The organism is Streptomyces abyssomicinicus (genome assembly GCF_008974245.1).
Classification (GTDB): Bacteria; Actinomycetota; Actinomycetes; order Streptomycetales; family Streptomycetaceae; genus Streptomyces; species Streptomyces abyssomicinicus.
The window spans coordinates 339,953-397,623 of record NZ_BBZI01000012.1; the positions used below are offsets into that span (position 1 = coordinate 339,953).

Genomic DNA, 57,671 nt, shown 5'->3' on the forward strand with positions numbered 1-57,671 from the left:
GTACCACCGCCAGGTGGTCGTCATGACGGCGCCGCACGTCGGCAACACCGGCATGAACGAGGAGGACCGCGAGTCCCACCAGATCTGGGTGGCCGGCTACGTGGTCCGTGACCCCGCCCGGGTGCCCTCCAACTGGCGCTCCACCCGCACCCTCGACGACGAGCTCGCCGACCAGGGCGTCGTCGGCATCAGCGGCGTCGACACCCGCGCCCTCACCCGCCACCTGCGCGAGCGCGGCGCGATGCGCGTCGGCATCTTCTCCGGCGAGACCGTCGCCTCCGACGACGCCATGCTGGCCAAGGTGCGCGATGCCGCCCCGATGAAGGGCGCCAGCCTCTACGAGGAGGTCGCCACCACCGAGGCGTACGTCGTCCCGGCGCAGGGGCCCGGCGGCGAAGCCCTGCCCATCGGCAGCGCGAAGTTCACCGTGGCCGCGATCGACCTCGGCATCAAGGGCATGACGCCCTACCGGATGGCCGAGCGCGGCATCGAGGTGCACGTCCTGCCCGCCACCGCCACCCTCGACGACATCTACGCGGTGAACCCGGACGGCGTGTTCTTCTCCAACGGCCCCGGTGACCCGGAGACCGCCGAGCACCCCGTCGAGCTGATGCGGGGCGTCCTGGAGCGCTCCACCCCGCTGTTCGGCATCTGCTTCGGCAACCAGATCCTCGGCCGGGCCCTCGGCTTCGGCACCTACAAGCTGAAGTACGGCCACCGCGGCATCAACCAGCCGGTCCAGGACCGCACCACCGGCAAGGTCGAGGTCACCGCCCACAACCACGGATTCGCCGTCGACGCCCCGCTCGACAAGGTCTCCGACACCCCCTACGGCCGCGCCGAGGTCTCCCACGTCTGCCTCAACGACGACGTCGTCGAAGGCCTGCGGCTCCTCGACCGGCCCGCGTTCAGCGTCCAGTACCACCCCGAAGCGGCAGCGGGTCCCCACGACGCCGCCTACCTGTTCGACCGCTTCGCCGCTTTGATGAACAACAGCCTCATGGAGGGCCAGCGTGCCTAAGCGCACCGATATCCAGTCCGTCCTGGTCATCGGCTCCGGCCCGATCGTCATCGGCCAGGCCGCGGAGTTCGACTACTCCGGCACCCAGGCATGCCGCGTCCTCAAGTCCGAGGGCCTGCGCGTCGTCCTGGTCAACTCGAACCCTGCGACGATCATGACCGACCCGGAGATCGCCGACGCCACCTACGTCGAGCCGATCACCCCCGAGTTCGTCGAGAAGATCATCGCCAAGGAGCGCCCCGACGCCCTCCTGCCCACCCTCGGCGGCCAGACCGCGCTCAACACCGCGATCTCCCTGCACGAGAACGGCGTCCTCGCGAAGTACGGCGTCGAGCTGATCGGCGCCAACGTGGAGGCCATCCACAAGGGCGAGGACCGCGAGCAGTTCAAGGTCGTCGTCGAAGAGGTCCGCAAGAAGATCGGCCACGGCGAGTCCGCCCGCTCGGTCATCTGCCACTCCATGGACGACGTCCTCTCGGGCGTCGAGACGCTCGGCGGCTACCCCGTCGTGGTCCGCCCCTCCTTCACCATGGGCGGCGCCGGCTCCGGCTTCGCCCACGACGAGGAGGAGCTGCGCCGCATCGCCGGCCAGGGCCTCACGCTCTCCCCGACCACCGAGGTCCTCCTGGAGGAGTCCATCCTCGGCTGGAAGGAGTACGAGCTGGAGCTGATGCGCGACAAGCACGACAACGTCGTGGTCGTCTGCTCCATCGAGAACTTCGACCCGATGGGCGTCCACACCGGCGACTCCATCACCGTCGCCCCGGCGATGACCCTCACCGACCGCGAGTACCAGGTACTGCGCGACATCGGCATCGCCGTCATCCGCGAGGTCGGCGTCGACACCGGTGGCTGCAACATCCAGTTCGCGGTCAACCCCGCCGACGGCCGGGTCATCGTCATCGAGATGAACCCCCGCGTCTCCCGCTCCTCCGCGCTGGCCTCCAAGGCCACCGGCTTCCCGATCGCCAAGATCGCCGCCAAGCTGGCCGTCGGGTACACGCTGGACGAGATCCCCAACGACATCACCGAGCAGACCCCGGCCTCCTTCGAGCCGACGCTCGACTACGTCGTGGTCAAGGCGCCCCGCTTCGCCTTCGAGAAGTTCCCCTCCGCCGACTCCACCCTCACCACCACCATGAAGTCGGTGGGCGAGGCCATGGCCATGGGCCGCAACTTCACCGAGGCCCTGCAGAAGGCCCTGCGCTCCCTGGAGAAGAAGGGCAGCCAGTTCACCTTCACCGGCGAGCCGGGCGACAAGGACGAGCTGCTGCGCGAGGCCGTGAGGCCCACCGACGGCCGGATCAACACCGTGATGCAGGCCATCCGGGCCGGCGCCACCCAGGAGGAGGTCTTCGAGTCCACGAAGATCGACCCCTGGTTCGTCGACCAGCTCTTCCTGATCAAGGAGATCGCCGACGAGCTGGCCGCCGCCTCCGAGCTCACCCCCGAGCTGCTCGCCGAGGCCAAGCGCCACGGCTTCTCCGACCAGCAGATCGCCGAGATCCGCGGCCTGCGCGAGGACGTCGTCCGCCAGGTCCGGCACGCCCTCGGCGTCCGCCCGGTCTACAAGACGGTCGACACCTGCGCCGCCGAGTTCGCCGCGAAGACCCCGTACTTCTACTCCTCCTACGACGAGGAGAACGAGGTCGCCCCCCGCGAGCGCGCCGCCGTGATCATCCTGGGCTCCGGCCCGAACCGCATCGGCCAGGGCATCGAGTTCGACTACTCCTGCGTCCACGCCTCCTTCGCGCTCAGCGACGCCGGCTACGAGACGGTGATGGTCAACTGCAACCCGGAGACCGTCTCCACCGACTACGACACCTCCGACCGGCTCTACTTCGAGCCGCTCACCCTGGAGGACGTCCTGGAGATCGTCCACGCCGAGCAGCAGGCGGGCCCCGTCGCCGGCGTGATCGTCCAGCTCGGCGGCCAGACCCCGCTGGGCCTGTCCCAGGCGCTCAAGGACAACGGCGTGCCCGTGGTCGGCACCTCCCCGGAGGCGATCCACGCCGCCGAGGACCGCGGCGCCTTCGGCCGCGTCCTCGCCGAGGCCGGCCTGCCCGCCCCCAAGCACGGCACCGCCACCACCTTCGCCGAGGCCAAGAAGATCGCCGACGAGATCGGCTACCCCGTCCTCGTCCGCCCGTCCTACGTGCTCGGCGGCCGCGGCATGGAGATCGTCTACGAGGAGTCCCGCCTCGAGGCCTACATCTCCGAGTCCACCGAGATCTCCCCGGACCGCCCGGTCCTGGTCGACCGCTTCCTCGACGACGCGGTGGAGATCGACGTCGACGCCCTCTACGACGGCACCGAGCTCTACCTCGGCGGCGTCATGGAGCACATCGAGGAAGCCGGCATCCACTCCGGCGACTCGGCGTGCGCCCTGCCCCCGATCACCCTCGGCGGCTACGACATCAAGCGGCTGCGCGCCTCCACCGAGGCCATCGCCAAGGGCGTCGGCGTCCGCGGCCTGATCAACATCCAGTTCGCGCTCGCGGGCGACATCCTCTACGTCCTCGAGGCCAATCCCCGCGCCTCGCGGACCGTGCCCTTCACCTCGAAGGCCACCGCGGTGCCGCTGGCCAAGGCCGCCGCCCGCATCTCGCTCGGCGCCACCATCGCCGAGCTGCGCGCCGAGGGCCTGCTGCCGAGGACCGGCGACGGCGGCGACCTGCCGCTGGACGCGCCGATCTCCGTCAAGGAGGCCGTGATGCCGTGGTCGCGCTTCCGCGACGTGCACGGCCGCGGCGTGGACACCGTCCTCGGTCCGGAGATGCGCTCCACCGGCGAGGTCATGGGCATCGACTCGGTCTTCGGCACCGCCTACGCCAAGTCGCAGGCCGGCGCCTACGGCCCGCTGCCCACCAAGGGCCGCGCGTTCATCTCGGTCGCCAACCGGGACAAGCGCTCGATGATCTTCCCGGCCCGCGAGCTGGCCGGCGCCGGCTTCGAGCTGCTCGCCACCTCCGGAACCGCCGAGGTGCTGCGCCGCAACGGCATCCCCGCCACCGTGGTGCGCAAGCAGTCCGAGGGCGAGGGCCCGGGCGGCGAGAAGACGATCGTCCAGCTGATCCACGACGGCCAGGTCGACCTCATCGTCAACACGCCGTTCGGCACCGGCGGCCGCCTCGACGGCTACGACATCCGCACCGCCTCCGTGGCCCGCGGCGTCCCCTGCCTCACCACCGTCCAGGCGCTCGCCGCCGCGGTCCAGGGCATCGACGCCCTCACCAAGGGCGACGTCGGAGTCCGATCCCTCCAGGAACACGCGGAACAGCTGACCGCGTCGCGCGGACAGTGACCGACGAGGGGGACACCGGAAACGGTGTCCCCCTCTTCATGAGGAGTTCATGAGGAGCCTTTCGATGTACTCGCTTTTCTTCCGCCTCGTCTTCCGCCGCATGGACCCCGAGCGCGCCCACCACCTCGCCTTCCGCTGGATCCGGCTGGCGGCCCGCGTCCCCGTGCTGCGCACGTTCCTCGCCGCCTGGCTCGCCCCCCGGTACACCGAGCTGCGCACCGAGGCGTTCGGCCTGCGCATGCACGGCCCGTTCGGCCTGGCCGCCGGCTTCGACAAGAACGCCGTCGCCATCGACGGCATGGCCATGCTCGGCTTCGACCACGTCGAGATCGGCACCGTCACCGGAGAGGCCCAGCCCGGCAACCCGAAGAAGCGCCTCTTCCGGCTGGTCGCCGACCGCGCGCTGATCAACCGGATGGGCTTCAACAACGACGGCTCCGCCGCCGTCGCCGCCCGCCTCGCCGCCCGCCGGCCGGTCTTCAAGCCGGTCGTCGGCGTCAACATCGGCAAGACCAAGGTCGTCCCCGAGGAGGAGGCCGCCGCCGACTACGTGAAGTCCGCCGAGCGGCTCGCCCGCCACGCCGACTACCTGGTCGTCAACGTCTCCTCGCCCAACACCCCCGGCCTGCGCAACCTCCAGGCCACCGAGGCGCTGCGCCCGCTGCTCACCGCCGTCCGCGAGGCCGCCGACCGCACGGTGCCCGAGCGCCGGGTCCCGCTGCTGGTGAAGATCGCCCCCGACCTCGCCGACGAGGACGTGGACGCCGTCGCCGACCTCGCCGTCGAGCTGGGCCTGGACGGCATCATCGCCACCAACACCACCATCGCCCGCGCCGGACTGGGCCTGAGGTCGTCGCCCGCCGTGGTGCAGGAGACCGGCGGCCTGTCCGGCGCGCCGCTCAAGCAGCGCTCCCTGGAGGTGCTGCGCCGCCTCTACGCCCGGGTCGGCGACCGGATCACCCTGGTCGGCGTCGGCGGCGTCGAGACGGCGGAGGACGCCTGGCAGCGCATCCTGGCCGGTGCCACGCTGGTGCAGGGCTACAGCGCCTTCATCTACGAGGGCCCCTTCTGGGCCCGCTCGATCCACCAGGGCCTGGCCCGGCGCCTGCGCCAGAGCCCGTACGCCACCCTCGCCGACGCGGTCGGCGCGGGTGTGAAGGCCGACGAGGACAAGGAGAAGGCCGTATGACCCCCACCGAGCCCTTCGGCGCCCGGCTGCGCCGCGCCATGGATGAGCGCGGGCCGCTCTGCGTCGGCATCGACCCGCACGCCTCCCTGCTCGGCTCCTGGGGCCTGGCCGACGACGTCGCCGGGCTGGAGCGCTTCAGCCGCACCGTGGTGGAGGCGCTGGCCGGCCGGGTCGCCGTCCTCAAGCCGCAGATCGCCTTCTTCGAGCGCTTCGGCTCCCGCGGCCTCGCCGTGCTCGAGAAGTCCGTCGAGGAGGCCCGCGCCGCCGGCGCCCTGGTGGTGATGGACGCCAAGCGCGGCGACATCGGCTCCACCATGGCCGCCTACGCCGAGTCGTTCCTGCGCAAGGACGCCCCGCTGTTCTCCGACGCCCTGACCGTCTCCCCGTACCTCGGCTACGGCTCGCTGAAGCCGGCCATGGACCTGGCCCGGGAGAACGGCGCCGGGCTGTTCGTCCTGGCGCTCACCTCCAACCCCGAGGGCGGCGAGGTCCAGCACGCCGTGCGCGCCGACGGCCGCAGGGTCGGCGCCACCATGCTGGCGCACCTCGCCGAGGAGAACGCGGGGGAGGAGCCGCTCGGCTCCTTCGGCGCGGTGGTCGGCGCCACGCTCGGCGACCTGTCCTCCTACGACCTGGACATCAACGGCCCGCTGCTGGCCCCGGGTATCGGCGCGCAGGGGGCGACCCCAGCGGACCTGCCGCGCGTCTTCGGCGCGGCGGTGCGCGCGGTCGTGCCCAACGTCAGCCGCGGCGTGCTGCGCGAGGGCCCGTCGACCGGCGCGCTGCGGGACGCGGCGCAGCGCTACGCGGACGAGATCCGCGCCGCCGTGGCGGGCTGAGGGCACGCCGGGACACACGGTCCGCCGCGGGGAAGGCCCCCCGCGGCGGACGCGCTCCATCCGTATGTCCGCCTCCTGAGGCGCGAAACCGCTCCGGTTTGTCGTAAATGTCGGCCGTGATCGAGCCGCTGGCGAGTCTGACCAGGACTTTTCCGTCGTTCTCGCTGACTCTCGCTGTCCGGACCGCTAGTCTCCGACCAGAGCCACAGGCCAACTGTGGTGTGTGGCTCACCAGGTGTGGGGCAAGCAGGTTCCTCACCGGTCCGTATCCGACAGTTCGACATCCGAGGTGACGTAGGCGTGGCTCTTCCGCCCCTTACCCCCGAACAGCGCGCAGCCGCGCTCGAAAAGGCCGCCGCGGCTCGCCGGGAGCGGGCCGAGGTCAAGAATCGACTCAAGCACTCCGGCGCCTCCCTTCACGAGGTCATCAAGCAGGGCCAGGAGAACGACGTCATCGGCAAGATGAAGGTCTCCGCCCTGCTCGAGTCGCTGCCGGGCGTGGGCAAGGTCCGCGCCAAGCAGATCATGGAGCGGCTCGGCATCTCCGAGAGCCGCCGGGTGCGTGGCCTGGGCTCCAACCAGATCGCTTCCCTGGAGCGGGAGTTCGGCGGCGCCGCCTCCTGAGTCCCGGCCTGCCCGGGATTACTGGAATAATCGGCGCATGGCTGCAACACCCCGGGGGACGACCACCCCCGTCCCCCAGGACGTACGTCCGCGTCTGACCGTGCTCTCCGGCCCCTCCGGGGTCGGCAAGAGCACGGTCGTCGCCCATATGCGCAACGAGCACCCCGACGTGTGGCTCTCCGTCTCGGCGACCACCCGCAAGCCCCGACCGGGCGAGCAGGACGGTGTCCACTACTTCTTCGTCACCGACGAGGAGATGGACAAGATGATCGCCAACGGCGAGCTGCTCGAGTGGGCCGAGTTCGCGGGCAACCGCTACGGCACACCGCGCGCCGCCGTGATGGAGCGGCTGGAGGCAGGCAGCCCCGTGCTGCTGGAGATCGACCTCCAGGGCGCGCGCCTGGTGCGCGAGTCCATGCCGCAGGCCCAGCTGGTGTTCCTCGCGCCGCCGTCCTGGGAGGAGCTGGTGCGCCGGCTCACCGGGCGCGGCACCGAGTCGCCGGAGGTCATCGCACGCCGGCTGGAGGCCGCCAAGGTCGAACTTGCCGCCGAGCCGGAGTTCGACGTGACGCTGGTCAACACCGCCGTCGACGCCGTGGCCCGCGAGCTGCTGACGCTGATGGGCGCCGTCTGACGCACCTCACCGGCCCCTCCCGCGAGGGGCCGGTCCGAGGTACGCTGCGCGGATCGCCCGGCCGCGCGGCTATACTCCGGGGTGTCGGCCGGACGCGCATGTCCAGAACGTGCACGCCGGCACGCGGCAGGTCCAGGACCTGCCCGGCGGTCGGGAGGACCGTCGTAGGGGCGGACACCCGGTGCCCGCCAACCCCGCCGGAGCGATCCGGGCGGGAGTGCTTCCAGATCTCATTCACCCTTATCGGAAGGTCAGAGCGTGTCCTCTTCCATGACCGCGCCCGAGGGCATCATCAACCCGCCGATCGACGAGCTCCTCGAGGCCACCGACTCGAAGTACAGCCTGGTCATCTACGCGGCCAAGCGTGCCCGCCAGATCAACGCGTACTACTCGCAGCTCGGTGAGGGCCTCCTCGAGTACGTGGGCCCGCTCGTCGACACCCACGTCCACGAGAAGCCCCTCTCGATCGCCCTGCGCGAGATCAACGCCGGTCTGCTCACCTCCGAGGCCGTCGACGGCCCGGCGACGGACCCCACGCGCTGAGGCGCCGGCTCCCACGGAGCCACCCGCTTCCAGCGGCACAGTCAGCGACCACAGGCCCGGCAGTGACCTGCCGGGCCTGTGGTCTGCCCGTTCGCCGGGAACTCCTTTCCGGGACGGATCCCGGGTCCCCGTAGGCTCGGAGTACGCAGCCAGTCACTTCAGGGAGAGACACGGTGGGAACGACGGTGCACGAGACGGACGGCCGGCCGCGGATCGTCCTGGGCGTCAGCGGCGGCATCGCCGCCTACAAGGCCTGCGAACTGCTGCGGCGGTTCACCGAGTCCGGCCACGACGTCCGGGTGGTGCCCACCGCCTCCGCGCTGAACTTCGTCGGCGCGCCCACCTGGTCCGCGCTCTCCGGCCACCCGGTCTCCGCCGAGGTGTGGGAGTCCGTGCACGAGGTGCCGCACGTGCGCATCGGGCAGCACGCCGACCTGGTCGTCGTCGCCCCTGCCACCGCCGACATGCTGGCCAAGGCCGCCCACGGCCTCGCCGACGACCTGCTCACCAACACGCTCCTCACCGCCCGCTGCCCGGTGGTCTTCGCGCCGGCCATGCACACCGAGATGTGGGAGCACCCGGCCACCCAGGAGAACGTGGCGACGCTGCGCCGCCGCGGCGCGGTGGTGATCGAGCCGGCCGTGGGGCGGCTCACCGGCGTGGACACCGGCAAGGGGCGCTTCCCCGACCCGGTGGAGATCTTCGAGGTCTGCCGCCGGGTCCTGACCCGCGGTCCCGCCCCGGCCGACCTGGCCGGACGCCATGTGGTGATCAGTGCCGGCGGCACCCGCGAGCCGCTGGACCCGGTCCGTTTCCTCGGCAACCGGTCCTCCGGCAAGCAGGGTTACGCCCTCGCCCGCACCGCCGCCGCCCGCGGCGCCCGGGTCACCCTGGTCGCCGCCAACACCGCCCTGCCCGACCCGGCGGGGGTCGACGTGGTCCGCGTCGGCACCGCCGTCGAGCTGCGCCGGGCCGTGGTGGAGGCGGCCCGGGACGCCGACGCCGTGGTGATGGCCGCCGCCGTCGCCGACTTCCGGCCGGCCGCCTACGCCGAAGGCAAGATCAAGAAGAAGGACGGGCAGGACCCGGAACCGGTCGCCCTGGTCCGCAATCCGGACGTGCTGGCGGAGATCTCCGCCGGGCGGGCCCGCACCGGCCAGGTCGTGGTCGGCTTCGCCGCCGAGACCCACGACGTGGTGGCCAACGGCCGGGCCAAGCTCAGGCGCAAGGGCTGCGACTTCCTCGTCGTCAACCAGGTGGGGGAGAACCTGACCTTCGGGTCGGAGGAGAACGAGGCCCTGGTGCTCGGCGCCGACGGCGGCGAGACGCCGGTGCCGCACGGTCCCAAGGAGGACCTGGCCGACACCGTGTGGGACCTGGTCGCCGGCCGCCTGGCCGGATGACCGGATCGGTCGAGGGCCCCGGGCCCACCGGCGGCCCGCCCGGAGGGCGGCGCCGGGGAGTCCCGGGGCGGTCCGGGGGAGAATGACCCGGATGTCCTCGTCCGTCCAGCCGCTCTCCGCCCGTAGGGTGAGATCGGTGGCCCGCCAGACGGGCAGGACCGACTAGACTGTGCCGGACGTCCGGGCGCAGCCCCGATTCGTCGCCAAGAATTCAGCCAGCAGCCGCTGCAAACCCAGGGAGCGTTGTGTCCCGTCGCCTGTTCACCTCGGAGTCCGTGACCGAGGGTCACCCCGACAAGATCGCTGACCAGATCAGCGACACCATTCTCGACGCGCTGCTGCGCGAGGACCCGACCTCCCGGGTCGCGGTCGAGACGCTGATCACCACCGGCCTGGTGCACGTCGCCGGCGAGGTCACCACCAAGGCCTACGCCCCGATCCCGCAGCTGGTGCGCGACAAGATCCTCGAGATCGGGTACGACTCCTCCAAGAAGGGCTTCGACGGGGCCTCCTGCGGCGTGTCGGTCTCCATCGGCTCGCAGTCCCCCGACATCGCCCAGGGCGTGGACGCGGCCTACGAGGCCCGCGTCGAGGGTGACGAGGACGAGCTCGACAAGCAGGGCGCGGGCGACCAGGGCCTGATGTTCGGCTACGCCTCCGACGAGACGCCGACCCTGATGCCGCTGCCGGTCTTCCTCGCGCACCGCCTGTCCAAGCGCCTGTCCGACGTGCGCAAGAACGGGACCATCCCCTACCTGCGCCCGGACGGCAAGACCCAGGTCACCATCGAGTACGACGGCGACAAGGCGGTCCGTCTGGACACCGTGGTCGTCTCCTCGCAGCACGCCTCGGACATCGACCTGGACTCGCTGCTCACCCCGGACATCCGCGAGTACGTGGTGGAGCCGGAGCTGAAGGCGCTCTCCGACGACGGCATCAAGCTGGAGACCGAGGGCTACCGCCTGCTGGTCAACCCGACCGGGCGGTTCGAGATCGGCGGCCCGATGGGTGACGCGGGTCTCACCGGCCGCAAGATCATCATCGACACCTACGGCGGCATGGCCCGCCACGGCGGCGGCGCCTTCTCGGGCAAGGACCCGTCCAAGGTGGACCGCTCGGCCGCGTACGCGATGCGGTGGGTCGCCAAGAACGTCGTCGCGGCCGGTCTCGCCTCGCGCTGCGAGGTGCAGGTCGCGTACGCGATCGGCAAGGCCGAGCCGGTGGGCCTGTTCGTCGAGACCTTCGGCACGGAGAAGATCGACGTCGAGAAGATCCAGTCCGCGATCTCCGAGGTCTTCGACCTGCGGCCCGCCGCGATCATCCGCGACCTGGACCTGCTGCGCCCGATCTACTCCCAGACGGCCGCCTACGGCCACTTCGGCCGCGAGCTGCCCGACTTCACGTGGGAGCGGACCGACCGCGTGGACGCGCTCAAGGAGGCGGCGGGGGTGTAGTTCCCCCCGGCGCCGCACGGCCGAGGCCCGGCACCCCGTTCCGACGGGGTGCCGGGCCTCGGCCGTGCGGCCGTCCGTTCGCCCCGCACGGCACGGCACGCTGTCCGAGCCCGGTGGAACAATGGCGGCGTGAGCAGCGAAGAGACCCCTGGGGAGGGCGGCGCGCAGGGTGCGCCGCCCGAGCAGCTCGCGCTGATCCGGGAGAGCGTGCGCGAGGCGAAGGAGAAGGCGCCCCGGGCCAAGCCGCGGACCTGGCGTGGCGCCGCCGTCGCGGAACGCCTCCCCGTCGCCCGCGTCCTCGTCGACAAGGGTGTCCTGCACCTCGACCGCTACTTCGACTACGCCGTCCCGGCGGAGCTGGACGCCGACGCGCGTCCCGGTGTCCGCGTCCGGGTCCGCTTCGGCGCCGGCCGCAACCGTGTGCGCGGCGGCCGGCGCGAGGGCGGCGGCCTGGTCGACGGCTTCATCGTGGAACGGCTCGCCGAGTCCGACTACAGCGGCCCCCTCGCCGCCCTCGCCCAGGTGGTGTCGCCCGAGCCGGTCCTCGGCCCCGACCTGCTCGCGCTGTGCCGCGCCGTCGCCGACCGCTACGCCGGCAGCCTCGCCGACGTGCTGCAGCTCGCCGTCCCGCCCCGCAACGCCAAGGCGGAGGGCGCCCCGTCGCCGGAGCCGCTGCCGCCGCCCCCGGCGCCCGCCCCCGGTCCGTGGAGCCGCTACGAGCAGGGGCCGGCGTTCCTGGAGAGCCTGGCCGCCGGCGGCGCCCCGCGGGCCGTCTGGAACGCTCTGCCCGGCCCCGCCTGGAGCGAGGAGATCGCCCGCGCGGTGGCCGCCACGCTGGCCTCCGGCCGGGGCGCGCTGGTCGTCGTCCCCGACGGCCGCACCGCCGCCCGCGTCGACGCCGCCCTCGCCGCCCTGCTGGGCGAGGGCCGCCACGTCCTGCTCACCGCCGACGCCGGGCCGCAGAAGCGGTACCGGCAGTGGCTCGCCGTGCGGCGCGGCGCGGTGCGCGCGGTGGTCGGCACCCGGGCCGCCATGTTCGCCCCGGTCCGCGACCCCGGCCTGGTCGTGATCTGGGACGACGGCGACGACAGCCACAGCGAGCCGCACGCGCCCCAGCCGCACGCCCGCGAGGTGCTGGAACTGCGGGCCACGCACCACCGCTGCGGGTTCCTGCTCGGGGCGTGGAGCACCACGGTGGAGGCCGCGCAGCTCGTGGAGAGCGGCTGGGCGCGGCCGCTGGTGGCGGACCGGGCGCTGGTGCGGGCCGCCGCGCCACTGGTGCGGACCGTGGGCGACCAGGACCTCGCCCGTGACGAGGCGGCGCGGGTCGCCCGGCTGCCCACCCTGGCCTGGCAGGCCGCCCGCGAGGGGCTGCGGCACGGGCCGGTGCTGGTGCAGGTGCCGCGGCGCGGCTACTTGCCCCGGCTGGCCTGCGCGGGCTGCCGGGCGCCCGCGCGCTGCAGGCACTGCGCGGGCCCCCTGGAGGGGCAGGACGAGACCCGGCTGGCCTGCGGCTGGTGCGGGCGCGCCGAGCCGGAGTGGCGCTGCCCGGAGTGCGGGGCGTTCCGGCTGCGCGCCAGCGTCGTGGGGGCCCGGCGGACCGCCGAGGAACTGGGGCGGGCGTTCCCCTCCGTGCCGGTGCGCACCTCCGGGCGCGAGCAGGTGCTGGACACCGTGCCGGGGACGCCGGCGCTGGTGGTGTCCACGCCGGGGGCCGAACCGGTGGCCGAGGGCGGCTACGCGGCCGCGCTGCTGCTCGACGGCTGGGCCATGCTGGGGCGCCAGGACCTGCGCTCCGACGAGGAGGCGCTGCGGCGGTGGATCGCGGCCGCGGCGCTGGTGCGGGGGCAGGAGGCCGGGGGAGCGGTCGTGGTGGTCGCCGAGCCGACGCTGCGGCCGGTGCAGGCGCTGGTGCGGTGGGACCCGGTGGGGCACGCGCTGCGTGAACTGTCCGAACGGGCCGAGCTCGGGTTTCCGCCGGTGTCGCGGATGGCGGCGGTGTCCGGGCCGCCGGAGGCGGTCGCGGAGTTCCTCACGGGGGCGGAGCTGCCGGCCGAGGCGGAGGTGCTGGGGCCGGTGCCGCTGCCGGTCACTCCCGCGGGGCGGGCGGTGCGGCGGGGGGCGCCGCCGCCGGGGGAGATCTGGGAGCGGGCCCTCGTCCGGGTGCCGCCCGGGCGGGGGGCGGTGCTCGCCACCGCCCTCAAGACCGCCCAGGCCGCCCGCATGGCCCGCGGCGGCGCCACCCCCGTCCGCCTCCGCATCGACCCCCCGGACATCGGCTGACCCGCGCCGCCTGGCCCCCGCGGTACCGCCCGGCCGTTCCACCGCGCGGTGCGCAGCCCAGGTCCTCCCGTGCTGCGGGCAATCGTGCCGCTGGGGCGATGGTGGTGCCCCCTGCTCGAGCGAAGTCGAGAGCTTGGGGGCTTGGGAAGGGGGCAGGTCGGGGGATGAACAGTGCTGTCCGCCCGGGCCCGGGCTTGGGCGCGCCGCTGTGAGGTTACGTGTGTACGCCACCGCGGGCTTGCGCGTGGTGGAGGGGAACCGCTTGCCGCGGAGGCTGGGGCCTGCGCCCGCCCGTGCCGCCCCCTGGGCGGCCCAGCCGCCCGCAGGGGCAGGGGGGTAGGCCTGCGCCCGCCCTCCCCTGCGCCCGCAGGGGGTGAGGCGTGCGTCCCCCCTCGCCCAAGGTCTCGGCTCGTTCGAGCAGGGGACCCGTTGACCTCTGGTGGCCCGGCCGCCCGCAGGTCGGGAGGGGCGGCCGGGCACGGGGTGTCGGTGCGGTCAGGTGCCGTTGCGCGGCGAAGGGAAGGGGGTGGGGCGGTCGGGGAGGGGCTGGCGGGCCGCCGGGACCGTGGGGACGGCGGGCGGGTCGCCCTGCGCGGAGGGCTGCTGCCGGGCCTGACGCTCCGCCTCGGCCGCCGCCTGCTGCGCCGCCCGCCGCGCCCCGTACCGCCGGTGCACCGCCTGCTTGGTGACCCCCAGCGCGGAGCCCACCGCGTCCCACGAGAACCCCAGCGACCGGTCGAAGTCGACCGCCGCCGTGACCAGCGTCTCGACACTGTCGCGCAGCTCCTGCGCGAGACGGACCGTCGGCGCCGGCGCCCGTCCGTAGACGACGAATCCGGCGGAGGAACCCGTGCGCCGCGGGCGGTAGACGTTCCCGAGCTGGGCGGTGAGCGTACGCAGCGCGTCCACCTGCCGGCGGACCCGCTCGATGTCCCGTACCAGCAGGTGCAGGCTGGCCCGAGCCTGGGCGTCGTGGGTTGCGTGGTCGGCCATGAACAAGCCTCTCGAACCGGCGATGAAAGGATCGGCCGCGGCGATGGCGGCCCGTTGTGGTCAACTCTCCTTTGACCAACGCGCCCGACCCCCGGGGGGTCACGGTCGCGGGGGCGCTCGGTGCCCGCCGCGCGCCCTGGAGGCGCCGCACACGCGGTCGCCCCACCGCGTCGCCCGGGACCTCCCGCGGCCTCCTAGACTGGTGCGCCGCCCGCATCCCCGCCCCGAGAGGCCCTACGCCACCCATGAAGCTCGTCTTCGCAGGCACCCCCGAGGTCGCCCTCCCCGCCCTGGACGCACTGATCGCCTCCGGACGGCACGAGGTGGCCGCCGTCGTCACCCGTCCCGACGCGCCCGCGGGGCGGGGCCGCCGGCTGGTGGCGAGCCCGGTGGCCGAGCGGGCCGAGGAGGCCGGCATCGAGGTGCTCAAGCCCGCCTCCCCGCGCGACGAGGCGTTCCTCGCCCGGCTGCGGGAGATCGCCCCGGACTGCTGCCCGGTGGTGGCCTACGGCGCCCTGCTGCCCCGCGTCGCCCTCGACGTCCCCGCCCACGGCTGGGTGAACCTGCACTTCTCGCTGCTGCCGGCCTGGCGCGGCGCCGCCCCCGTGCAGCACGCCGTGATGGCCGGCGACGAGATCAGCGGTGCCTCCACCTTCCTGATCGAGGAGGGCCTGGACTCCGGCCCGGTCTACGGCACCCTCACGGAGCAGGTCCGCCCCACCGACACCGCCGGAGACCTGCTCACCCGGCTCTCGCTGGCCGGCGCCGGACTGCTGGCCGCCACCATGGACGGCATCGAGGACGGCGCCCTCGAGCCGGTCCCGCAGCCCGCGGACGGCATCAGCCTGGCACCGAAGATCACGGTGGAGAACGCGCGCGTCGACTGGGCAGCCCCCGCCCTGCGCGTGGACCGGGTGGTGCGCGGCTGCAACCCCGCGCCCGGTGCCTGGACCACCTTCCGCGGCGAGCGGCTGAAGCTGACCCAGGTCGCCCTCGTCGCCGACCGGACCGACCTGGCGCCCGGCGAGATCGCGGCCGCCAAGAACAACGTGTACGTCGGGACCGGCTCGCACGCCGTCGAGCTGGTGTGGGTGCGCCCCCAGGGCAAGAAGCCGATGCGCGCCGCCGACTGGGCGCGCGGCGCGCGGATCACGGCCGGGGAGACGCTGGGCGGCTGAGACCGGGCCGGGGCCGGGGCGGGCGGGGGCCGGGCGGGGCGGCACCGGCGGGACGTAGTCTGGGGAGGTATCACCCCTTCCTCGAAGCCCTGAAGCGTCGAGCCCCGAGCCCGAGTCCCGCCCGAGCCTTGAGCCCAGCCCCGAGCCTTGAGCCCCGAGCCTTGAGCCCCGAGCCCCGATGTCTTCGAAGCCTCGATCTCTGCGATCCGGAGCACCTTTTTCGTGAGCGACCCCTCCCGCCGGCCCCGCAAACCGGCCAAGCCGTACCGCCGGCCCCAGAAGGACCCGGTCCGCATCCTCGCCTTCGAGGCGCTGCGCGCCGTCGACGAGCGGGACGCGTACGCCAACCTGGTCCTGCCGCCGCTGCTGCGCAAGGCCCGGGAGAAGGACGGCTTCGAGGGCAGGGACGCCGCTCTCGCCACCGAACTGGTCTACGGCACTTTGCGCCGCCAGGGCACCTACGACGCGATCATCGCCGACTGCGTCGACCGGCCGCTGCGCGAGGTGGACCCGCCGGTGCTCGACGTGCTCGCGCTCGGCGCGCACCAGCTGCTCGGCACCCGGATCCCGCCGCACGCCGCGGTCTCGGCCACCGTCGAGCTGGCCCGGGTGGTGCTCGGCGACGGCCGGGCCAAGTTCGTCAACGCGGTCCTGCGCAAGATCGCGCGGCAGGACCTGGACGGCTGGCTGGAGCGGGTCGCCCCGCCCTACGACGAGGACCCCGAGGACCACCTCGCGGTGGTCCACTCCCACCCGCGCTGGGTGGTCTCCTCGCTGTGGGACGCGCTCGGCGGCGGCCGGGCCGGAGTGGAGGAACTGCTGGCCGCGGACAACGAGCGGCCCGAGGTGACACTGGTGGCGCGCCCCGGGCGGGCCACCGCCGCGGAGCTGCTGGAGTCGCTGGGCGAGGACGCCGCGGCGCCCGGGCGCTGGTCCCCGTACGCGGTCCGGCTCACCGAGGGCGGCGAGCCCGGCGCGGTCGAGGCGGTCCGCGAGGGCCGGGCCGGCGTCCAGGACGAGGGCAGCCAGCTGGTCGCCCTGGCCCTGGCCAACGCGCCGCTGGAGGGCCCCGACAAGGCGTGGCTGGACGGCTGCGCGGGTCCCGGCGGCAAGGCCGCGCTGCTCGCCGGACTGGCCGCCGGGCGCGGCGCCGTGCTGCTCGCCTCCGAGAAGCAGCCGCACCGCGCCGGACTGGTGGCGCGGGCCCTGGAGGGCAACCCCGGTCCGTACCAGGTGATCGCCGCCGACGGGACGCGGCCGCCGTGGCGGCCCGGCTCCTTCGACCGGGTGCTGATGGACGTGCCGTGCACCGGCCTGGGCGCGCTGCGGCGCCGGCCGGAGGCGCGGTGGCGGCGCAGGCCCGAGGACCTGGACGGGTTCGCCCCGCTGCAGCGGGCGCTGCTGCGGACCGCGCTGGACTCGGTGCGGGTCGGCGGCGTCGTCGGCTACGTGACCTGCTCGCCGCACCTGGCCGAGACCCGTGCCGTCGTCGACGACGTCCTCAAGCAGCGCGACGGCGAGGCGGAACTGCTCGACGCGCGGCCCCTGCTGCCCGGCGTGCCGGACCTCGGCGACGGGCCCGACGTGCAGCTCTGGCCGCATCTGCACGGCACCGACGCCATGTACCTGGCACTCGTGCGCCGCCTCGCGTGACGTCCGGGCGCGGGGCGCGGCCCGGACCGCGCCCCGCCCGGGTGCCCGGGCGGAAATCAGGAGGCACCCGGATGCCCCCGAAAGGTCTGCTCCATGGCAGGCTGTGGGCATGGCCGTGCAGATCAACCCGAGCATCCTCTCCGCCGACTTCGCGCGTCTCGCAGACGAGGCGGAGGCTGTCGCGGGAGCCGACTGGCTCCACGTCGACGTGATGGACAACCACTTCGTGCCCAACCTGACCCTCGGCGTGCCGGTGGTCGAGTCCCTGGCGCGGGCGACCGACACTCCGCTGGACTGTCACCTGATGATCGAGCAGCCGGACCGCTGGGCCCCGCAGTACGTGGAGGCCGGGGCCGGATCCGTCACCTTCCACGTGGAGGCCGCCGCCGCGCCGGTCCGGCTGGCGCGGGAGATCCGCGCCAAGGGCGCCCGCGCCTCCATGGCGCTGCGCCCGGCCACGCCGATCGAGCCCTACGAGGACCTGCTCCCCGAGCTCGACATGCTGCTGATCATGACGGTCGAGCCGGGCTTCGGCGGCCAGGCGTTCCTCGACATCATGCTGCCGAAGATCCGCCGCACCCGTGAGCTGATCTCCAAGCACGGCCTCGAACTGTGGCTGCAGATCGACGGCGGTGTCTCGGCGTCCACCATCGAGCGCTGCGCCGAGGCGGGCGCGGACGTGTTCGTGGCGGGCTCCGCGGTGTACGGCGCCGAGGACCCGGCCGAGGCGGTCCGCGGGCTGCGGGCGCAGGCGGAATCGGCCACCGCCTCCGCGTCCTGGGCGTGCGCCCACTGAGCGAAGGCCACCGCGCACGGGCGGGAGCCAGGCCAACAGAACGTGAACGACGCCCTTAGAGGCGGACCCGTCCTGCCACATCTGCAAGGATGGACGGCAGGTCCAAGATGTGAACAGCAGTGAGGAGAGCGCCGTGTCGGGTATGTCGGCGGGCCGGTCAGCCATGCGGATGGGACCCGCTGAGCTGGTGCAGGCGGCGGCCATGGCCCGCCGCTTCTACCTCGAGGGGAAATCCAAGATCCAGATCGCCGAGGAGTTCGGCGTGAGCCGCTTCAAGGTGGCGCGGGTCCTGGAGACCGCCCTCGAGAGGGACCTCGTGCGGATCGAGATCCGTGTCCCGGCCGAACTGGACGCCGAGCGCTCCGACGCGCTCCGTGCCCGGTACGGCCTGCGGCACGCCGTCGTGGTCGAGTCCCCCGCCGAGGCCCAGGACTCCCCGGACCCGGAGAACCTCGGCGAGGTCGCCGCGGACCTCCTCGGTGAGCTGGTCGACGAGGGGGACGTCCTGGGGCTGGCCTGGGGCCGGTCCACCATCCACATGGCGGTGGCGCTCAACAAGCTGCCGCAGTGCACGGTGGTCCAGCTGACCGGCGTCTACGACGCCGGGACCGCCGAGCGCGGCTCGGTGGAGGCGGTGCGGCGCGCCGCCCAGGTGTCGGGCGGCGACGCCCACCCCATCTACGCGCCGATGCTGCTGCCCGACGCCGCCACCGCGGCCGCGCTGCGCAACCAGACCGGAATCGCCCGGGCCTTCGAGTACTTCGACAAGGTCACCGTCGCCTGTGTCTCCATCGGCTCGTGGGACCCGGGCGTGTCCACGGTGCACGACATGCTCAGCGACGAGGAGCGGGAGCACTACGCCTCGCTGGGCGTCGCGGCGGAGATGTCGGCGCACCTCTTCGACGCGCAGGGCCGGCGGGTCGGCCGGGACCTGGGCGAACGGTGCATCACGGTGAAGGCGGAGCAGCTGCGCCGGATCCCCGAGGTGGTCGCCATCGCCGGAGGCGCCCGCAAGGGCGCCGCGATCGACGCGGTGCTGCGGTCCGGCCTGGTCACCAGCCTGGTGACCGACACCTCGGCCGCCGACTACCTGCTGACCGCGGGTCCGGCGCCCACCCCCGCCCTCAACCGGGCGGACCCGGACGGCATGTGACGTCCTCCCGTCCCGTCCGGAGAACCCGGTCGGTGTTCCGACGGCCCGCGCTCCGGCGCGGGCCGTTCGCGTTCTCCGGGGCGGCCGCCGCTACCCCGGCCGAAGCGGATCCATTCCCCCCGCGGCGGGTTGGCGACTTTGGGCCAGCACCGCCCGGAAGGCGCATTCCATTCTTGTGCAGTCATGCACATGATCGAAGAATGGCCCGGTTGCCGGGCCCAAGACTGCCCGGCTTCGGCGTTCCGTCACTCAGCACGACTGCAGCAAGTCGGGGCGGGAGATCCCCGCCGCACGTGGGATGGAGACCTGTTGAGACCGAACCGGAGACCGTTCAGAGCCGCTCTCGTGGCCCTGACGTCCATGGCACTGCTGCCCCTCGGCGCCCTCGCCGCCGCCGCGCCGGCGGCGGCCGCCGACGAGAGCCTGCCGGCCAAGGCCGAGAAGAAGGTCCTCGAAGAATTCGAGGACGGGGGGAAGACCACCTTCTGGGTGAACCTCGGGCAGGACGCGGACCTGACCAGGGCCAACAGGCTCACCGGCAAGTCCGCCCGCGGCGCCGAGGTGCTGCGGTCCAAGAAGGAGACCGCGAAGGAGAGCCAGGCCGACGTCCTCTCGATCGCCAAGGAGAACGGCGCGGAGGCCCGCTCGTTCTGGATCATCAACACGGTCCAGGTAACCGCCACCGAGGCGGTGGCGAAGAAGATCGCGGAGCTGCCCGAGGTCGAGTCGATCAGGGCCGACCGGGAGATCAAGCTCGACGAGCCCATGAAGGGCGAGCGGCAGAACACCGTCTCCGGCGTCGAGTGGAACATCGACGCCGTCAACGCCCCCGACGTCTGGGCGGACCACGGGGTCCGCGGCGAGGGCGTCGTGGTCGCCAACGTCGACAGCGGCGTCAACCACACCCACGCGGCCGTGGCCGGCTCCTACCGCGGGAACAACGGCGACGGGACCTTCAGCCACGACTACAACTGGTTCGACCCGGCCGCCGTCTGTGCCGGCGGCACCCCGTGCGACAACAACGGCCACGGCACCCACACCATGGGCACCATGGTCGGCGACGACGGAGGCGCCAACCAGATCGGCGTGGCCCCCGGTGCCACCTGGATAGCCGCCAAGGGCTGCGAGTCCAACTCCTGCTCCGACGCCTCCCTGCTGGCCTCCGGCGAGTGGATCGTCGCCCCGACCGACCGCGCCGGCGACAACCCGCGGCCGGACCTGGCGCCCGACGTGGTGAACAACTCCTGGGGCGGCAGCGGCTTCGACGACTGGTACCAGGAGATCGTCGACGCCTGGCGCGCGGCGGGCATCTTCCCCGCGTTCTCCAACGGCAATTCCGGCTCCTCCTGCAACACCTCGGGGTCGCCGGGCACCTACATCTCCAGCTACTCCACCGGCGCCTTCGACGTGAACGGCACCATCGCCACGTTCTCGTCCCGCGGCCCCGGCGAGGCCGGCACGGTCAAGCCGAACATCGCCGCGCCCGGCGTCAACGTCCGCTCCTCCATTCCGGGCGGCTACAGCAGCTACAACGGCACCTCCATGGCCTCCCCGCACACCGCGGGCGCCGTCGCCCTGATCTGGTCGGCCTCGCCCCAGATGCTCGGTGACGTCGAGGCCACCGAGGCCCTGCTCGACCAGACGGCCGTCGACACCGAGAACCTGCAGTGCGGCGGCACCGCCGAACGCAACAACGTGTTCGGCGAGGGCAAGCTCGACGCGTTCGCCGCGGTCGAGAACGCGCCGCGCGGCGCGGTGGGCTCCCTGTCCGGCACCGTGACCTCCGGCGGCGAGCCGGTGGCCGGCGCGCGGATCGTCGTGGACGGACCCATCGACCGCTCCGTCACCTCCGGCGCGGACGGCGGCTACCAGCTGCCCGTCCTGTCGGTCGGCGAGTACACGCTGACTGCCTCGAAGTACGGCTACCTGAACGGCACCGCCCAGGTCACCGTCACCGAGGGTGCCACCGCCTCCGCCGCGATCGAGATGGACCAGGCCCCGTCCTCCACCGTCTCGGGCACCGTCTCCTCCTCCGAGGGCCCAGTCGCCGGCGCCACCGTCTCCTTCGCGGACACCCCGGTCTCCGCCACCACGGAGGAGGACGGCACGTACTCCGCCGTCATCCCCAACGGCGACTACACCGTCGAGGCCGTCTCCTCCTCCCTCTGCCTGTCCAAGGCCACCGAGGAGATCACCGTCGGCGACGACCTGACGCTCGACATCACCCTGCCCGCCCGCAAGGACTCCTTCGGCATGGCGTGCTCCACGGGCTCCGCCGACTGGGTCGCCGGCGACACCCCGCTGGCCCTCACCGGCGACGACGCGGTGGCCGCGGTGACCCTGCCGTTCTCCTTCCCGCTGTACGGCACCCGGTACGCCTCCGGCCACGTCAACACCAACGGCGTGCTGACGTTCGGCGGCAGCTCGACCGCCTACTCCAACGTCGCCCTCCCGGCGTCCGCCGCCCCGAACGCGGCCCTCTACCCGTTCTGGGACGACCTGGCCGTCACCGCCACCGGCTCGGTCCACACCAAGTCCTACGGCGAGGCCCCGAACCGCAAGTTCCTGGTGGAATGGCGCGACGTCGCCCCGCGCGGCACCACCACCTACTTCTCCTTCTCGGTGGAGGTCAGCGAGAGCGGCGACATCACCTACCGGTACAAGGACGTCCCGGAGGGCAACGCCCGCCTCCAGGGCAACAGCGCCACCGTCGGCATCGAGAACGCCAACGGCACCGTCGCCCTCCAGTACTCGTACAACCAGGCGGTGCTCAAGGACGGCCTGAGCATCACCTTCCGCGACACCAGCGCCCGGATCCAGGGCGTGGTCACCGACGCCAACGACGGCCTGCCCGTCGACGGCGCCACGGTCGAGGCCGGCGGCGTCACCGCGGTCACCGGTGCCACCGGCGGCTACACCCTGCGGGTTCCCGAGGGGGAGACCAAGGTCGTCGTCCAGGCTCCCGCCTACGGCACCTTCGAGAAGACCGTCGACGTCGGCCCCGGCGAACTGGTCGAGGTCGGCGCCGCCCTCACCACCGGCGACGTCAGCGCCTCCGTCGACAAGCTCGACGTCGTCGTCCCGCTGGGCGAGGACCGCGAGCGGAGCCTCGGGCTCGGCAACGACGGCTCGGCGACGGACTTCACGGTGACCGAGAACGCGGACTGGCTGACCCTGGACGGCGCCGCCGGCACCCTCGCCAAGGGCGCCCGGGCCGAGGTCGGCCTCGCCGTCTCCACGGAGGGCCTGACCGCCGGCCAGGTCTACACGACCGAGGTCACCGTCCACTCGCTCTCCGGCCGGGCCCCCGAGGTCACCGTTCCGGTCACCCTGGTGGTGCCGGGCTACAGCAGGGCGCTCGACGCCGGAGCCGCCACCGCCCCGGGCAAGGACTCCGACGGCGCCTCCTGGACCGCGGACCGTGAGTACAAGGCCGGTTCCTACGGCTGGGTCGGCAGGTCCACCGTCAGCCGGATCTCCGGCGGCATCGCGGGCACCGTGGACGACGCCCGCTTCGCCACCGCCCGCGAGGGCGCGCTGGAGTACCGCTTCGACGACGTGGTGGACGGCGTCTACGAGATCGAGGTGGACCTCGCGGAGATCGGCGGCAAGGCCCCCGGCAAGCGCGTCTTCGACGTGATGGCCGAGGGCAGGACCGTCGTGGACAACGTCGACATCGCCCTGGAGACCGGCCAGCGGACCGCGCTCACCAAGACCTTCCAGGTCACGGTGACCGACGGCCAGCTGAACCTGCGCTTCGTCGCCGGTGAGGGCAAGACGCTCGTCAACGCGCTGAAGGTCACCGAACGCCCCGACCTGAGCTGATGCGACGACCCTGGGGCCCGTCCCACCGCAGCCGGCGGCGGGGCGGGCCCCAGGGCGTACGCGGTGTGGGAGAGGAGAAAGCGGATGGAAGCACACGGGGGCCACGCCGGAGGCCTGGACTCGCAGATCCTGCGCATGCTGCTCGACGGCTACACGGACACGACGGTCGCCCTGCGCCTGGGCGTCGGGCGGCGGACGGTGCAGCGGCGGATCCGGCAGATGATGGACACCGCGGGCGTCAACACCCGCATCCAGCTCGGCTGGCACGCCAGGGAGCACTTCCCGCTCCTCGACCCCTGCCGGCCCGCACCCACTCCTGGTAGGAACGTACAAGGCTGAGGGACGCGGTTCCGGATGATCCGCCTCTGGTTCCCCCGGCACCCGCCGGGGGAACCTGAAGTACGTGCCTTTTTCCCTCGGCGGTCCACGCCGCAGGGCCGTATCTTGTGTTTTCGGGATGTGCACGTGCGATTCCTCAACGACGTCCAGCCGACGTACGACCTCACCTACGACGACGTCTTCATGGTTCCGAGCCGCTCCTCCGTCGGCTCCCGTCAGGCCGTCGACCTCTCCTCGCCGGACGGCACCGGCACCACGGTTCCGCTGGTCGTCGCCAACATGACCGCCGTCGCCGGCCGCCGCATGGCGGAGACCGTCGCCCGCCGCGGCGGGCTGGTGGTCATCCCCCAGGACATCCCGATCGAGGTCGTCACCGAGGTCGTCGGCTGGGTCAAGAGCCGCCACCTGGTGCTGGACACGCCCATCGTGCTCTCCCCGCACCAGACCGTCGCCGACGCGCTCGCCCTGCTGCCCAAGCGCGCGCACAACGCCGGCGTGGTCGTCGACGCCGAGTACAAGCCGGTCGGCGTGGTCACCGACCGCGACCTCTCCGGCGTCGACCGGTTCACCCAGCTGGCCCAGGTCATGTCCCGTGACCTGCTGCTGCTGGACGCCGGCATCGACCCCCGCGAGGCGTTCAACACCCTCGACTCCGCCAACCGCCGCTACGCCCCCGCGGTCGACGCCGAGGGCCGCCTGGCCGGCATCCTCACCCGCAAGGGCGCGCTGCGCGCCACCCTGTACACCCCCGCCGTCGACGGGCAGGGCCGGCTCCGCGTGGCCGCCGCCGTCGGCATCAACGGCGACGTCGCGGGCAAGGCGAAGCAGCTGCTCGACGCCGGGATCGACACCCTGGTCATCGACACCGCGCACGGCCACCAGGAGTCGATGATCGGCGCCGTCCGCACCGTCCGGGCGCTCGACCCGAAGGTGCCGGTCGTCGCCGGCAACGTCGTCTCCGCGCAGGGCGTGCGCGACCTGATCGAGGCGGGCGCCGACATCGTCAAGGTGGGCGTCGGCCCGGGCGCCATGTGCACCACCCGGATGATGACCGGCGTGGGCCGCCCGCAGTTCTCCGCCGTCCTGGAGTGCGCCGCCGAGGCGAGGAAGCACGGCAAGCACGTCTGGGCCGACGGCGGCGTCCGCCACCCGCGCGACGTGGCGATGGCCCTCGCGGCCGGCGCGTCCAACGTGATGATCGGCTCCTGGTTCGCCGGCACCTACGAGTCCCCCGGCGACCTCCAGCAGGCCCCCGACGGGCGGCTCTACAAGGAGTCCTTCGGCATGGCCTCGGCCCGTGCGGTGGCCAACCGCACCTCCGAGGAGTCCGCCTACGACCGCGCCCGCAAGGGCCTGTTCGAGGAGGGCATCTCCACCTCGCGGATGTTCCTCGACCCGGCGCGGCCGGGCGTGGAGGACCTGCTCGACTCGGTCGTCGCGGGCGTCCGCTCCTCCTGCACCTACGCGGGCGCGGGCGACCTGGCGGAGTTCGCCGACAAGGCCGTGGTCGGCGTCCAGAGCGCGGCGGGCTACGCCGAGGGCAAGCCGCTGCACGCCAGCTGGAACTGATCTGTTCTACTGCCCGTACAGCCCTCGTACGGAAGTGATCCACCCGCCTTGCTGAACGAGCTCGACGAACGCATCGTGCGCGCCCTCGCCGAGGACGCGCGCCGGTCCTACGCCGACATCGGCCAGATGGTCGGCCTGTCCGCGCCCGCCGTGAAGCGGCGGGTGGACCGGCTGCGGGCGACGGGAGTGATCACCGGGTTCACGGTCCGCGTGGACCCGGCCGCCCTCGGCTGGTCCACCGAGGGCCTGGTCGAGGTCTACTGCCGCGGCAACACCTCGCCGGAGACCATCCGGCGCGGCCTGGAGCGCTATCCCGAGGTCGTGTCCGCCTCCACCGTCACGGGGGAGGCGGACGCGGTGGTCCAGGTGTTCGCCGCGGACATGCGCCACTTCGAACAGGTGCTGGAACGGATCGCGGGGGAGCCGTTCGTCGAGCGGACCAAATCGGTGCTGGTCCTCTCCCCCCTTCTGCGGCGCTTCTCCGGCGGTTCCGGGCTACCCTCGACGGTATGAAGCGCCGACGACATTGACCTTCCGAGGCCGCGCGTGACCGCCGTCGCCTGACGGCGGCGCTGTACGGCTACTCATTCCTGGGCGACTGCGTCGTCCTGTACCCGGTGTACGCGCTGCTCTTCGCCGACGCCGGGCTCTCCGTGGGGCAGGTCTCCTCCCTCTTCGCACTGTGGGCGGTCAGCGGCGTCCTCGCCGAGGCGCCGTCCGGGGCATGGGCGGACGCCCACTCGCGCCGTGCCGCGCTGCGTGCCGGACCGCTGCTCACCGCGGCGGGGTTCGCGCTCTGGGTGTGGGCGCCCTCCTACGGGTCCTTCGCCGCCGGGTTCGCGCTGTGGGGGGTGGGCGGGGCACTCGCCTCGGGAGCGCTGGAGGCGCTGGTCCACGACGAACTGACGCGCGCCGGCGCGGCCGCGCGGTATCCGGCGGTGATGGGCCGGGCCCGGACGGCCGAGACCCTGGGCGTGGTCGCCTCCATGGCGGTGGCCGGACCGCTGCTGGAGGCGGGCGGCTACGCGCTGGTCGGCGCGGTGTCGGTCGCCGCGTGCGTCCTGGCGTCGGCCGTGGCCCACACGATGCGGGAGCACCGGGGCCCCACGGATATGCCGGAGCACCGGGGCCCCACCGGTCCGGGCGACGGGCGCACTCCTTCCGGCGAGGCGGACGGGCGCACTCCTTCCGGCGAGGCGGACGGGCGCACCCCTTCCGGCGAGGGGGACGAGCGCCGGGTGAGGCCCGCCCGGTGGCCGGCCGGCGCGCTGCTGCTGGTGCCGGCGGTGGCCGGCGTGTGGGGCGCGCTCGACGAGTACACCCCGCTGCTGGTCCGCGAGGCGGGCGCCGGGGACGGACAGGTCTCCTGGTACCTGCTGCTCGTCTGGGCCGGCGCGGCGGCCGGCGGACTGCTCGCCGGATGGGCCGGACGGTGGTGCGGCAGGCGGGGCCTGGCCCTGCTGCTGGTCGCGTCCGCCGCGCTGCTGGCCGCGGGCGCGTGGCTCGCCACCCCGCTCGGGACGGCATCGCTGGTGGGGCTCGCCTTCGCCGGGTTCCAGCTTGCGACGGTACTGGCGGACGCCCGGCTGCAGGACGCGATCCAGGGGCCCGGACGGGCCACGGTCACCTCCGTCGCGGGGATGGGCACCGACCTCGTGGTGATCGCGACCTACGCCGCCTACGGAGCCCTCGGCGCCCCGCACGGCCTCGCCTTCACCGTCCTGGCCTGCGCCTACGCCGTCCCGGCGGCGCTGCTGCTCCTGCGCCGCCGACCCCCCGGCCGCGGAGGCGCAACGAATCGACGGTGAGGGGCCCACGCACGCAACGTTTCGGGTGGTTGTCCGCAACGGATGCGTATTGTCCGCCCCGTCACCGCCGCCGTACTGTCGTGGCGCGGCCGCACCGCACCGCAGCCCACCCCACCTCTTCCCGCCGGAGACCCCGACATGCGCACCGCCCTGCTCCAGAGCTCCGGCCGTCCCGGCGAGGTCGCGGCGAACGTCGCCGCCCTCGACGCCGCGGCCGCCCGCGCGGCGGGCGCGGGGGCGGAACTGATCGCCGCGCCCGAGATGTTCCTGACGGGCTACGCCGTCGGCGACGACCTCCCCCGCCTCGCCGAGCCGGCCGACGGGCCGTCCGCCGAGGCGCTCGCCGCCGTCGCCGCCCGCCACGGCATCGCGATCGCGTACGGCTACCCCGAGCGGGACGGAGCGGCGACCTACAACGCGGCCCGGCTGATCGCCGCCGACGGGACACCGCTGGCCAACTACCGCAAGACCCACCTCTACGGGGACTTCGAACGCGCCCTGTTCACCCCCGGCGAGGACCCCGTCGTCCAGGCCCAAGTCGGCGCCCTCACCGTCGGGCTGCTGATCTGCTACGACGTGGAGTTCCCGGAGAACACCCGGGCCCACGCCCTGGCCGGCACCGACCTCCTCCTGGTGCCCACCGCCCTGATGCACCCGTACCGTTTCGTCGCCGAATCCCTCGTGCCGGTGCGGGCGTTCGAGAACCAGATGTACGTCGCCTACGTCAACCGCACCGGACCGGAAGGGGAGTTCGACTTCGTCGGCCTCTCCACGCTGGCCGGGCCGGACGGCGCCGTCACCGCCCGCGCCGGGCAGCGGGAGGAGTTGCTCTTCGCCGAGGTCGACCCGCTGCTGCCGGCCGCCTCCCGCAAGGCGAACCCCTACATCGAGGACCGCCGCCCCGGCCTCTACGGTGCGCTCGCCTGAACCGGCCCTCCCTTCCCCTCCCCACCCCGCCCCGCCCCACCCCGACCGTCCCGCGCCGTCCGTAGCCTCAGGAGTCCGCACCCCGATGACGTCCACCGTGCCCACCGCCGTCCCGCACCCCGGTGACGGACTGCCCCCGGTCACCATGTTCGGCCCGGACTTCCCGTACGCCTACGACGACTACCTGGCCCACCCGGCCGGACTCGGCCAGGTGCCCGCCACCGAGCACGGCACCGAGGTCGCCGTCATCGGCGGCGGCCTGTCCGGTCTGGTCGCCGCGTACGAGCTGATGAAGATGGGCCTCAGGCCCGTGGTCTACGAGGCCGACCAGCTCGGCGGACGCCTGCGCACCGTCGGCTTCGACGGCTGCGACCCCGAACTCACCGCGGAACTGGGCGCGATGCGCTTCCCGCCCAGCTCGACCGCCCTGCGGCACTACATCGACCTGGTCGGCCTCGAGACCGAGCCGTTCCCCAACCCCCTCGCCCCGTGCACCCCTTCCACGGTGGTCGACCTCAAGGGCGAGACGCACTACGCGGAGAGCGCCGACGACCTCCCCGAGGTCTACCGCCGGGTCGCCGACGCCTGGGCCCGCTGCCTGGAGGAGGGCGCCGACTTCTCCGGCATGAACCGCGCCATCCGCGAGCGCGACGTCCCGCGCATCCGCGAGATCTGGGCACGGCTGGTCGAGAAGCTGGACAACCAGACCTTCTACGGCTTCCTCTGCGACTCGCCGGCCTTCTCCTCCTTCCGCGACCGGGAGATCTTCGGCCAGGTCGGCTTCGGCACCGGCGGCTGGGACACCGACTTCCCCAACTCCATCCTGGAGATCCTCCGCGTCGTCTACACCGAGGCCGACGACCATCACCGCGGCATCGTCGGAGGCTCCCAGCAACTGCCCCTGCGGCTGTGGACCAGGGAGCCGGAGAAGATCGTCCACTGGCCCTACGGAACCTCCCTGAGCTCCCTGCACCCGGCCGGCGAGCCCCGCCCCGCGGTCACCCGGCTGCACCGCACCGCCGGCAACCGGATCACCGTCACCGACGCGAACGGCGACATCCGCACCTACCGCGCGGCGGTGTTCACCGCCCAGTCCTGGATGCTGCTCTCCAAGATCCAGTGCGACGACGCGCTGCTGCCGATCGACCACTGGACCGCCGTCGAGCGCACCCACTACATGGAGTCCAGCAAGCTGTTCGTGCCGGTGGACCGGCCGTTCTGGCGGGACAAGGACCCGCGGACGGGCCGCGACCTGATGTCGATGACCCTCACCGACCGGATGACCCGCGGCACCTACCTGCTGGACAACGGGCCCGACGGCCAGGCCGCCATCTGCCTCTCCTACACGTGGTGCGACGACAGCCTCAAGTGGCTGCCGCTCTCCGCCAACGAGCGGATGGAGGTCATGCTGAAGTCGCTGGGCGAGATCTACCCGGACCTCGACATCCGCAGCCACGTCATCGGCAACCCGGTCACCGTCTCCTGGGAGAACGAGCCCTACTTCATGGGCGCGTTCAAGGCCAACCTGCCCGGCCACTACCGCTACCAGCGCCGCCTGTTCACCCACTTCGTGCAGGACCGGCTGCCGGAGGACCGGCGCGGACTGTTCCTCGCGGGCGACGACATCTCCTGGACGGCCGGGTGGGCCGAGGGCGCCGTGCAGACCGCCCTCAACGCGGTGTGGGGCGTGATGCGTCACCTCGGCGGCGCCACCGACCCGGCCAACCCGGGACCGGGCGACGTCTTCGACGAGATCGCCCCCGTCGAACTCCCGGAGGACTGAGCCGGGTCCGGGCGGGCCCGGCGCCCGCGCCCGCCAGCCACGTCCGGCGCCCGCCACCCGCGTCCGGCGACCCGCGCCCGGCCGGCGCTCAGCGGTCGAGCGGCGTGAGGAGCATCCGCCCGACCACGCCCACGGCCGCGTCCAGCCGATCGGTGAACTCCGAGGCCAGCTCCGGCATCCGCCGCAGCGCCCACAGGGCCCGGGCCATCGACCAGGTGGTGTCCCGGGCCCGGTCAAGGCTCCACGCGCCCGCCAGGTGGGTCAGCGGGTCGGCGACCTGGAACAGGTCCGGGCCCGGCATCAGCTCCTCGCGGACCCGCTCCTCCAGGGCGGCCAGGATGTCGCCCACCCGCTCGAACTCGTCCTCCAGATCGGCCGGGCGGCAGCCGATCGCCCGGCAGGAGTCCACCACGGCCAGCACCAGGTCGTGCCCGATGTGCGCGTTGATGCCGGCCAGCGCGAACTGCACCGGCCGCACCCCCGGATGCCCGCGCAGCCGGAAGAGCGGACGCCAGCAGGCGGGCGGCCGGCCGCCCCGGCGGTCCGCCTCGGCGACCGCCAGGTAGCGCTCGGCGAAGAGGGCGCCCAGCGTGGCCGCCGACCGGCGGTCCGGGAACCGGCCGTCGTCGAGCAGGTCGGCGAACTCCGACGTCACCGTGAGATACACCCGGTTGAAGACGGCGACCCCGTCCCTGGGGTGCAACGACGCCTCCAGGGCGCGCATCCGTTCGACCACGACGTCAACCGCGCGTACCGGCGCGCAGCCCACCGTGTCAAGAGAAGTCGGGATTTCTGCGTTCCGGGCCATGGGAGCAGGGTCCCAGTCCTAGGCTGACCGCGGTGTCGCCGTGCCGGTCGCTTCCTCCCTGCGGGGGACCCGTGACCACGGGCCGATGACGCCTCGGCGAGGCAGCGCGACAGGGGAGTGCCATTCGTGGACCGAGCAGACCGGGCCGGAACACCACCGCGGCGACGCCCGGCCCGCGGGCGGTGGCTGACGGCCGGGGCCTCCGCGGCCGTGGTCGCGGCGGCACTGACGGCCGGCCTGGTGGCCCAGGCCCCGCACACCCAGGCATCGCGCGCCGAGGGCGCGCAGCAGGCCAGGACGGCGGACGGACAGGCGCCCCCGTCCCGCGCACCGCAGATCGGGGCGACCTCCTCGCCGCGGCCGGAGAGCACCGGCGGGCCCGGCTCCGGGCCGAGGGCGGCCACCCCGGCCCCGGACGGGCGGCTCTACCGCCATCCCGACTCCCAGGTGGGGGAGTGGGTGCGGGGCAACCCGGACGACCCGCGCCAGGCGGTGATCGACTCCCGGATCGCCTCCCGCCCGGCCGCCGTCTGGTTCGCCGACCCCGACGCGTCCACCGTCACCGCCCGGGTCCGCGCGGTCACCTCGCGGGCCGCCGGCCAGGGCCAAGTCCCCGTGCTGGTGGCGTACACGATCCCCCAGCGGGACTGCGGTCAGTACTCCGCCGGCGGCGCCGTGGACCTCGACGCGTACGACCGGTGGATCGACCGGTTCGCCACCGGAATCGGCACCGGCCGGGTGATCGTGATCCTGGAACCCGACTCGGTCGCCCAGGCCTACTGCCTGTCCGAGGAGGACCGGCGGGCCCGCTTCGCCTCGCTGGCCCGGGCCGGGCGGGTGATCAAACGCGTCGCTCCGGGGGCCCGCGTCTACCACGACGCCGGGCACTCCGGCTGGCACGCCGCCCGCAAGCAGGCGGGGCTGCTGCGCGAGGCCGGGGCCGCCTCGCCGGAGTCCTCCGACGGCGTCTTCAGCAACGTCTCCAACTTCCGGCGCACCCGCGACGAGGCCCGGTACGTCCGTGAGGTGCTGGCCGCCATGGACGCCCCGGCGAGCCACGGCGCGGTCATCGACACCAGCCGGAACGGCAACGGGCCTCCGCCCCAGGGGAAGTGGTGCGATCCGCCCGGCCGGAAGGTGGGCCGGGCGCCCGCGCTCGCCCCGGGCGAGGCCCGTGTCGACGCCTATCTGTGGGTGAAACTGCCGGGCGAGTCCGACGGCTGCCGCGGTGAGGCAGGCGCCTTCAGCCCGTCCTACGCCTACGAACTGGCGCGCTGACCGCCCTCGCCCTTGTCGCCGTCGCCCTCGCCGCCGCCGGCCCTGCCGTCGGCGGCGCCCGCCTCCTCGGCGTCGTAGCGGGAGGTGCCCTCGTCGAGCAGCGGCTCCTGCGTCTTCATGTGGGCCGGCGCGAACAGGCGCAGGGCGTGGTAGCCGGTGATGACCACCAGGGTGCCCAGCGCGATGCCGCTCAGGGTGAAGTTGTCGCTGATCCGCAGGGAGACGTTGCCGACGCCGATGATGATGCCCGCCGCGGCCGGCACCAGGTTGAGCGGGTTGCGCAGGTCGACCCGGCCGTTGAGCCAGATCTGGGCACCGAGCAGACCGATCATGCCGTAGAGGATCACCGTGATGCCGCCCAGGACGCCGCCCGGGATGGCCGCGACGACGGCGCCGAACTTCGGGCAGAGACCGAAGAGCAGCGCGAAGAAGGCGGCGGCCCAGTAGGCGGCCGTGGAGTACACGCGGGTCGCCGCCATCACGCCGATGTTCTCGGAGTACGTGGTGTTCGGCGGGCCGCCCACCGCGGTGGAGAGCATCGAGCCGATGCCGTCGGCGGAGATCGCCTTGCCCAGCTTGTCGTCCATCGGGTCGCCGGTCATCTCGCCGACGGCCTTGATGTGGCCGGTGTTCTCGGCGACGAGGGCGATCACCACGGGCAGCGCCACCAGGATCGCGGACCAGTCGAACGCCGGGCCGTGGAAGTCCGGCAGACCGAACCAGGCGGCGTCCTGGACGGCGGACAGATCCAGCCGCCAGTGGTCGACGATCTTGCCGGAGGCGTCCGCGGAGTGGATCTGGCCGAAGACGGCGTCGAACACCCAGGAGATGCCGTAACCGAAGAGCAGGCCGAGGAAGATCGCCACGCGCGACCAGAAACCGCGCAGGGCGATCACCGCGAAGCCGGTGAACAGCATGGTCAGCAGCGCCACCCACTGGTCCTGCGGCCAGTAGGTGGTGGCCGTGACCGGGGCCAGGTTGAAGCCGATGAGCATCACCACGGCGCCGGTGACCACCGGCGGCATCGCCGAGTGGATGATCCGGGCGCCGAACTTCTGGACCGCCAGACCCACCAGGAAGAGCGCCACGCCCACGCAGAACACCGCGCCGGTCACGGTGGCGCTGGAGCCGCCCTGCGCCCGGATCACGGCGGCGACGCCGACGAAGGAGAGCGAGCAGCCGAGGTAGCTCGGCACCCGGCCCCGGGTGATCAGCAGGAAGATGACGGTCGCGACACCCGACATCATGATGGCGAGGTTCGGGTCCAGGCCCATCAGGATGGGGGCCACGAACGAGGCGCCGAACATCGCGACCACGTGCTGAGCGCCGAGCCCGGCGGTGCGCGGCCAGGAGAGTCGTTCGTCCGGGCGTACCACTGCTCCGGGCGCGGGCGTACGCCCGTCACCGTGCAGTTTCCAGCGCACGCCGAGGTCCATAGGGGTTCCGCTTTCTCAGGTTCTCAAGATCTCCGGCTCTGACCGATTCTGTTCACCCGGAAGATCGCTGTCCGCATCATTGTGGCGGATGCCGACCGCGGTCACCCTGCGGGATGCTCCGAGGGAAGGGAGGAACCGGACGTGCCGGACTTCGCGGACCCCGCCGGGTTCCGGTCCCCGGCGCGCAGCACCCCGGCGAGCCCGGCCACCCCGAAGGCCAGCAGCGTCACCAGGGCGAACGAGACGACCAGACTGGTCGTCTCGGCCAGCACGCCGATCGCGCCGGGGGCCACCAGCCCGGAGGTGTAGGTGATGGTCGCGACGCCCGCGATGGCCTGGCTCGGGTTGGGGCCGCTGCGCCCGGCGGCCGCGAAGCAGAGGGGCACCACCACGGCGATGCCCAGTCCCAGCAGCGCGAACCCGCCCATGGCGAGGGCCGGATGCGGGGCCGTCACCACCAGCACCCCGCCCAGCGCGGCCAGCGCGCCGCTCACCCGCACCGTGCGCACCGCTCCGAAGCGGTCGACCACCGGATCGCCGGCGAACCGGGCCAGGGCCATGGTGAGCGTGAAGCCGGTGGTGCAGGCCGCGGCGAGGGTCGCCGAGGACCCGAGCACGTCGCGCAGGTAGACCGCGGACCAGTCCAGGCTCGCGCCCTCGGCGAAGACCGCGCAGAACCCGATCGCGCCGATCAGCAGCGCGGAGCGGGGAGGCAGCGCGAACCGCGGCGGCGGCTCCTCGTCCACGGCCGCCCTGATGTCCAGCACCCAGGCGCAGGCCACCAGGCCCACCGCGGTGAGCACGGCCGCCGCGACCGTGAAGTGCAGCCGGCCGTCCGCGTCCAGGTGCGCGGCGAGGGTGCCGCCCGCCGAGCCCAGCAGCGCGCCCGCGCTCCACATGCCGTGCAGGCCCGACATGATCGACCGGTCCAGCCGGTTCTCCACCTCCACGCCGAGCGCGTTCATCACCACGTCGGCCATGCCGGAGGTGGCGCCGTAGACGAAGAGGGCCAGGCACAGCGCGAGCAGGTTCGGCGCCAGGCCCGGCAGCACCAGGGAGAGGGTCCACGCCGCCAGCAGCAGGCGCAGCGAGGTCCGGGCCCCGAGCCGGTGGGAGATCCGGCCCGCCAGCGGCATGGCCAGCGAGGCGCCCAGCGCCGGCATCGCCAGCGCCAGCCCGAGCTGGCCGGCGCCGACCGACGCGTGGTCGGCGACCCACGGCACGCGGGAGGCGAACGATCCCGCCACGGCGCCGTGCACCGCGAACACCACGGCCACGGCATGGCGGGCGCCGCGCACCTGACCAGGCCCGTAGACCTGCCCGCCCGACGACGTCTGCGACACGCGGTCCTCCCCGGGGTCCTGTCCGGTGCACCATGCACCGACGTGACCGTACACGTGCGCGAACGGCCGGTGTGAGCCAGTCCACACGGACGCCCTGTCTTCGGCCATCGCGGTCATGGCACACTGGGCGCGTCAGATCAATGACCAACAGCGCACTCCGGGGTCGGTGAAAATCCGAACCGGCGGTTACAGTCCGCGACCCGGCCGCCTCCAGCGGCCGGCTGACCAGGTGAAATTCCTGGACCGACGGTTAAAGTCCGGATGGGAGGCAGTGCGCGGCGGGCAGGCACATCCGTGTCGTCCGCCGGATTCGGGTATCCACCCGTGGGTCGTCCCTGGCCGCGCCTCGGCGTGGCCGGCAGGCACGCACCGCGGAGGGCCTGGTCTCCGGCGCGTACACCGGGCGGGCCGTACGCCCGTGTTTCCCTGCCCTCGTCGGCAGCCCCGGAGTCCGTGCCGCCACGGCAGGAGGACCCGGGAAGTGTTCACCGGCATCATCGAAGAGCTGGGCGAGGTGACGGCCGTCGAGCAGCTCGCCGACGCCGCACGCTTCCGGCTGCGAGGCCCCGTCGTCACCGAGGGCGCCCGGCACGGCGACTCGATCGCCGTCAACGGCGTCTGCCTCACCGTCGTGGAGCACGAGGACGACGAGTTCACCGCGGACGTCATGGCCGAGACCCTCAAGCGGTCCAGCCTGGGCGCCCTGACCGTCGGCTCCCGCGTCAACCTGGAACGCCCCACCCCCGTCGGGGGCCGTCTGGGCGGGCACATCGTGCAGGGCCACGTCGACGGCACCGGCACCGTCCTCGACCGCCAGGCCTCCGAGCACTGGGAGATCGTCCGGATCTCCCTCCCCGCCGAACTCACCCGCTACGTGGTCGGCAAGGGCTCCGTCACCGTCGACGGCATCAGCCTCACCGTCGTCGAGGCCGGCCAGGACTTCTTCACCGTCAGCCTCATCCCCACCACCCTGGCGCTGACCACCCTCGGCCTCAAGCAGGCCGGCGACCCGGTCAACCTCGAGGTCGACATCGTCGCCAAGTACGTGGAGCGCCTCTTCACGGCGGGCCGGACGGAGGACGGGGAGTGAACTGGCTCAACGCGGAGGCCTTCGCGGTCCTCGGACAGCACATCATCTGGTCCGACCTGATCGGCAACACCCTGGGCCTGGCCGCGCTCGCCCTCGGCTGGCTGCGCAACGTCTGGACCTGGCCGCTGCAGCTGCTGTCCGGCCTGGTGCTGATCGCGGCGAACATAGCCGTCCAGCAGGGCGGCGGCGTCGGCAAGCAGCTGGTGGTCATCGCGGTGGCCGTCTGGGGCTGGCGCGCCTGGACGCTGGGCCGCAAGGCGTCCGCCGACGGCACCGTGCAGGTCCGGTTCGCCACCGCGCGTGAGCGTCTCGTGCTGGTCGCGGGCGCCGCGGCCGGCACCCTGGCGGTCGGCGGACTGTTCACCGCCTTCCCCTCCCTGTCCTGGAGCCCCTGGGCCGACGCCTACATCTTCGTCGGCACCCTGGTGGCCATGTACGCGCAGGCCAAGGGCATGGTCGAGTTCTGGTTCGCCTGGCTCCTGGTCGACCTGGTCGGCGTCCCGCTGAACTTCGCGAGCGGACTCGCCTTCTCCGGTCTCATCTACCTCGTCTACGGGGCACTCGTCCTGTGGGGCATGCGCGACTGGTGGCTCCGGTCGCGCGCCGCCCAGCGACCGACCCTGGAAGGAACGCCGGCATGACGGCACCCGCCTGGACCCCGAACCCCCGCACCGAGGACCCGGACGCCCTGATCCTCGCCCTCGACCCCGTCGAACAGGCGATCGCCGACATCGCGGCGGGACGTCCGGTCGTGGTCGTCGACGACGAGGACCGCGAGAACGAGGGCGACCTGGTGATCGCCGCCGAGGCGGCCACCCCCGAGGTCATCGCGTTCATGATGAGCGAGTGCCGCGGCCTGATCTGCGCCCCCATGGAGGCCGCGGATCTCGACCGGCTCCGCCTGCCGCAGATGGTGCAGGACGAGGCGAACACCGAGTCCATGAAGACCGCGTTCACCGTCTCCGTGGACGCCACCGCCGCCCACGGCGTCACCACCGGCATCTCCGCCGAGGACCGCGCCGCCACCCTGCGGCTGCTGGCCGGCGGCACGGCCGGCCCGGAGGACTTCGTCCGCCCCGGGCACGTCTTCCCGCTGCGCGCCCGCCCCGGCGGCGTGCTGGAGCGCCCCGGCCACACGGAGGCCGCCGTCGACCTGGCCCGGCTCGCCGGGATGCGGCCGGCCGGCGTGATCGTGGAGATCGCCGGTGAGGACGGCCGGATGCTGCGGCTGCCCGAGCTGGTGCCCTTCGCGCGCAAGCACGGGCTGACCATCGTCTCCATCGAGGACCTGATCGCCTACCGGCGCTCCGCCGAGCCCACCGTCCGGCGCGAGGCCGAGGTCCGCCTGCCCACCCGGTTCGGCGACTTCACCGCCTACGGCTACCGCTCCACCGTCGACGGCGTGGAGCACGTGGCGCTGGTCCACGGCGACATCGGCGACGGCCGCGACCTGCTGGTCCGGCTGCACTCCGAGTGCCTCACCGGCGACGTCTTCCACTCGCTGCGCTGCGACTGCGGCCCCCAGCTGGAGGCCTCGCTGGAACGCATCCACCAGGCCGGCCGGGGCGTCCTGGTCTACCTGCGCGGGCACGAGGGCCGCGGCATCGGCCTGATGTCCAAGCTGCGCGCCTACGAACTCCAGGAACGCGGCCACGACACCCTCGACGCCAACCTCGAGCTCGGCCTGCCCGCCGACGCCCGCGACTACGGCGCCGGCGCGCGGATCCTCGCCGACCTCGGCGTGCGGACCGTGCGCGTGATGACCAACAACCCCGACAAGACCGACGCCCTCGCCCGCCACGGCATGGAGATCCTCTCCCGGATCCCCATGCCCGTGCAGGCCGGCGAGCACAACGCCCGGTACCTGCGCACCAAGCGCGACCGGATGGGCCACGACCTGCCCTGGCTGGACCAGGACGGCGCCGCGGTGGCCGGCTGCGACGACCAGTGATTCCGGGCCTCGCGGCCATCCCCGGACTCGACCACCACCCAGAACCAACCCAGGAGCGAACGTGAGCGGCAAGGGCGCACCCGAACTGACCGTCGAGAACTGCGGAGACCTCCGGGTCGCCGTCGTGGCGGCGCAGTGGCACGACAAGGTCATGGACGGACTCGTCGACGGCGCCCTGCGCGCCCTGACCGAGCTCGGGATCACCGAGCCCACCCTGCTGCGGGTCCCCGGCAGCTTCGAACTCCCCGTCGTGGCCAAGGTGCTGGCCCAGCGCGGCTACGACGCGGTGGTCGCCCTCGGCGTCGTCATCCGTGGCGGCACCCCGCACTTCGAGTACGTCTGCCAGGGCGTGACCCAGGGCCTCGTCCAGGTCTCCGTGGAGACCGGCGTCCCCGTCGGCTTCGGCGTGCTCACCTGCGACACCGAGGAACAGGCCCTGGACCGGGCCGGCCTGCCCGGCTCGAACGAGGACAAGGGGCACGAAGCCGTCACCGCGGCCGTCGCCACCGCCACCACCCTGCGTTCAGTATCCGAACCCTGGCGGTGACACCTCCCGGGGACGCGTAGGGTGGAGCCACCATGTCCAAGAAGACTTTCGAGGAGCTCTTCACCGAGCTCCAGCACAAGGCCGCGCACGGCGACCCCGCCACCTCCCGCACCGCCGAACTGGTGGACAAGGGTGTCCACGCCATCGGCAAGAAGGTGGTCGAGGAGGCCGCCGAGGTCTGGATGGCGGCCGAGCACGAGAGCAAGGAAGCCGCCGCCGAGGAGATCTCCCAGCTCCTGTACCACGTTCAGGTGATGATGGTCGCCCGCGGCATCTCCCTGGACGACGTGTACGCCCACCTCTAGGCCGCCCTGCCCCGCGCGTCCCCGCGCCCCGCACGGCGCCGCCCGAGCGGCGCCGCTCCCGCCTGTCCGCCCGCACCGTCCGCGACACCCCGCGAATCCGACCGAAGGAAGCCGTTCCATGCTGCGCATCGCCGTCCCCAACAAGGGTTCCCTCTCCGGCCCTGCGGCGGCCATGCTGCATGAGGCCGGCTACCAGCAGCGCCGGGAGTCCAAAGAGCTGCGGATCGTCGACCCGGTCAACGAGGTGGAGTTCTTCTACCTCCGCCCCCGGGACATCGCGATCTACGTCTCCTCCGGCCGCCTCGACATCGGCGTCACCGGCCGCGACCTGCTGATCGACTCCGGCGCCGACGCCGAGGAGATCCTCCCGCTGGGCTTCGCCCGCTCCACCTTCCGGTTCGCCGCCAAGCCCGGCGCCGTGAAGGACGTCGCGGACCTCGCCGGCAAGACCGTCGCCACCTCCTACGAGGGCATCGTCGACAAGTACCTGGTCGAACAGGGCGTCGACGCCTCCGTGGTCCACCTCGACGGCGCGGTGGAGACCGCGATCGAGCTGGGCGTCGCCGAGGTCATCGCCGACGTCGTGGAGACCGGCACCTCGCTGCGCAACGCGGGCCTGGAGGTCTTCGGCGACCCGATCATGAAGTCCGAGGCCGTCGTGGTGCGCCGCACCGGCGCCGACACCGAGGACCCCAAGGTCCAGCAGTTCCTGCGCCGCCTGCAGGGCGTCCTGGTCGCCCGGACCTACGTGATGATGGACTACGACTGCCGGGTCGAGCAGCTGGAGAAGGCCGTCGCGCTCACCCCCGGCCTGGAGTCACCGACCGTCTCGCCGCTGCACAACGAGGGCTGGGTCGCGGTCCGGGCCATGGTCCCCTCCGCCGACGCGCAGAAGATCATGGACGATCTCTACGACATCGGCGCCCGCGCCATCCTGACCACCGCCATCCACGCCTGCCGCCTCTGAGGCCGCCGCGGCCCCCAGCGGGCCGTCGCACCCACCCCGAGGACCTGAGGAAGACCGCATGACCACGCCGGAAACGCCCGAGCTCCCCGTCACCTTCCGGCCCGGCCGCACCCGCGCGGTGCTGCTGGCGCTCGGCGCCGCGATGTTCACGGTCCTCACCGCCGTCGCCGTGCTGCTGCCCCGCCTCGGCCCGGGGGAGCGGCTGAGCTTCATCCTCACCGGCGCGCTGGTGTTCGCCGTGCTGTGGGTGCTCGCCCGGCCCCGGGTCGTCGCCGACGGGGCCGGCGTGACGGTGGTCAACATCGCGTCCGGCCGGCGGCTGGAGTGGGCGGAGATCGTCCAGGTCCGGCTGCGGCCCGGCGACCCGTGGGTCTTCCTCGACCTCTCCGACGGGACCAGCCTGCCCGTTCTCGGCATCCAGCCCGGCGTGGCCAGGGAGCAGGCGCTGCGCGACGCCCGCGCCCTGAGGGCCCTGGTGGAGGCCAGGTCCACCGCCGACCGCCCCTGACGCACACCGGCCGCGGGGGGCGCGCGCGGACGCCGGCACCCCCCGCCCGGCGCAGTCGCCCCTGCCACGAAGGGCCTTCTCTTGATTAACCTGTGGGCTGGGACGTCACGGTGACGTCTCCGCCCCCGCGCCCTGCGCGGCCCGCCGGCCGCCGCCCGGGGGCTCCTGCGATCCGAGGAGTGACGAACTCCGGCGATGGACGGACCGTCCTGCAGTACCTGCGCCGCCCCTGCCCTAACTGACGCGGACCCGCTCCGCGTCGTCCCGGAGGCGGCGGCCACATGACCATCCCCCTGCTGCTCCTGGCAGCCGCCTTCCTGCTGATCCTGGCCAACGGATTCTTCGTGGCCGCCGAGTTCGGCCTGGTGACCGTCGACCGCCCCGAGGCGGAACGCGCGGCCGCCGAGGGCGACCGGCGCGCCCGGCGCGTGGTCGACTCCCTCAAGGAACTGTCGTTCCAGCTCTCCGGGACACAGCTCGGCATCACCCTCACCTCCCTGGTCGTCGGCATGCTCGCCGAGCCGGCGCTCGCCGGTCTGCTGCACGGCCCGTTCACCGCCCTGGGACTGCCCGAGGGCGTCGTCCCCGGCGTCTGCGTGGCGGTGGGCATGCTGCTCGCCTCCGCGGTGCAGATGGTGATCGGCGAGCTGGTGCCCAAGAACTGGGCGGTCTCCCGGCCGCTCCAGGTGGCCCGCTTCGTGGCCGGACCCCAGCACCGGTTCGCCCGCCTGTTCCGCCCGGTGATCGCCGGGCTCAACGCGGTCGCCAACCGGCTGGTGCGGGCCCTGGGCTTCGAACCGGCCGACGAGCTGGCCTCCGCCCGCACCCCCGGCGAGCTGGTCTCGCTGGCCCGGCACTCCGCCCGGGCCGGCACCCTCGAACAGGACACCGCCGACCTGTTCGTGCGCACCCTGGCCACCCTCTCGCTGGGCGACCTGACCGCCCAGCACGTGATGACCCCGCGGGTGCGGGTCGCCGCCCTCCAGGCCTCGGCCACCGCCGAGGACGTGATCAACCTGACCCGGGCCACCGGCCTCTCCCGCTTCCCCGTCTACCGGGAGCGGATCGACGAGATCGTCGGCATGGCCCACCTCAAGGACGCGCTCGCGGTGCCCGCGGCCGAGCGGCTGCGCACCCCGGTGACCCGGATGTGCCGGCCCGCCCTGCTGGTCCCCGAAACCCTTCCGGTGCGGCCCCTGCTGACCCGGCTGCGCAGCGAGCAGCCGATCGCGGTGGTGGTCGACGAGTACGGCGGCACGGCCGGCGTGGTCACCCTTGAGGACATCGTCGAGGAACTGGTCGGCGAGGTCCGCGACGAGCACGACGGACTGGACCTGCCCGAACTCGCCCCCGCCGCCGCCGAGGACGGCGCGCCCGCCTGGGACGCCGACGGCGGCTGCCGGATCGACGTGCTGGGCCGGGCCGGACTCCGGGCGCCCGAGGGGCCCTACGAGACCGTGGCCGGGCTCGTCGCCGACCTGCTGGGGCGCATTCCGGCCGAGGGCGACACCGTGGAGCTGCCGGGCTGGCGGCTGCGCGTCCTCCAGGTCGGCCACAACCGCGCCGAACGGGTCCGGCTGCTCAGGGCGGGCCCCGTGGCGGCGCCGGCGGGTGCGCCCGAGGTGCTGGTGGTCCCAGCCGAGGGCCTGCCGGTCGAGGGCCTGCCGGCCGCCCCCCGCGGACCGCTCGCGGAGGCCGCCCGGTGAGCGCGCTGCAACTGCTCTTCGCGGCCCTGCTGGTACTCGGCAACGGCTTCTTCGTGGGGGCCGAGTTCGCGCTGGTGTCGGTCCGGCGCAGCCAGGTCGAACCACTGGGCACCGCCCGCGCCCGGCAGGTCCTGTACGGGCTGGAACACCTGCCGCGGATGATGGCCGCCGCCCAGTTCGGCATCACCGTCTGCTCGCTCACCCTGGGCGCGGTCGCCGAACCCACCGTGGCGCACCTGCTGGAGCCGGTGTTCACGGCCGTCCGGCTGCCGGAGGCCATGGTCCATCCGCTGGGCTACGTCCTCGCCCTCGCCGTGGTGGTCTTCTTCCACCTGGTGATCGGGGAGATGGTGCCGAAGAACCTGGCGATGGCCGCGCCCGAGAAGGCCGCGCTGTGGCTGGGACCGGGACTGGTCGCCTTCGCGCGGCTGTGCGGACCGGTGACCTCCGCGCTCGGCGCCTGCGCGGGGGCGGTGCTGCGGCTGTTCCGGGTCGAGCCGAAGGACGAGGTCGAGGCGGTGTTCACCAGCGAGCAGCTGAACCGGCTCGTGGAGGACTCCGGCCAGGCGGGACTGCTGGACCCGGAGGACGCCGAGCGGCTCGAGGACGCCCTCGGGCTGGGCTCCCACCCGGTGACGGACGTGCTGCTGCCACGGGAGTCCCTGGTCACGGTCGGACCCGAGGTCACCCCGGGCGAGGTGGTCGCGCTCACCGCGCGCACCGGCTACTCGCGGTTCCCGGTGGTGGGGGAGGGCGGCGTCTACCTGGGCTACCTGCACGTCAAGGACGTGCTCGACCTGGACGACGCGGACGGGCCGGTCCCGCCGAGGGTCCGCCGCCGGATGACCGAGCTGCCGGCCGCCCTGCCGCTGGACGACGCCCTCACCGTCATGCGGCGGGCCGCCGCCCACCTTGCCGCGGTCACCGACACGACGGGACGGGCGGTGGGGCTGGTCGCCCTCGAGGACGTCCTCGAACTCCTCGTCGGCGAGGTCCGCGACCCGGCCCACCGGGTGGCGTCCTAGCGGTCGCCCCACGTCCTGCCGAGCCGCCCTCCGCGGCGCGCCGGCCCGCGGGAGGGGCGTGCCCCTTCCCGCGTGCCGGGGTGCCGCAGGGGTGCTGCCGGTGTGCCGCGCCGCCTTGCCGGGGGACCGCTGCCGGGGCGACGGGGCCGGGTCGAACGAGGCCGGGGACGGGGGCCGGGGCAAGGGCCGAGGCGACGGTACGACGGGCTGACGGGTCTCCGGGGCGATGGGGCGGGTGCCGGCCGGCCGAGGCCGCCCCGGGCCGTCGGTCGACGCGCGGGGAGGTGGGGCAGGTGAGGTTCCGTGCGGGCACCACGCCTCACGCCTGCGCGCGGAGGCGCGTGACCCGCCCGTGGCCGTGCCGGGACCGCCCGCGGCGGACCGGGCCGCGGCCGGGCCCGTCACTCGGGGCCGGCCGGCTCGCGGCCGGAGAGTACCTCCCCGTACGCCTGCATCAGATCCGGCAGCCGCAGCGTCGACAGGTCCTCCCGGGACAGCTCCCCCGCCCCCGGGACCGCCGACAGCCGCAGATCCCGGTACGCGCAGCTCTTCTCGTACAGCGTGCGCAGGAACCGCCCGTTGCCCAGCTCGTCGATCCACCCCTGCTCGACCACGTGCGTACTGATCGACAGCAGTTCCTCCAGCGCCTCCTCGTCCCACCCGTCGCCGTTCTCCTCGGCGAGGACCTCGCCGATCGCGCAGAGTTCGTCGGGCCGGTAGGAGGGGAAGTCCACCCGCGTGGTGAACCGGGAGGACAACCCGGGGTTGGCGGCCAGCAGCCGGTCCATCCCCTCGGGGTAGCCGGCGAGTATGACCACCAGATGGTCCCGGTTGTCCTCCGCGCGCTTCAGCAGCACCTGGAGCGCCTCGTCGCCGTAGGCGTCGCCCTTGCCGTAACCGGTGTTGACCAGTGAGTACGCCTCGTCGACGAAGAGCACCCCGCCCAGCGCCGAGTCGATCAGCTCATTGGCCTTCACGGCGGTCTGCCCCAGGAACTCGCCCACCAGATCGGCCCGTTGGGCCTCCACCAGATGGTCGCCGCCGAGCAGCCCCAGCGCGTAGAAGACCCGCCCGAGTATCCGGGCCACCGTGGTCTTGCCGGTGCCCGACGGGCCGGAGAAGACGAAGTGCCGCTTCGGCGGCCGCACCGGAAGCCCCTGGTCGGCACGGAGCCGCGCCATGTTGAGCTGGGCGGACAGCGCCTTCACCTGCCGCTTGACCGGCTCCAGGCCGACCATCCGCTCCAGCTCCGCCAGCGCCTCCTCCAGCAGCACCGGATCGGCCGGCCCCGGCGGGAAGGGCTGGAGCGGGACGAACGCCTTCTCCCGCACGGTGTCCGGCGAGGACAGCGACGCCGTCCCGGCGTCCGGGTCGGAGATCTTCACCCCCACGTCCCGTCCCGCCGTGCCGGCCAGCGGGTCCAGTCCCTCCGTCCCGTCGGCCGCGGAGGAGAGGGGGAAGCCCGCGTAGCCGTCCATGCCCAGCTCCGCGTCCTCGTCCCAGCCGTCCCCCTCGGAGATCGCCGCCAGCCGCGCGGCGGTGTCCATGAACGAGGGGTCGACATGGTGCACGGCGCGGTACAGCGGCAGCGCGGCCGCCGTCCGGCCGGTGCCCTCGTGGGCCCGTGCCAGCCAGTAGCGCAGCTCCTTGCGCTGCGGCTGCTCGCTGCGGCAGCGCATCAGGGCCGCCGACAGCAGCGGCTCCGCCTGCCCGTACATCTCCAGCCGGACCCGGGCCATACCGCCGAACAGCCTGGCCTCGATGCCCAGCACCGGGTCGTCGACCAACGGCTCGGTGTGCCGCACGAGTTGGTCCCAGTCCTTCACCAGGTAGGCGCGGCACGCGTGCAGGAACCTGACCTGGTGATCGGCGTCGGCCGAAGGCAACCCGCCGAGGGCGCGGTCGAGTTCGGGCACATGGCGGCCGTCCAGCCAGTGCGAGGCGTGCGCCAGCAGCAGGTCGCGCCGGCTCTCCAGCACCGGCTGCACCCACCAGCCCAGCCAGTACCAGGAGTTGAGCGGCCGGCCGTGCCGGGTGCGCTGCTCGCCGAAGCGGTCGCGGTACTGGTGCATCCGCAGCAGCGCGGTCGTCGTGTCGACCCGCAGCGCGTGCAGACCGAGCCAGCCGTCGGCCATGCCGGGGTCGAGGCGCACCGCGGCGCGGAACTCCTCCTCCGCCTGCGGATATGCGCCCATGCTGTAGGCGTCCACGCCTCGGAGCCAGGCCAGATCGGCAGGGGCGCCGGGGCCCCGTGCGCCGAATTCCCTCACGTCGTCGTCCCCCACAAACCGTGCCCCCGTCCCTCGCCGCCGGGCCGGCCCCGGCTGCCGCCTCGGCCGAACCGCCCACCCACCGGCCTCGGTTGGCCACACGGCGGCGGACCGACGGACGCACCGAAGGCATCGTACCCATGGGGCCGTGGTGGCCCTACGGGTGCGACGAGGGCGCTCGGGGCATCACCGGCGCACCGTTGCGGCACCCGCGCGGTCACCCACGGTGCGCGAAATGGGGCGCGGGGAGTCCGGAAAACCGGTTCCGGGCAGAACGAAGCCCCCGGTCACGGGGGAACAACCGGGGGCTTCGCGTGTGAGGACGGCCCGAGGGCCGTTCCTTGAGAACGTAAGACCTGCACGGCCCCGGGGTCAAGCCGTGCCGGCGTCCCGTTCGGAGGTTCCGTACCGCCCGGGACGCAGGGGTTCGCATGGTGCCGACGGGTCGTCACCGACCGTGAGGAAAGTGGGGGAGGGGCCTTCCGTCACCTCGTAGCCAAAGGCCGCTCCACGGACCAGCAGGTGCGCGTGGGGGCGCGAGGGATCGCGCGCGAAGTGCGCGCGCTCGGCCGTCTCCCACCGGTCCCAGAAGGCCCGCTGCTCCTCGCCGTCCCGCAGCCGGCCACGCCGCCAGGACTCCTCGGCCGGCACATCCATCCAGATCAGACGGGCCAGACACGGGCGAAGGGCGCGCCGGCCGGCCCCGACCCCCTCGACGACCACCGCGGGGGCGGGCGGCAACGGACGTGGCGCGCCGAAGCGGCGTGCGGACCAGTCGTAGGGCGCGAAGCGGGCCGTGCGCCCCTCCCGCAGCGGCTCCAGCACCTCGGAGGCGAACCGGGCGGTCCAGGAGAACAGCTCCCGGTGGGTGGCGATGTCGTCGAGATGGAGCACCGGCGCGCCCCCGAGCGCCTCCGCCAGGCGGGCGGCGAAGGTGGTCTTGCCGGACCCGGCGTGCCCGTCGACACCGATCAGCCGCACCGGCCCGCACGACGGCGGCAGCCGGAGCAGGGCGGAGGCGAGGGCGTCGAACACGGTTCCACTCTAGGCGCCGGTCACCCCGTACGGCCGCCCGGCCGGGGACCGGCCGGAGGGTCCGGGGGCCGGCACCGTGCCGGTCCGCCGGCTCCGTCATGACCGCTGCTACCAGAGGTAGATACCAATATTGCCGCCGTCCGGAACGGCCGAGGTACTGGATCGGCGGCGGGCCGCTTGGCCATAGTGGGGCCCGGAGCCGTGGACACCATCACCCGAAGCTCACCCCTGGGGGCCGATCAGCCATGAGCAACAGAGCCCAATCGCCGTCCCGCAGAACCGTTCTCGCCGCGGCGGTCGCCGCGGCCGTCGCCGGAACCACCGCGGTCCCGGCGACCGCCGCCGAGGCGGACGCCCGCGCCCCCGAGGCCGGGGCGGCCGCCGCCGGGCGGCTGGTGGACAACCGCGCCTGGGTCACCTACACCGACTGGCGCGAGGGCCGCGCCCACGGTGTGCGTACCCTTTCCGGCGCCCGTCCCGGAGTCGCCCTCGCCGTTCCGGCCGGCGTTACCGAGTACACCGACCCGCACACCGGGACCTCCGCCCCCTGGGAGTACGCCACCTGGACCTCCCCGTCGCACCGCCTCAAGGTCCCCGCGACCGAGGTGATCCCCAGCTGGAACGCCGACACCCCGGCGGGCACCTGGATCCAGGTCGAACTCCAGGGCAGGTACAACGACGGCACCGACACCCCCTGGTACGTGATGGGCCGCTGGGCCGCCGGCGACCAGGACATCCGCCGGACCTCCGTGGACGACCAGACCGACAACAAGAGCACCGTCTGGACCGACACCTTCTCGGTGGACGACGCCTCCACCGGGCTGCGCCTGGTCTCCTACCGCCTGCGCCTCACCCTCTACCGCCGCCCGGGCTCGGGAGCGACCCCCACCGTGTGGCGGCTCGGCGCGATGGGCTCCGACGTCCCGGACCGCTTCACCGTCGCCGCCACGACCCCGAGGGTGACCCGCGAACTGCCGGTGCCGCGCTACTCGCAGAACACCCACGTCGGCCAGTACCCCGAGTACGACAACGGCGGCGAGGCGTGGTGCAGCCCCACCTCGTCGCAGATGATCATCGAGTACTGGGGCCGGAAGCCCACGGCCGAACAACTGGCTTGGGTCAACCCCGAGTTCGCCGACCCGCAGGTCTGCCACGCGGCCCGCTTCACCTACGACCACCAGTACCAGGGCTGCGGCAACTGGCCGTTCAACGCCGCCTACGCCGCCACCTACCCCGGCCTCCAGGGCGTGGTGACGCGGCTGGGGTCGCTCACCGACCTGGAGACGCTGATCGCGGCCGGCATCCCCGTCATAACGTCGCAGTCCTTCCTGGCGAGCGAGCTCACCGGCGCGGGATACGGCACCTCGGGCCACCTGATGACGGTGATCGGCTTCACCGCCGACGGGGACGTCGTCGCCAACGACCCGGCCTCACCGAGCAACGAGGCGGTCCGGCGCGTCTACCAGCGCCGCGAGTGGGAGAACATCTGGCTGCGGACCAAGCGCTACAACGCGAGCGGCAAGGTGGCCTCGGGCACCGGCGGCGTCTGCTACCTGTACTTCCCGGCCCACCCCACGCCCGCCCAGCGCAAGGCCCTGGGGGCGGTGGGAATCCGCTGACGAAGTCGCTGACGCATCCGCTGACCTGCGGTTCTGTGACGAAGCTCTCCGCACCGCGAGCCCGATGCGATGGCATGGTGGAAGAACGGGTCCGGTCACGCGGCCGGTTCCCGGGGGGAACCACCGCACGCGACCTGAGCGAGAGACCATGAGCGCAGCGACTGCCACCCTGACCCGCACCCTCACCGGCGGCCCGAAGGACGACGACGACAACAACCTCGTCGAGCACATCGCCGGCTGGGTCCTGGTCGTCGTGATGGCCATGCTGGTCACCCGGCTCGGCCTGGTCTGACCCGCACCGGCGACGCGGGCGGAAGCGGCCCGCGAGAACGAACACGAGAACGAACAGCAGTGGAGCCCGGCCACCGGCCGGGCTCCACCGGCTTTTCCGCAGGTCTCCCACCCTGTCCTCAGCCCGTCCTCCACCTGTCCTCAGCCCGTCCTCCGTCGGCCCTCCGGCCCTTCTCCCGTCCTTGCCCGGCGCGTCCGCCGCCCGTCCTTCGTCCATGCCCTGCCGGTCTCCGGCCGGATTCCCGCCGCGCCCTGCCGTCGTCCGCGGACCTGTTTCCCATCCGTTACAAGTAAGCGACCGTTAACCGGTGACGTGGCGACGGCGACCGGGCATACTCACAGCGCGCAGCCGCCGACCTGCCGTTTTCTTCCGTGATCCGGAAGGGCGTCGGCCCTGCCCGTGAGCCGGCGGGACCCGCGTCATCCAAGCGGTCGCCCGCCCTGTGCCCGTACAGGGAGGAGAACACCGCCATGACCGATCACGGTGCCCCGCAGCCGGTCGACCGCGCGCTGCCCACCGAGGAGGCCCGGGACCTGCTGGCGCTGGTCCGCGAGATCGCCCAGCGTGAGATCGCCCCGAAGGCGGCCGACGAGGAGGAGGCGGGGCACTTCCCCCGGGAGCTGTTCGCGCTGCTCTCCGCCTCCGGACTGCTCGGCCTGCCCTACTCCGCCGAGTACGGCGGCGGCGAGCAGCCCTACGAGGTCTACCTCCAGGTCCTGGAGGAGCTGGCCGCGGCCCGGCTCACCGTCGGTCTCGGGGTGAGCGTGCACACCCTCTCCTGCCACGCGCTGGCCCACTTCGGCACCAAGCAGCAGCGTCTGGAGCACCTGCCCGCCATGCTCGGCGGCGGCCTGCTGGGCGCCTACTGCCTCTCCGAGCCCGCCTCCGGCTCCGACGCCGCCTCGCTGCGCACCCGGGCGGTCCGCGAGGGCGCCGACGGCGACTGGGTGGTCGAGGGCACCAAGGCGTGGATCACCCACGGCGGCGTCGCCGACTTCTACACGCTGATGGCCCGCACCGGCGTCGACGGGCCCCGCGGGATCACCGCCTTCCTGGTCCCCGGCGACGCCCCCGGGCTGAGCGCGGCCGCGCCCGAGAAGAAGATGGGCATGAAGGGCTCGCCCACCGCCCAGGTCCACTTCGACGGCGTCCGGCTCGCCGACGACCGCCGGCTCGGCGAGGAGGGCCAGGGCTTCGCCGTCGCCCTCGCCGCCCTCGACTCCGGCCGGCTCGGCATCGCGGCCTGCGCGATCGGAGTGGCCCAGGCGGCGCTGGACGCCGCCACCGCCTACGCGGGCGAGCGCCGCCAGTTCGGCAGGCCCATCGGCGACTTCCAGGGCCTGCGGTTCCTGCTCGCCGACATGGCGACCCAGGTCGAGGCGGGCCGCGCCCTCTACCTGGCCGCGGCACGGCTGCGGGACGCCGGGCGGCCGTTCTCCCGGCAGGCGGCCATGGCGAAGCTGTTCTGCACCGACGCCGCGATGAAGGTCACCACCGACGCCGTCCAGGTCCTCGGCGGCTACGGCTACACCGCGGACTTCCCCGTGGAGCGTCACATGCGGGAGGCCAAGGTGCTGCAGATCGTCGAGGGCACCAACCAGATCCAGCGGATGGTCATCGGCCGTCACCTGTTGGGCCCCGAGTCCCGCTGACCGCCGCGCGCCGGCCCGGCGGCGTCGCCAGCCGGGCCCACTCCGGGTCGTCGCGGCCGGGAAGGGTCCGCCCTCCCTCTGCCCAGCTGCGCATCAGGTCGCGGTAGATGGGAGGGTCCTCGGACGCGGGCGCCGGAGCCGCCGGCGCCTCCGCCGGGCCCGGGACGAACACACTTCGCCGCCTGGCCATGGCCGAAGAGGTTGCGGTCATACCGGGAGAACGCCCGGGGCGGCGACACGTCACCCCGCCGGGCGTCAGCGCATCAGTTCGGGCACGGGCCCGGGCCGCCCGGCCCGGGCGCGGGATCAGGCCGCGCGGCCCATGAGGCGGCGGGTCATCGGCGCGCGCAGGGGGCGCGACCCCGGACCGCCGACGTGCGAGAAGGGCTGCGTCCGCCAGTCCAGGCCGGCGGGCAGCGTGAGCAGCAGACCGGTCTCCTGCTCCTGCGGGTCCGTCCCCGCGTCCGCCGGCTCGGCCTCCGCGGCCGTCCGCCCGGTGCCCGCGCACACGGTCAGGCCGAACGGGTTCCACGGCGAGGCGCACAGCGCGTGCTCCGGCAGGACGGCCTCGTCCGCCAGGAGCGCGATGGGCTGCGCGCAGTCCGGGCAGATCACCCGGTACATCTCGAAGGTGTCGTAGGCGTCGAACTCGTCGTCCGCGGCGTCCGGTTCGACGCCCTCCGGCTCGGGTTCGACGACCTGGGGCCTCCTGGACGCGGAACGGCCAGGGCGCTGAAGACTGTGCATCGGGTACTCCCCCTCGGGCTGGGCCGTAAGGCTCTGCGGCCTCGACCACAGCAAGCATTTCCCTGCGCCCCGGGCAGGTAATCACGTGAACATCATGGAGGCCGGTCAGGAAGTGTGTCCTTCGTCACATAGTCATGCACAAAGGCCTCACACCGCCCACTCACGCGGCCCGGACCGGCCGGTCCGTGGACGCGTCTGTGCCCGCCGATCGCCGGCCCTGTAGCTTTTGCCGCATGGAGGAGCTGGACCGACAGATCGTGCGGCTGCTCGTCGAGGACGGGCGGATGAGCTACACGGACCTGGGCAAGGCCACGGGCCTGTCCACGTCGGCCGTGCACCAGCGGGTGCGCCGGCTGGAACAACGCGGCGTCATCCGCGGCTACGCGGCGGTCGTCGACGCCGAGGCGGTGGGACTGCCGCTGACCGCGTTCATCTCCGTCAAGCCCTTCGACCCCAGCGCGCCCGACGACATCGCCGACCGGCTGGCCGGCGTGCCGGAGATCGAGGCCTGCCACAGCGTGGCCGGGGACGAGAACTACATCCTCAAGGTGCGCGTCTCCACCCCCCACGAGCTGGAGGAACTGCTCGCCCGGGTACGCGCCCTGGCCGGCGTCTCCACCCGCACCACCGTGGTCCTCTCCACGCCCTACGAGAGCCGCCCGCCCCGCCTCTGACCCGCCCGGGCCGCTCCACCCCCGCGCGCCGACCGCGCCGGCGGGGCGAGAGACTGTTCCCCATGAGTAATGGCACCGCCCCGACCTCCCGCACCGTCCTGCTGCGCGGCGGTGAGGTCCACAGCCCCGCCGACCCCTTCGCCACCGCCATGGTCGTCGAGCGCGGCCACGTCGCCTGGGTCGGCTCCGAGGGCGCCGCCGACGCCTTCGCCGAGGGGGTCGACGAGGTGGTCGACCTGGAGGGCGCCCTGGTCACCCCCGCCTTCACCGACGCCCACGTGCACACCACCAGCACCGGTCTCGCCCTCACCGGCCTCGACCTGTCCGGCGCCGCCTCGCTGGGGGTGGCCCTCGACCGGATCCGCGACTTCGCCGCGGCCCGCCCCGGCGACCGGGTCCTGCTCGGCCACGGCTGGGACGCCGCCCGCTGGCCCGGCGGCCGCCCGCCGACCCGCGAGGAACTCGACAAGGCCACCGGCGGCCGCCCGCTGTACCTCTCCCGGGTGGACGTCCACTCCGCCGTGGTGACCACCGCGCTGCTCGACCTGGTCCCCGGCGTCACCGCCATGACCGGCTTCGCCGCCGACCTCCCGCTCACCGGCGACGCCCACCACGCCGTCCGCGCCGCCGCCTTCGGCGCCGTCACCCCCGCCCAGCGCGCGGAGGCCCAGCGTGCCGCCCGGGCCCACGCCGCCTCCGTCGGCATCGGCACCCTCCACGAGTGCGGCGGCCCGCACATCTCCTCCGAGGACGACTTCACCGGCCTGCTGCGCCTCGCCGCCGAGGAGCCCGGCCCGCGCGTCGTCGGCTACTGGGCCGAGCAGGACGTCGACAAGGCCCGGGAACTCGGCGCCCTGGGCGCGGCCGGCGACCTCTTCGCCGACGGCTCCCTCGGCTCGCACACCGCCTGCCTCCACGAGTCCTACGCCGACGCCGGCCACAGCGGCACGCCCTACCTGGACGCCGCCGCGGTGGCCGCCCACGTGACCGCCTGCACCGAGGCGGGCCTCCAGGCGGGCTTCCACGCCATCGGCGACGCCGCCGTCACCGCCGTGGCCGAGGGCGTCCGGGCCGCCGCCGAGAAGGTCGGCCTCGCCCGGATCCGCGCCGCCCGGCACCGCGTCGAGCACGCCGAGATGATGACGGAGGCGACGATCGCCGCCTTCGCCGAACTCGGCCTCACCGCCTCCGTGCAGCCCGCCTTCGACGCCTTCTGGGGCGGCGAGGAGGGCATGTACGCCCAGCGCCTCGGCGTCGAGCGGGCCCGCACGCTCAACCCGTTCGCCGCCATGCTGCGCGCGGGCGTGCCGCTGGCGTTCGGCTCCGACAGCCCGGTCACCCCGCTCGACCCGTGGGGCACCGTCCGCGCCGCCGCCTTCCACCGCACGCCCGGCCACCGGGTCTCGGTCCGCGCCGCATTCACCGCGCACACCCGCGGCGGCTGGCGGGCGGTCGGACGTGACGACGCGGGCGTGCTGGTGCCCGGCGCCCCCGCCGACTACGCGGTCTGGCACACCGGGGAACTGATCGTGCAGGCCCCCGACGACCGGGTGGCCCGCTGGTCGACCGACCCGCGCTCCGGAACCCCGGGCCTGCCCGACCTCACGCCCGGCTCCGCCCTGCCGGTCTGTCTGCGCACGGTGGTGGGCGGCGAGACGGTCTTCGTGCGGCCGGGCGAGTGATCTCCGCCGCCGGGCGTCCGCCCCGGGCGCCCGGGGCGGACGTGCCGGGCCCCGTGCGGGCGCGGGGGAAGGAACGTTCCCCGAACGGGGTCCGCGCAGCAATGGCCCGGGTTTGACACGGCGCGGCGGGCGCCGGGTAGGTTCGGCCGGGTCCACCGACGGACGCCCGACCGGGAGCCCCCGCGCACTCGGGGCGCCGCCGCTGGGTCGGGGCGGTGCGCCGGGGCGGCGCACCGGCCCGCTGTGCCAGGTCCAGCGGCCGTGACGTCCCGAGGGGGGTCGTTGCCGGTCGGCAGGTGGGACCAGGCGGGGTGCCGGCGTTCAACAGACAACGGCCTTCGGCGGATCCGCAGCCTGCGGGTCCCGGGCCGGCCCGAAGGACGACGGCCCCCGCCCGGCGCTCCCGCCCCGGGGTCGCCCCCGCCAGGCGTCCGCGCACCCGGTCCGCCCTGCCCGTCGCGTGCGCGCACCCCGTGCCGTCCCCGCCCGTCGCGTGCACACCCCGACCCCGGGCTCCCGCCCGCCGCACAGCCCCGATGCCCAGGCTGCCGTCCGCCGCCCGCACCCTGTTGCCGGGCTCGCGTGCGCCGCGCACCTCCTTGCCTCGGGCCTCCGTCGGTCGTGGTGCGCGGGCTTCCCCGCAGCCGTTACCCGGGCTTCAGCCCGCCGCGTCCCGTTCCCTGGCTTGCCGCGCGGCGCACAACCCTGTTCCCGGGCTTCCGCCCGCCGCGGTGCGCGGGCCTTCGCGACGTGTCCGGGCCTCGTCCGCCGTGCCCCGTGCCGGGGCCTGTCCGGTCGTTTCCCGGGCTTCCGTCGCCGCTTGCCCGCGCTGCCCGTTCGGCGGGGCCGGACTTCCTCGCCCGCGTGTACCTGCCGGTGACGCGCGACCCCCGCCTCCGGCGACCGGCGCCCCGTGCCCGCACCGCCCCGGCGGAGCGGGCAGGCCCACGGCCGCGCGTCCCGTGGCCGCGCTGCGGTCGTCCTGTCCCGGGTACGACCCCTTTGCGCGCTTCCGCGGCCCCGGCCCCCGTCCCGCCGGGACACCGGTCCCGTCGCGCCGTCGTGTCCGCCCGGAGGCCGCCCACTAAGGTGGTCCCCGGCGTAGGGACTTGGCTGCGCACGGCGCCCGCCTCCGCGCGGTCGACGGCGCGGAGACGAAAGGGCAGCAGTGAACGAGGACGGCGTCGGTGCCCCCGCCGCGGGTGGCCAGGAGAGACGGTTCGGCCCGCTCGGCAAGGCCTTGGTGATCATCCCGACCTACAACGAGGCCGACAACGTCGCGCCGATCGTCCGCCGCGTCCGGGCCGCCGTCCCCGAGGCGCACGTCCTCGTCGCCGACGACAACAGCCCGGACGGCACCGGCAAGATCGCCGACGAGCTGGCGGCCGAGGACGACCAGGTCAAGGTCCTCCACCGCAGGGGCAAGGAGGGGCTGGGCGCCGCCTACCTCGCAGGCTTCCGCTGGGGAATCGAGCACGGCTTCGACGTCCTGATCGAGATGGACGCCGACGGCTCCCACCAGCCGGAGGAACTGCCCCGGCTGCTCACCGCGCTCAAGGGCGCCGACCTGGTCCTCGGGTCCCGCTGGGTGCCCGGAGGCCGGGTCGTCAACTGGCCCCGCTCGCGCGAGTTCATCTCCCGCGGCGGAAGCCTTTACTCCCGGGTCCTGCTCGACGTCCCCATCCGCGACGTCACCGGCGGGTTCCGCGCCTTCCGCCGCGCCACCCTGGAGGGGCTCGGGCTCTCCGACGTCGCCTCCCAGGGGTACTGCTTCCAGGTCGACCTGGCCCGGCGCGCCGTGCGGGCCGGCTACCACGTGGTCGAAGTGCCGATCACCTTCGTGGAGCGCGAGCACGGCGACTCCAAGATGAGCCGCGACATCCTGGTCGAGGCGCTCTGGCGGGTCACCGCCTGGGGCGTGGGGGAGCGGGCCGGACGGGTTCTCGGGCGGCCCCGGCGCGGGTGACGGGGGCCACCAGGCACACTGGAGGCATGACGACCGGCCCTCAGCGCTCCTTCCCTCCCACCACTTCCTCCGGCTCCTCGGCCTCCTCCTCGCGCCCGGCCCGGCAGCCCCGTTCCCGGGCGCGCACCGCAGTGCCGCTCGGCGTGGCCGCGTGGCTGGTGCTCGAGATCTGGCTGCTGACGCTGGTCGCGGACGCGGCGGGCGGCCTCACCGTCCTCCTGCTGCTGGTCGCCGGTGTGCTGCTGGGCGCCGCGGTGGTCAAGCGGGCCGGGCGACGCGCCTTCCGCTCGCTGGACGCGGCGATGCGCGGTCGGCAGGACGGGCAGGGGCCGGGCGGCGGGGACGCGCCGGACAGCGAGGGCAACGGCCTCACCATGCTCGGCGGCATCCTGCTGATCGTGCCCGGGCTGATCACCGACGTGGCGGGGCTGCTGCTCCTCGTGCCGCCGGTGCAGCGCAAGGTGCGGGCCGCGCTGGAGCGGTCCCTGGAACGCCGGCTGGCCCGGGCCACGACGGGCATGGAGGGCCTCTTCCAGCAGGCCCGCATCCACCGCCCCGACGGCAAGGTCGTCCAGGGCGAGGTCATCCGCGAGGAGGCCGTCCGCGACGAACACGGCCCCGGCGCCCAGGACCAGCGCCCGCCGCTGATCCCCTGACCCCCCTGATCCTCTGACCCCCGGGCAGCCGTGAGGGCCGCCGGACAGCCTGAGGCCGTCCGGCGGCCCTCACCGCACACGGGGCGGGACCCGCAGGAACCGCCGGCAGCGCGAAGACCCGCGGCAGCGCCAGATCCTCGGCACCGCGAGGCCCCCGGCACCGCGGCGAACCCGGCGCCACCAAAAAACACGGCCGCGGGCGCCGTACGTGAGATCACGTGCGGCGCCCGCGGCCGTGCTTGCGCGGGTCGCGACGCTCGAGCCGAGGGCTACGCCGACTTGCGTCGCGTGTCGCGAGGATGAACGGCGATGTTCATCGCCCCGGAACGCAGTACCGCGAGACGCTCCTCAAGGACTTCCTCGAGTTCCTCACGGGTACGGCGCTCCATGAGCATGTCCCAATGCGTACGGGCCGGCTTCGCCTTCTTCTCCTCCGGTCCGTCACCGTCCACCAGGAGTGCCTGGGCCCCGCAGACCTTGCACTCCCACTCCGGCGGGATCTCCGCCTCGACCGAGAAGGGCATCTCGAACCGATGCCCCTTCTCGCATGCGTACTCCACCGCCTGGCGCGGGGCCAGGTCGATGCCGCGGTCGGTCTCGTAGCTGGTCACCACGAGGCGCGTGCCGCGAAGAGCTCGCTCACTCATGAATCGTGCCTCCCGGGCTTGTCGCCCACAGGACAGGTGTCGCTGTCGTCGTCATCCGGCTCAACGTCCGGTCGGCGGTAAAGATTCCCGTTCCACGCGAATGCGTCGCCGTCGTAGCCGCCCCTTGTTGTACCCACCATCGCCCGCTTTGTCACATCTGGCGGGAGATGTCACTCGACGTCGCGGCGCCTTTGTCGCGCAGTAACGGTACGCCTGGCAGGCCAAACGCGTACACTACCGCCCCGCCGTCTCCGGGTCCAAAAGCATCAGAGCTTCTCCGGAACCGTGTTCCCCGCCTCGGCGACTGCACGCCGCACAGGAATACGAGCCAGGAGCAGGAATCCGAGTGCGAAGAAGGCCACCAGGGAGATGATCGCGTCCCGGTAGCTGCCGGTCAGCTGGTACGTCAGTCCGAAGACCAGGGGGCCGAGCCAGCTCGTGCCGCGGTCGCTGATCTCGTAGGCGGCGAAGTACTCGGCCTCCTTGCCCGGCGGGACCAGGTGGGAGAAGAGCGAACGTGACAGCGCCTGGCTGCCGCCCATGACCAGGCCGATGCCGGACGCCAGCGCGAAGAACCAGACCGCGTTCCCGGAGGGCATGAAGTAGGCGGCGGCCACCACCAGGGTCCAGGCGGCCAGCGAGCCGAGGACGGTGCGCTTGGCGCCGTGCCGCCTGGCGATCCGGCCCAGCGCCAGCGCTCCGGCCACGGCCAGCACCTGCACCAGCAGCACCGCCGTGATCAGCGTGGACTGCTCCAGCCCCAGTTCCTCGGAGCCGAAGATCGCCGCCTGCGAGATCACCGTCTGGATGCCGTCGTTGTAGACCAGGTAGGCCAGCAGGAAGGCGAGGGTGAGCGGGTGGCGGCGCATGTCGCGCAGCGTCTCGAGCAGGCGGCGCGGGGTGGACGCGGAGGACTCCGCGTCCGGCGCCCTGCGGTCGCGCAGCCGGCGCAGCGGAACGAGGGCGAACACGCCCCACCAGACACCCGCCGAGGCCAGGCAGATGCGGACCGCGGTCGACTCGGTGAGACCGAAGGAGTCGTGCATCGTGTACAGCACCAGGTTCAGGACGAGCATCAGCGCGCCCGCCGCGTACCCGAACGCCCAGCCCTTCGAGGAGACCGCGTCGCGTTCCTCGGGCGTGGATATCTGCGGGAGGAAGGCGTTGGACAGCATGGCCGCCACCGACTGGGAGGCGTTGGCGACGATCAGGAGGAGGCCGCCCAGCAGGTAGCGGTCGCCGTCCAGGAAGAACATGGCGGTGGTCGCGGTGGCGCCCAGGTAGGCGAAGAGCCCCAGCAGCGGCTTCTTCCGGCCGGTGCGGTCCGCGACGGCGCTCACCACCGGCATCACCAGCACCGCGACGACCACCGACAGGGACACCGTGTAGGCGAAGAACGAGCCCGCGCTCACGGGGATCCCGAGCGGGTGGACCAGCCCCTCCTCGTCGGCGGCGGCCTTGGTGACCGAGGTCAGGTAGGGGCCGAGGAAGACGGTGAGCACGCTGGTGGAGTAGACCGAGCAGGCCCAGTCGTAGAAGTACCAGCCGCGCTGCTCGCGCCGACGTCCGTCGGCCGTGCCGGCCCCGTCCGTCCGCACTGTGATGCTGCCCACCCGAACCTCGCTTCGCGCCGATGGGAGCCGCGCGTGGTCAGGCCCAGACGCCCCGGTCCTCCATCACCGCGCGCAGCGTGTCGATGTGATCGGTCATGATGCCATCGACCCCTTGGTCGAGGAGCCTGTGCATTTCTACGGAATCGTTGATCGTCCACACGTGTACCTGCAGGCCGCGGGCGTGTGCCGCGCGGACGAAGCGGCGGTCCACCACCGGGACCCCGGACTGGGCGACCGGGACCTGGGCGGCCAGCGCGGACGTCCGCGGGCCGACGGGCAGCCCCCAGGAGCGCAGCCGCAGACCGAGGACGCCGGCGGTGCCGAGCGAGGTGGCCAGCCGGGGGCCGGCCAGCCGCTGGGCGCGCGCCACCCGGGACTCCGAGAACGACCCCACGCACACCCGGTCCCAGGAGGACGTGGCCTCCAGCAGCTCCAGCAGCGGGAGCAGTGCCCCCTCCTCCTTGACGTCCACGTTCCATCGGACGTCGGGGAAGGTCTCCAGAAGTTCCCCGAGGAGCGGCACCGGCTCCCGGCCC

The 57,671-nt window shown here is 73.5% G+C and carries 48 protein-coding genes and 1 riboswitch (2 of these 49 running past the window's edge); of the genes, 38 read left to right on the forward strand and 10 right to left on the reverse strand.

Annotated elements, in window-relative coordinates:
- The 10 genes from carA to GBN72_RS28945 form a co-directional block, all read left to right on the forward strand.
- Positions 1–1,021, forward strand: partial view of a glutamine-hydrolyzing carbamoyl-phosphate synthase small subunit gene (gene carA / locus GBN72_RS28900; protein WP_151774885.1) — the 3' portion only. 161 nt of this gene lie to the left of the window's left edge; only the last 1,021 of its 1,182 coding nucleotides appear in the window; its start codon lies beyond the left edge, outside the window; it ends in the stop codon at positions 1,019–1,021.
- On the forward strand, positions 1,014–4,325 hold the full coding sequence (gene carB, locus GBN72_RS28905; protein ID WP_151774886.1) for a carbamoyl-phosphate synthase large subunit: 3,312 nt from the start codon (positions 1,014–1,016) through the stop codon (positions 4,323–4,325). The genes carA and carB overlap by 8 nt, the downstream gene beginning before the upstream one ends.
- Before the next feature lie 64 nt (positions 4,326–4,389).
- Positions 4,390–5,514: a quinone-dependent dihydroorotate dehydrogenase gene (locus GBN72_RS28910; RefSeq protein ID WP_151774887.1), complete on the forward strand. Its 1,125-nt coding sequence runs from the start codon at positions 4,390–4,392 to the stop codon at positions 5,512–5,514.
- Complete coding sequence (gene pyrF, locus GBN72_RS28915; RefSeq protein WP_151774888.1) at positions 5,511–6,353, forward strand: orotidine-5'-phosphate decarboxylase; 843 nt, start codon at positions 5,511–5,513, stop codon at positions 6,351–6,353. Before GBN72_RS28910 ends, pyrF begins: the two co-directional genes overlap by 4 nt.
- A gap of 300 nt (positions 6,354–6,653) precedes the next feature.
- Positions 6,654–6,977: an integration host factor gene (locus tag GBN72_RS28920; protein WP_055492888.1), complete on the forward strand. Its 324-nt coding sequence runs from the start codon at positions 6,654–6,656 to the stop codon at positions 6,975–6,977.
- Positions 6,978–7,014: 37 nt separating this feature from the next.
- A complete protein-coding gene (gmk, locus tag GBN72_RS28925) occupies positions 7,015–7,611 on the forward strand; it encodes a guanylate kinase (RefSeq protein ID WP_151774889.1) in 597 nt (198 codons plus the stop codon).
- Positions 7,612–7,869: 258 nt separating this feature from the next.
- Positions 7,870–8,154, forward strand: coding sequence for a DNA-directed RNA polymerase subunit omega (gene rpoZ / locus GBN72_RS28930; RefSeq protein ID WP_108957089.1), 285 nt, complete (start codon positions 7,870–7,872; stop codon positions 8,152–8,154).
- A gap of 173 nt (positions 8,155–8,327) precedes the next feature.
- Entirely contained in the window at positions 8,328–9,557 is a 1,230-nt protein-coding gene (gene coaBC, locus GBN72_RS28935; protein WP_170315372.1) for a bifunctional phosphopantothenoylcysteine decarboxylase/phosphopantothenate--cysteine ligase CoaBC, read from the forward strand.
- 245 nt (positions 9,558–9,802) lie between these two features.
- Entirely contained in the window at positions 9,803–11,011 is a 1,209-nt protein-coding gene (gene metK, locus GBN72_RS28940) for a methionine adenosyltransferase (RefSeq protein WP_151774890.1), read from the forward strand.
- A 129-nt stretch (positions 11,012–11,140) separates the two neighbouring features.
- A complete protein-coding gene (locus GBN72_RS28945; RefSeq protein WP_151774891.1) occupies positions 11,141–13,294 on the forward strand; it encodes a primosomal protein N' in 2,154 nt (717 codons plus the stop codon).
- A 495-nt stretch (positions 13,295–13,789) separates the two neighbouring features.
- Here the strand turns inward: GBN72_RS28945 and GBN72_RS28950 are convergent, their stop codons facing one another.
- On the reverse strand, positions 13,790–14,287 hold the full coding sequence (locus GBN72_RS28950) for a hypothetical protein (RefSeq protein WP_151774892.1): 498 nt from the start codon (positions 14,285–14,287) through the stop codon (positions 13,790–13,792).
- Positions 14,288–14,532: 245 nt separating this feature from the next.
- Here GBN72_RS28950 and fmt point away from each other — a divergent pair, with 245 nt between their 5' ends.
- The 11 genes from fmt (at position 14,533) to GBN72_RS29005 (ending at position 29,318) form a co-directional block, all read left to right on the forward strand.
- The gene (gene fmt, locus GBN72_RS28955; protein ID WP_151774893.1) at positions 14,533–15,465 is read left to right on the forward strand and encodes a methionyl-tRNA formyltransferase; all 933 of its coding nucleotides are present in this window, start codon (positions 14,533–14,535) and stop codon (positions 15,463–15,465) included.
- A gap of 222 nt (positions 15,466–15,687) precedes the next feature.
- On the forward strand, positions 15,688–17,118 hold the full coding sequence (locus GBN72_RS28960) for an RsmB/NOP family class I SAM-dependent RNA methyltransferase (RefSeq protein ID WP_151774894.1): 1,431 nt from the start codon (positions 15,688–15,690) through the stop codon (positions 17,116–17,118).
- Positions 17,119–17,227: 109 nt separating this feature from the next.
- Complete coding sequence (gene rpe / locus GBN72_RS28965; RefSeq protein ID WP_151774895.1) at positions 17,228–17,914, forward strand: ribulose-phosphate 3-epimerase; 687 nt, start codon at positions 17,228–17,230, stop codon at positions 17,912–17,914.
- A 109-nt stretch (positions 17,915–18,023) separates the two neighbouring features.
- Positions 18,024–19,067 (forward strand): sugar-binding transcriptional regulator, encoded by a 1,044-nt coding sequence (locus tag GBN72_RS28970; protein ID WP_151774896.1) that lies wholly within the window; start codon positions 18,024–18,026, stop codon positions 19,065–19,067.
- A gap of 360 nt (positions 19,068–19,427) precedes the next feature.
- Positions 19,428–22,892 (forward strand): S8 family serine peptidase, encoded by a 3,465-nt coding sequence (locus GBN72_RS28975; protein ID WP_246212976.1) that lies wholly within the window; start codon positions 19,428–19,430, stop codon positions 22,890–22,892.
- Between the two features lie 84 nt (positions 22,893–22,976).
- Positions 22,977–23,231 (forward strand): helix-turn-helix domain-containing protein, encoded by a 255-nt coding sequence (locus GBN72_RS28980; RefSeq protein ID WP_151774897.1) that lies wholly within the window; start codon positions 22,977–22,979, stop codon positions 23,229–23,231.
- 126 nt (positions 23,232–23,357) lie between these two features.
- Positions 23,358–24,800, forward strand: coding sequence for a GuaB1 family IMP dehydrogenase-related protein (locus GBN72_RS28985; protein ID WP_164540930.1), 1,443 nt, complete (start codon positions 23,358–23,360; stop codon positions 24,798–24,800).
- Between the two features lie 48 nt (positions 24,801–24,848).
- Entirely contained in the window at positions 24,849–25,313 is a 465-nt protein-coding gene (locus tag GBN72_RS28990) for an Lrp/AsnC family transcriptional regulator (RefSeq protein ID WP_151774899.1), read from the forward strand.
- A 104-nt stretch (positions 25,314–25,417) separates the two neighbouring features.
- Entirely contained in the window at positions 25,418–26,608 is a 1,191-nt protein-coding gene (locus GBN72_RS28995) for an MFS transporter (protein WP_369695909.1), read from the forward strand.
- Positions 26,609–26,746: 138 nt separating this feature from the next.
- Positions 26,747–27,535, forward strand: a complete 789-nt coding sequence (locus GBN72_RS29000; RefSeq protein WP_151774901.1) for a carbon-nitrogen hydrolase family protein — start codon at positions 26,747–26,749, stop codon at positions 27,533–27,535.
- A gap of 85 nt (positions 27,536–27,620) precedes the next feature.
- On the forward strand, positions 27,621–29,318 hold the full coding sequence (locus GBN72_RS29005) for a flavin monoamine oxidase family protein (RefSeq protein ID WP_151774902.1): 1,698 nt from the start codon (positions 27,621–27,623) through the stop codon (positions 29,316–29,318).
- A gap of 88 nt (positions 29,319–29,406) precedes the next feature.
- On the opposite strand, the gene GBN72_RS29010 is transcribed toward GBN72_RS29005, so the two are convergent.
- Complete coding sequence (locus tag GBN72_RS29010) at positions 29,407–30,042, reverse strand: DUF5995 family protein (RefSeq protein ID WP_151774975.1); 636 nt, start codon at positions 30,040–30,042, stop codon at positions 29,407–29,409.
- A 210-nt stretch (positions 30,043–30,252) separates the two neighbouring features.
- On the opposite strand from GBN72_RS29010, the gene GBN72_RS29015 reads away from it, so the two are divergent.
- Positions 30,253–31,404: a glycoside hydrolase family 6 protein gene (locus GBN72_RS29015; protein ID WP_439959829.1), complete on the forward strand. Its 1,152-nt coding sequence runs from the start codon at positions 30,253–30,255 to the stop codon at positions 31,402–31,404.
- On the opposite strand, the gene GBN72_RS29020 is transcribed toward GBN72_RS29015, so the two are convergent.
- Positions 31,386–32,840 (reverse strand): uracil-xanthine permease family protein, encoded by a 1,455-nt coding sequence (locus GBN72_RS29020; protein ID WP_151774903.1) that lies wholly within the window; start codon positions 32,838–32,840, stop codon positions 31,386–31,388. The genes GBN72_RS29015 and GBN72_RS29020 overlap by 19 nt on opposite strands.
- Before the next feature lie 101 nt (positions 32,841–32,941).
- Positions 32,942–34,183 carry an MFS transporter gene (locus tag GBN72_RS29025; RefSeq protein ID WP_246212977.1) on the reverse strand — a complete coding sequence of 414 codons (1,242 nt, stop codon included), beginning with the start codon at positions 34,181–34,183 and terminating at the stop codon, positions 32,942–32,944.
- A 148-nt stretch (positions 34,184–34,331) separates the two neighbouring features.
- A riboswitch (FMN riboswitch) is annotated at positions 34,332–34,462 on the forward strand.
- Positions 34,463–34,664: 202 nt separating this feature from the next.
- On the opposite strand from GBN72_RS29025, the gene GBN72_RS29030 reads away from it, so the two are divergent.
- The 9 genes from GBN72_RS29030 (at position 34,665) to GBN72_RS29070 (ending at position 42,282) form a co-directional block, all read left to right on the forward strand.
- Positions 34,665–35,273: a riboflavin synthase gene (locus GBN72_RS29030; protein WP_151774905.1), complete on the forward strand. Its 609-nt coding sequence runs from the start codon at positions 34,665–34,667 to the stop codon at positions 35,271–35,273.
- Positions 35,270–35,914: a nicotinamide mononucleotide transporter family protein gene (locus GBN72_RS29035; RefSeq protein ID WP_151774906.1), complete on the forward strand. Its 645-nt coding sequence runs from the start codon at positions 35,270–35,272 to the stop codon at positions 35,912–35,914. Before GBN72_RS29030 ends, GBN72_RS29035 begins: the two co-directional genes overlap by 4 nt.
- A complete protein-coding gene (locus GBN72_RS29040; protein ID WP_151774907.1) occupies positions 35,911–37,224 on the forward strand; it encodes a bifunctional 3,4-dihydroxy-2-butanone-4-phosphate synthase/GTP cyclohydrolase II in 1,314 nt (437 codons plus the stop codon). Before GBN72_RS29035 ends, GBN72_RS29040 begins: the two co-directional genes overlap by 4 nt.
- Before the next feature lie 61 nt (positions 37,225–37,285).
- Complete coding sequence (gene ribH / locus GBN72_RS29045) at positions 37,286–37,771, forward strand: 6,7-dimethyl-8-ribityllumazine synthase (protein ID WP_151774908.1); 486 nt, start codon at positions 37,286–37,288, stop codon at positions 37,769–37,771.
- Positions 37,772–37,803: 32 nt separating this feature from the next.
- Complete coding sequence (locus tag GBN72_RS29050; protein ID WP_108957108.1) at positions 37,804–38,076, forward strand: phosphoribosyl-ATP diphosphatase; 273 nt, start codon at positions 37,804–37,806, stop codon at positions 38,074–38,076.
- Positions 38,077–38,194: 118 nt separating this feature from the next.
- Positions 38,195–39,043 carry an ATP phosphoribosyltransferase gene (hisG, locus tag GBN72_RS29055; RefSeq protein ID WP_151774909.1) on the forward strand — a complete coding sequence of 283 codons (849 nt, stop codon included), beginning with the start codon at positions 38,195–38,197 and terminating at the stop codon, positions 39,041–39,043.
- Positions 39,044–39,101: 58 nt separating this feature from the next.
- The gene (locus GBN72_RS29060; RefSeq protein WP_151774910.1) at positions 39,102–39,551 is read left to right on the forward strand and encodes a PH domain-containing protein; all 450 of its coding nucleotides are present in this window, start codon (positions 39,102–39,104) and stop codon (positions 39,549–39,551) included.
- Between the two features lie 281 nt (positions 39,552–39,832).
- The gene (locus GBN72_RS29065; protein ID WP_151774911.1) at positions 39,833–41,257 is read left to right on the forward strand and encodes a hemolysin family protein; all 1,425 of its coding nucleotides are present in this window, start codon (positions 39,833–39,835) and stop codon (positions 41,255–41,257) included.
- Positions 41,254–42,282, forward strand: coding sequence for a hemolysin family protein (locus tag GBN72_RS29070; RefSeq protein ID WP_151774912.1), 1,029 nt, complete (start codon positions 41,254–41,256; stop codon positions 42,280–42,282). The genes GBN72_RS29065 and GBN72_RS29070 overlap by 4 nt, the downstream gene beginning before the upstream one ends.
- A gap of 401 nt (positions 42,283–42,683) precedes the next feature.
- On the opposite strand, the gene GBN72_RS29080 is transcribed toward GBN72_RS29070, so the two are convergent.
- Positions 42,684–44,567, reverse strand: coding sequence for an AAA family ATPase (locus tag GBN72_RS29080; protein WP_174887221.1), 1,884 nt, complete (start codon positions 44,565–44,567; stop codon positions 42,684–42,686).
- Positions 44,568–44,924: 357 nt separating this feature from the next.
- On the reverse strand, positions 44,925–45,587 hold the full coding sequence (locus tag GBN72_RS29085; protein WP_246212979.1) for a uridine kinase family protein: 663 nt from the start codon (positions 45,585–45,587) through the stop codon (positions 44,925–44,927).
- A 245-nt stretch (positions 45,588–45,832) separates the two neighbouring features.
- Between GBN72_RS29085 and GBN72_RS29090 the strand changes: the two genes are divergently transcribed.
- The 3 genes from GBN72_RS29090 to GBN72_RS29100 all read left to right on the forward strand — a co-directional run bounded on the left by GBN72_RS29090 (position 45,833) and on the right by GBN72_RS29100 (position 49,150).
- Positions 45,833–47,206, forward strand: a complete 1,374-nt coding sequence (locus tag GBN72_RS29090; protein WP_151774914.1) for a C39 family peptidase — start codon at positions 45,833–45,835, stop codon at positions 47,204–47,206.
- A 148-nt stretch (positions 47,207–47,354) separates the two neighbouring features.
- Complete coding sequence (locus GBN72_RS29095) at positions 47,355–47,498, forward strand: SCO1431 family membrane protein (RefSeq protein WP_151774915.1); 144 nt, start codon at positions 47,355–47,357, stop codon at positions 47,496–47,498.
- Between the two features lie 470 nt (positions 47,499–47,968).
- On the forward strand, positions 47,969–49,150 hold the full coding sequence (locus GBN72_RS29100; protein WP_151774916.1) for an acyl-CoA dehydrogenase family protein: 1,182 nt from the start codon (positions 47,969–47,971) through the stop codon (positions 49,148–49,150).
- A 306-nt stretch (positions 49,151–49,456) separates the two neighbouring features.
- Here GBN72_RS29100 and GBN72_RS29110 read toward each other — a convergent pair whose 3' ends face one another.
- Positions 49,457–49,897, reverse strand: a complete 441-nt coding sequence (locus tag GBN72_RS29110) for a hypothetical protein (RefSeq protein WP_151774918.1) — start codon at positions 49,895–49,897, stop codon at positions 49,457–49,459.
- Between the two features lie 233 nt (positions 49,898–50,130).
- Here GBN72_RS29110 and GBN72_RS29115 point away from each other — a divergent pair, with 233 nt between their 5' ends.
- From GBN72_RS29115 to fxsA, 4 genes are all read left to right on the forward strand, one after another.
- Positions 50,131–50,571 (forward strand): Lrp/AsnC family transcriptional regulator, encoded by a 441-nt coding sequence (locus GBN72_RS29115; RefSeq protein ID WP_151774919.1) that lies wholly within the window; start codon positions 50,131–50,133, stop codon positions 50,569–50,571.
- Between the two features lie 62 nt (positions 50,572–50,633).
- Positions 50,634–52,253 (forward strand): amidohydrolase, encoded by a 1,620-nt coding sequence (locus tag GBN72_RS29120; RefSeq protein WP_151774920.1) that lies wholly within the window; start codon positions 50,634–50,636, stop codon positions 52,251–52,253.
- 1,168 nt (positions 52,254–53,421) lie between these two features.
- Positions 53,422–54,219, forward strand: coding sequence for a polyprenol monophosphomannose synthase (locus GBN72_RS29125; RefSeq protein ID WP_151774921.1), 798 nt, complete (start codon positions 53,422–53,424; stop codon positions 54,217–54,219).
- Between the two features lie 26 nt (positions 54,220–54,245).
- The gene (gene fxsA / locus GBN72_RS29130; RefSeq protein WP_151774922.1) at positions 54,246–54,875 is read left to right on the forward strand and encodes an FxsA family membrane protein; all 630 of its coding nucleotides are present in this window, start codon (positions 54,246–54,248) and stop codon (positions 54,873–54,875) included.
- A 269-nt stretch (positions 54,876–55,144) separates the two neighbouring features.
- On the opposite strand, the gene GBN72_RS29135 is transcribed toward fxsA, so the two are convergent.
- From GBN72_RS29135 to GBN72_RS29145, 3 genes are all read right to left on the reverse strand, one after another.
- A complete protein-coding gene (locus tag GBN72_RS29135; RefSeq protein WP_108957122.1) occupies positions 55,145–55,522 on the reverse strand; it encodes an RNA polymerase-binding protein RbpA in 378 nt (125 codons plus the stop codon).
- A gap of 266 nt (positions 55,523–55,788) precedes the next feature.
- Positions 55,789–57,135 carry an MFS transporter gene (locus GBN72_RS29140; RefSeq protein ID WP_151774923.1) on the reverse strand — a complete coding sequence of 449 codons (1,347 nt, stop codon included), beginning with the start codon at positions 57,133–57,135 and terminating at the stop codon, positions 55,789–55,791.
- 37 nt (positions 57,136–57,172) lie between these two features.
- Positions 57,173–57,671, reverse strand: partial view of a glycerophosphodiester phosphodiesterase family protein gene (locus GBN72_RS29145; RefSeq protein ID WP_151774924.1) — the 3' portion only. The gene runs 272 nt beyond the window's last position; 499 of the gene's 771 nt are visible here — the last part of the coding sequence; the start codon falls outside the window, past its right edge — the gene reads right to left on this strand; the stop codon is at positions 57,173–57,175.

Bases quoted from the DNA above. Each gene is read 5' to 3' on its own strand.
- GBN72_RS28910 (WP_151774887.1), top strand. From the start codon at position 4,390: ATGTACTCGCTTTTCTTCCGCCTCGTCTTCCGCCGCATGGACCCCGAG.
- pyrF (WP_151774888.1), top strand. From the start codon at position 5,511: ATGACCCCCACCGAGCCCTTCGGCGCCCGGCTGCGCCGCGCCATGGAT.
- gmk (WP_151774889.1), top strand. From the start codon at position 7,015: ATGGCTGCAACACCCCGGGGGACGACCACCCCCGTCCCCCAGGACGTA.
- GBN72_RS28950 (WP_151774892.1), bottom strand. From the start codon at position 14,287: ATGGCCGACCACGCAACCCACGACGCCCAGGCTCGGGCCAGCCTGCAC.
- fmt (WP_151774893.1), top strand. From the start codon at position 14,533: ATGAAGCTCGTCTTCGCAGGCACCCCCGAGGTCGCCCTCCCCGCCCTG.
- rpe (WP_151774895.1), top strand. From the start codon at position 17,228: ATGGCCGTGCAGATCAACCCGAGCATCCTCTCCGCCGACTTCGCGCGT.
- GBN72_RS28975 (WP_246212976.1), top strand. From the start codon at position 19,428: ATGGCACTGCTGCCCCTCGGCGCCCTCGCCGCCGCCGCGCCGGCGGCG.
- GBN72_RS28980 (WP_151774897.1), top strand. From the start codon at position 22,977: ATGGAAGCACACGGGGGCCACGCCGGAGGCCTGGACTCGCAGATCCTG.
- GBN72_RS29000 (WP_151774901.1), top strand. From the start codon at position 26,747: ATGCGCACCGCCCTGCTCCAGAGCTCCGGCCGTCCCGGCGAGGTCGCG.
- GBN72_RS29005 (WP_151774902.1), top strand. From the start codon at position 27,621: ATGACGTCCACCGTGCCCACCGCCGTCCCGCACCCCGGTGACGGACTG.
- GBN72_RS29010 (WP_151774975.1), bottom strand. From the start codon at position 30,042: ATGCGCGCCCTGGAGGCGTCGTTGCACCCCAGGGACGGGGTCGCCGTC.
- GBN72_RS29020 (WP_151774903.1), bottom strand. From the start codon at position 32,840: ATGGACCTCGGCGTGCGCTGGAAACTGCACGGTGACGGGCGTACGCCC.
- GBN72_RS29040 (WP_151774907.1), top strand. From the start codon at position 35,911: ATGACGGCACCCGCCTGGACCCCGAACCCCCGCACCGAGGACCCGGAC.
- GBN72_RS29050 (WP_108957108.1), top strand. From the start codon at position 37,804: ATGTCCAAGAAGACTTTCGAGGAGCTCTTCACCGAGCTCCAGCACAAG.
- hisG (WP_151774909.1), top strand. From the start codon at position 38,195: ATGCTGCGCATCGCCGTCCCCAACAAGGGTTCCCTCTCCGGCCCTGCG.
- GBN72_RS29060 (WP_151774910.1), top strand. From the start codon at position 39,102: ATGACCACGCCGGAAACGCCCGAGCTCCCCGTCACCTTCCGGCCCGGC.
- GBN72_RS29065 (WP_151774911.1), top strand. From the start codon at position 39,833: ATGACCATCCCCCTGCTGCTCCTGGCAGCCGCCTTCCTGCTGATCCTG.
- GBN72_RS29090 (WP_151774914.1), top strand. From the start codon at position 45,833: ATGAGCAACAGAGCCCAATCGCCGTCCCGCAGAACCGTTCTCGCCGCG.
- GBN72_RS29095 (WP_151774915.1), top strand. From the start codon at position 47,355: ATGAGCGCAGCGACTGCCACCCTGACCCGCACCCTCACCGGCGGCCCG.
- GBN72_RS29100 (WP_151774916.1), top strand. From the start codon at position 47,969: ATGACCGATCACGGTGCCCCGCAGCCGGTCGACCGCGCGCTGCCCACC.
- GBN72_RS29110 (WP_151774918.1), bottom strand. From the start codon at position 49,897: ATGCACAGTCTTCAGCGCCCTGGCCGTTCCGCGTCCAGGAGGCCCCAG.
- GBN72_RS29115 (WP_151774919.1), top strand. From the start codon at position 50,131: ATGGAGGAGCTGGACCGACAGATCGTGCGGCTGCTCGTCGAGGACGGG.
- GBN72_RS29120 (WP_151774920.1), top strand. From the start codon at position 50,634: ATGAGTAATGGCACCGCCCCGACCTCCCGCACCGTCCTGCTGCGCGGC.
- fxsA (WP_151774922.1), top strand. From the start codon at position 54,246: ATGACGACCGGCCCTCAGCGCTCCTTCCCTCCCACCACTTCCTCCGGC.
- GBN72_RS29135 (WP_108957122.1), bottom strand. From the start codon at position 55,522: ATGAGTGAGCGAGCTCTTCGCGGCACGCGCCTCGTGGTGACCAGCTAC.